Origin of the sequence: Tolumonas osonensis (assembly GCF_014202415.1) — a bacterium.
Classification (GTDB): Bacteria; Pseudomonadota; Gammaproteobacteria; order Enterobacterales; family Aeromonadaceae; genus Tolumonas; species Tolumonas osonensis.
Map to the genome: position 1 here is coordinate 115343 of NZ_JACHGR010000007.1, position 56067 is coordinate 171409.

Sequence of the window (56067 nt, forward strand, 5' to 3'; positions counted from 1 at the left end):
TGTTCCAGCTCGCGCTGGGTCACATCAATCTGCTGTTTCAGTTCGCGGATATCCCGTGCCAGTGCAACTTTCGCCGCACCGATTTCCTTCATGCCGGCACCCAGTGTCTGCCAGCCCGTCCGCCATTGGCCGACATTGCTATCCTGAGCTTTCCCTTCCGCGCCGCTGTTTCCACCGTGTTCGGCCAGTTTCTGCAGATAGGTTTGCTGGGTATTCAGGGCCAGTTCATCAGCCTGCAGTAATGCCAGCTGATCCTGCTGGGCAGTCAGTTTATCCTGCAGCTCTTTGGCCCGCGGTAAAACCAGTTCACTGCGGACTTCATTTTTCAGTTCGACACTGGCAACCAGTGCGCTTTTATCACCGCTGCCGGTAATCCGCAGCGTATTTTCATCCAGCGTAGAAGGTAAGCCGGCAATCAAGATGGTTTGCGGGCCGGCCGGTAACTCCACCGCCAACGTGCGGGTCACGGTGGCTGAAGCCGGGTAAACGGTCACCGCGGAAATCTGGCTATCCACCGCCTGTTCAGCCATCGCAGAAGACACCATTAATGCCAGCAGACTGAATGAAAAAACGGCCGTTTTCTTATTAAACATCTATCTCTCCCGTAAAAAACGCATCCGGCGTTATGCCCGCGGATGATGTTCCTGATGTAATTCCTGCAGGCGTACCTGCGCGACATGAGTATATATTTGTGTGGTTGATAAATCTGAGTGGCCAAGCAACATCTGCACAACCCGCAAGTCCGCGCCATGATTCAGCAAATGTGTGGCAAAAGCGTGCCGCAGCGTGTGCGGCGATAACTCGGAGGTGATATTCGCCCGTACCGCATATAACTTGATGCGGTGCCAGAATGTCTGCCGGGTCATATGCTGCGCGCGGTTGGAGGGAAACAGCACATCCGACGCCTGCTCACGCAACAGCGTCTTGCGTCCTTCCCGCATGAAACGCTGGATCCAGTACTGCGCCTCTTCGCCCGTCGGCACCAGACGATCCTTGTTACCTTTCCCGGTCACCCGGACATACGCCAGATTGAACGCCAGCTGATGCACCTGTAGGCCCACCAGCTCGGAAACACGCAGGCCGGTGGCATAGAGCAGTTCCAGCATCGCCTTGTCGCGCAGCTCTATCGGATCCTGTACATCCGGCTCAGCCAGCAGAGCCTCTACCTGCTCTTCACTGATATCTTTCGGCAGCCGCAAGGGTAACTTCGGACTATCCAGCGCCACCGTCGGATCATCCGCCCGCAGCTGTTCCCGGATCAAGAATTGATAGAACCGGCGCAGTGTGCTCAGTAACCGGGCCGTGGAAGTGGCCTTGAAACCCTGATCGATACGCCAGGCCAGATAGCCATGCAGCAGAAAGGTATCCAGGGTCAGGTAAGAGGAGCCTTTGCTGTCGAGCCAGTCATTCAGCTTGTACAGATCGGTGCGGTACGAGGATACGGTGTTGTCTGAAAGCCCGCGTTCCAACCACAGCATATCCAGAAATTGTTCTATCAGCGGGTTATCTTGTTTCATTATTAATTGGTTACCTTATTGGCGATCCGCTTCTGCTTTTGTAACATGGAAGCAACATTGTTGTCCGGAAATCATCATGCAAATTGGCTTATTCTATGGCTCCAGTACCTGCTACACCGAGATGGTAGCAGAAAAAATCCAGTCAATTCTTGGCTCAGATCTGATCACGCTCCACAATCTTGCCGATACCCCGGTCAGCAAAATGGCAGATTATTCCATTCTGTTCCTGGGGATCCCGACCTGGGACTTCGGCGAACTGCAGACCGACTGGGGAAACAGCTGGGATGCGATCGATCGGGTCGATCTGAGCGACAAAATCGTTGCCCTGTTCGGACTGGGCGATCAGGGAACCTATGGCGAGTGGTTTCTCGATGCAATGGGCTTATTGCATGACAAACTGCTGGCCAAAGGCTGCCAGATCGTCGGTTACTGGCCGAATGAAGGCTATGAGTTCGAAGCTTCCAAGGCGCTGGTTGCCGACGGGACGTATTTCGTCGGTCTGGCACTGGATGAAATCACCCAGTATGAACAAACCGACGAACGCCTGAATAAATGGCTGCAACAGGTGCTGGAAGAGATTGCCCAGCTTTAAGCCGACATGCGCAGATAGAATGCATCCGCCAGTGCGATAAACTCCGGGGAGTAACGATTGTCCGCTTCACGCAGACACAGTTGCTCCTCTTCGGTTTCTGCCGGCTTGCGGCTCAGCAGCAACAGCACCAGATTCGGTATTTTCCCCCGTTTGGTTTCAACCAGACAGCGCCGTTGCAGATACCAGCCCTTCCCGATAGCCAGAGAAACCACCTCCTCGCCCTGCCCGACCGGGAGCACCAGCGCCAGCTTGCCAAATGGCGTCAGCAGCCGCGCGGCACTTTCCAGGAGCGTCGCATGATCCAGCTCGCCCGTGAGTCTCGCCAGCTGGCGGGCTGCATCCGGCAGGATCTGTCCATGCTCAAAATAAGGCGGGTTACTGATGATCAGATCATACGCAGGCGCCTGATAAGTACGGGCATCGTGCCGGATCACCCGTATCCGCTCCCGCCACGGTGATGCGTTCACATTTTCTTCCGCCTGCTTCACCGCCTCTTTATCCAGCTCCACCGCATCAATCTGCACGTCCCTTGGTGTCCGCTGCGCCAGCATCAGCGCCAGAATGCCGGTACCGGTGCCGATATCCAGAATGCGTTTTGCACCCGTCACCGGCGTCCAGCTACCCAGCACGATACTGTCGGTTCCCACCTTCATCGCACAGCGATCCTGTTCAATATGAAATTGTTTAAACGTAAAACTATGACCGCCCATGAAAACCTTTCTTATACTGAAACGACAGCAATACTAAAATTGCTGCGAATTTTACTGCATACTTGCCTATAATGTGCGCCCTCATTTGTAAGTCAGGAAGTCGTTTATGTCTTTTGAATCCTTAGAATTGGATCCCGTTCTGCTACAGGCCGTAGAAGAGTTGGGTTTCACACGCCCGACCACCATTCAAACACAGGTGATCCCAGTGGCGATGGAAGGACGGGACATCATGGCTTCCGCACCAACCGGCACAGGTAAAACCGCCGCGTTTTTGCTACCTATGATGCAGCATATGATTGACTTCCCGCGCCGTAAACCCGGCCCGGCACGTGCGCTGATCCTGACACCGACCCGTGAACTGGCGTTGCAGATCACCGAACAGGCCGAAGCACTGGCGGCACACACTTTCCTGAAAGTCGCCAGCATCATCGGGGGTGTGGCCGAAGAAACCCAACTGCCCGCTTTAGAAAAAACCGTGGATATCGTGATTGCGACGCCGGGCCGTCTGATGCAATACATCGAAGACGAGCGTTTCGACAGCCGTGATATCGAAGTGCTGGTGCTGGACGAAGCGGACCGCATGCTGGACATGGGTTTCATCGGCGATGTCGATCGTATCGCGGCCGAAGCCCGCTGGCGTAAGCAGACCATGCTGTTCTCCGCCACTCTGGAAGGCGCTGGTCTGAAAAGCTTTTCTGAAGATCTGCTGAAAGACCCGGCGGAATTTTATGCAGAACCGCCACGCAGCGAACGTAAAAAGATCCAGCAACTTGTCTATTTTGCTGACACCGCCGAGCACAAATTCAAGATCCTGAAGCACCTGTTGCAGCAGGAAGAAGTACAGCGCAGCATCATTTTCGTGAAAACCCGCGAGCGTCTGGCCGAACTGGTCAGTCAGTTGCAGGGCAGCGGTATCGACTGCGCCTGGCTGCGCGGTGAAATGGAGCAGGAAAAACGTGTCGAAGCACTGCAGCGCTTCCGCTCCGGCAAAGTGACCATTCTGGTCGCCACTGACGTCGCTGCGCGTGGTATCGACCTGCCGGATGTCAGCCATGTGTTCAACTACGATATGCCGCGTTCAGCCGATACCTATGTGCACCGTATCGGTCGTACCGGTCGTGCCGGCAAGAAAGGCTGTGCAATCAATCTGGTCGAAGCGCATGACGTCGGCATGATGGAACGTGTCGAACGTTACACCGAAGAAAAAATGATGCGCCGCGTGGTGGACAGCATGCGTCCGCAACACAAGATCAGCAAAGTCGCCACGAAGAAAAAAGAGAAGAAAGACGAAGAGAAAAAAACGGATAAAAAACCGAAAGAGAAAATCCGCCATCGCGTCACCAAGAACAAAGGCAAGCCTGACTGGGCGAAAAAACACGCCGAAAAAGCCGCTAAAGTCGCTGCAAAAGACGAAGCTAAATAATCTTCGACCTGATCCGCCTGTGTCTGCAGGCGGATCTTATTCCTTTATCCCAAAGAAATCCCTTCCGGACGACGAAACACCAGCTTGTTTTCGGTCGATAGTTCCGCACAAAAGGCATAGCCTTCGGCATCAAAATTCAGCAGCTGTTCAGGTTGCGTAATGCGATTTTTAACCAGATAACGCGCCATCAGCCCCCGCGCTTTCTTCGCATAGAAGCTGATGATTTTATATTTGCCGTTTTTCTCGTCCTGGAACACCGGCGTGATCACACGACCGGCCAGTTTTTTCACATGCACTGATTTGAAATACTCATCGGAAGCCAGATTCAGCAAGAGATCATCGCCCTGCTCTGCCAGCGCCTGATTCAGATGATCGGTAATAATATTGCCCCAAAAGGCATAGAGATCCTTGCCACGGGCATTGGCCAGCCTGGTGCCCATTTCCAGCCGGTAGGGTTGCAGCAAATCCAGCGGACGCAACAGGCCATACAGTCCGGAGAGAATACGCAGATGCTGCTGCGCCACATCCAGATCGGCATCATTAAAATCCTGAGCCGCCAGCCCGGAATAGACATCGCCGTTAAACGCCAGCAGTGCCGGCCGTGCGTTTTCCGGTGTTGACACCGGTTGCCATCCGGCATAACGGGCGACATTCAGGCCAGCCAGCTTGTCGCTCAAGCTCATCAGTGAAGCAATATCGGCAGGGGTATATTGACGTAACTGCGCAATCAGCTGTGCAGATTCATGCATCAGCGCAGGTTCGGTAAAACGGGATGTGGTCAGCGGAGATTCATAATCCAGCGATTTGGCAGGTGAAAGCACAGCCAGCATAGGTACCTCAATAAAAAAGATGAAGCGGTAACTTGTTATCAGTATGTTACCACTTCATCCCGGTTATTGCTGCCTATGCGACGGTCACGTTATCCAGCATGCCGGAATCATAGTTTCCACCGGCAGCCATCTTGATCATGACGCGGACTTCATTGCCGGAATCGGCGAAGGCAATCGCTTCATCAAAACCTATCGCGCCCTGCTGATAGAGTTCAAACAGCGACTGATCGAAGGTCGTCATCCCCAGCTCACGCGAACGGGACATGGTTTCCTTCAGACGGTGCACCTCACCTTTACGCATAATGTCGCTGATCAGTGGCGAATTCAGCATGATTTCAAAAGCGGCCCGACGGCTTTTACCATCAATGGTCGGTACCAGTTGCTGCGCCACGATCGCCTTCAGGTTAAACGCCAGATCGTACATCAGCAGACGGTGCTTGTCGGCCGGCACCAGGTGCAGAATACGTTCTATCGCCTGGTTGGCATTATTCGCATGCAGGGTCGCCATACAGAGATGACCGGTCTCGGCGAACGATAACGCGAACTCCATGGTTTCTTCAGAACGGATCTCACCGATCAGGATGACATCCGGCGCCTGACGCAACGCACTTTTCAGCCCCTCGTCATAAGAAAGCGTATCTGATCCGACCTCACGCTGCGTAATCAGGCAACGATCATGCTTGTGTACAAATTCGACCGGATCTTCAATGGTCAGAATATGATCATTCGCACGACTGTTACGGTAACCAATCATCGCCGCCTGTGTGGTCGATTTACCGGCACCGGTGGCGCCGACAAACAGGATCAGGCCGCGTTTTGCCATCGCCAGCTCTTTCACCGACGACGGCAGAAACAGTTCCTCACAAGTCGGGATCACCGTTTCGATACGACGGATGGAACAGCCGGGACAATCCTGCTGCCAGAAAGCACTGACACGGAAACGCCCCAGGCCGGGACAATTGATCGCAAAGTTCGCTTCGCGGGTCTCCACATAGGACTTAAAGCGATCATCTGTCATGGTCTGGCGAACCGTCTCAAGCACTTCGTCTTCGTCCAGTATCTTTTCATCCAGTCGACGCAGTTTACCGTTCACTTTAAGCGAGGGCTGAATACCGACAGAAATAAATAAATCCGAACCTTTTTCATCCACCAAAGTACGTAATAAGTTAGCCAGTTCCATAACAGCATCCTTACAATATTGAGTTAGGATCAACAGCCTTCGCTTTAGCGTCCTGAACAGAAACCAGACCGCGGGACACCAGATTCTTTAAACAATAGTCCATAGTCTGCATTCCATGCACCATACCGGTCTGAATAACAGAATACATTTGAGCCACTTTGTCTTCACGGATCAGGTTACGAATCGCCGGAATACCGATCATGATTTCATGCGCAGCGATACGTCCGCCGCCGTTTTTCTTCATCAGCGTCTGGGAAATAACGGCTCGCATGGATTCTGACAACATGGAGCGCACCATCGCTTTTTCTTCACCGGGGAAGACGTCGATAATACGGTCGATCGTTTTGGCCGCCGAGGTGGTATGCAGTGTACCAAACACCAGGTGACCGGTTTCGGCCGCTGTCAGTGCCAGACGAATCGTTTCCAGGTCGCGCATTTCACCGACCAGAATGATATCCGGGTCTTCACGCAGCGCGGAACGCAATGCCGCGTTGAAGCTCTTGGTATCCCGGTACACTTCACGCTGGTTCACCAGACACTGCTTGCTCTGATGAACAAATTCGATCGGATCTTCAATCGTGATGATGTGGTGATTGTAACGATCATTGATGTAATCAATCATCGCGGCCAGTGTAGTGGACTTACCGGAACCAGTCGGGCCGGTCACCAGCACCAGGCCGCGAGGGTTCTCCGCGATATCCTGAAATATCGCCGGTGCGCCCAGGTCATCAAGCGTCAGCACCTTGCTCGGGATCGTACGAAATGCAGCCGCGACGCCGCGGCTCTGGTTAAATGCGTTCACACGGAAACGGGCCAGGTTGGGTATTTCAAATGAGAAGTCGACTTCCAAATCCTCTTCAAATACCTTACGCTGATGGTCGTTCATGATGTCATAAACCAGACTGTGCACTTGCCGGTGCTCCAGCGGCGGAACATTGATACGTCTCACATCGCCATCAACACGAATCATGGGTGGCAACCCGGCGGAAAGATGCAAATCTGATGCGTTATGCTTTACACCAAAGGCCAATAATTCGGTTATATCCATTTATTAATCCCACTCCCAACAAAAACTGAACCAATGAATGATATCGAATCTCGCTTGCTTGCCATAAAAGAACAAATCGCTTCTCATGCCCGACTGGCTAACCGCGCCCCGGATGAGATAAAACTTCTGGCGGTCAGCAAGACAAAACCGCTGGAAGCCATCCAGGCCGCTTACCAGGCCGGCCAGCGACTGTTTGGTGAATCTTATGTGCAGGAAGCGATCACCAAAATTCAACAGTTAAACAACGCCCCCGAATATGCCGGCATTGAATGGCATTTCATCGGCCCGTTACAATCCAACAAAACCAGACTGGTGGCAGAACATTTCGACTGGGTACACAGCATTGACCGTGAGAAAACCGCCCAGCGACTGAATGAACAGCGACCAGCCGGTCTCCCGGCTCTGAATATATGTATTCAGGTTAATATTAGCGGAGAACAGACCAAATCGGGTATGACTGCTGATGAAGTTTTTGGCCTGGCTGGCATAATCAGCAATTTTCCGCGTCTGAAATTACGCGGGCTAATGGCAATTGCAGAAAATACCGATGATATGAACATCGTTCGTGATAACTTTCTGCAGATGCAGGAATTGTTTAACCGTTTGAAAACCCTGTACCCATCCGTCGATACCTTATCGATGGGCATGACCGATGATATGCCGGTGGCAATCAGCTGCGGCAGTACAATGGTACGAATCGGAACCGCCATTTTCGGCAGCAGAGAATATAAGTAGGAATCATGGAACAGAGAAATATTGCGTTTATTGGTGCAGGTAACATGGCACGCAGCCTGATCAGTGGCTTAATCAATGCGGGCTTTCCCGGCAGCAAAATTCACGCCACCGATATTGATGCGGATAAAGCTCAGCAACTGGGTGCCGAATTCGGTATTACCGGCAGTAATGACAATATCGCAGCAGTAAAAGGCGCCGATGTCATCGTGCTAGCTGTTAAACCCCAGTTTATGGCTGAAATGCTGAGTCAGCTGGCCCCGGCAATCGGTGATTTCGGCAATAAACTGATCATCTCCATCGCTGCAGGCGTCAGCGTTGCCCGTTTACAGGGGTTACTCAACGGTCACCAGAATATCGTTCGCTGCATGCCCAATACCCCATCCCTGATTGGTATCGGCATGACCGGTCTGTTTGCATCCAACACCGTCAGCGCAGCGGATCGCCAGTTTGCGCAGGATATGCTGCAGGCTGTAGGTAAAACCGTCTGGGTTGATACCGAAGCTGCCATTAATGGCGTGACAGCCGCATCCGGCAGTGGCCCGGCCTATTTCTTCCTGTTCATGCAATACATGGTGGAAGAAGCACAGCGCATGGGTTTCAGTGCTGATGCCGCCCGCCAGCTGGTGCAGGAAACCGCTCTGGGTGCTGCGCAAATGGTGATCGCCAATCCGGATACCGAACTGGCGACATTACGCGCTCAGGTCACGTCCAAAGGCGGCACCACCGCGGCTGCCATCAACGCCTTTGAAGAAGGCAAGCTGGCAGATCTGGTCAGTGCGGCCATGCAGGCTGCGCAGCATCGTGCGGAAGAAATGGAAACTCTGTTTTAAGGATCTTCATGAATACACTGTTTTTTCTGCTGGATACTGTATTCAGCGTTTATCTGATGGTTGTCCTGTTACGCTTCTGGCTGCAATGGACCCGGGCCGATTTTTACAACCCGATGAGCCAGTTCTGCGTAAAACTGACGCACCCGATCCTGACACCGCTGCGCCGGATTATTCCCGGCTTCCGCGGCATTGATTTTGCGTCGCTGCTGCTGGCCTATGTGGTCGCGGTATTAAAATTCGTGACTTTCATGCTGCTCGGGATCCTGAAAATCAACGTTACCGGTCTGCTGCTGCTCAGTTTTCTGGTCGTTCTGAAACAGGCCGGCTCACTCTTGTTCTGGGTCCTGATCGCGCGGGCAATCCTGAGCTGGATCAGCCAGGGCCGCAGTTCGGTGGAATATGTCCTCTATCAGCTGACCGAGCCACTGCTCAGCCCGATCCGTCGTTTTCTGCCGTCATTAGGCGGGCTGGATCTGTCTGTGCTGGTGCTGTTCCTGATCCTGCAGGGTCTTAATTTCCTGATGCTGGATCTGGTCGGTCCGCTGTGGAATCAGCTCTGATGGCTGGTTTCAGAAAAGACGGTGATGAAATATGGCTGGATGTTTACATCCAGCCCAAAGCCAGCCGGGACCAGATCCAGGGCTGGCACGGTGAAGAGCTGAAAATTGCGATCACCGCCCCGCCGGTTGATGGTCAGGCGAATGCGCACCTCATCAAGTTTCTCTCCAAACAGTTCAAAGTCGCCAAAAGCCAGATCGTGATCCACAAAGGCGAGCTCGGGCGGCATAAAACCGTCCGTATCATTTCTCCCCAGCAGCTTCCGGCCATTCTGGATCAGTCCGCAGACTGATCCAATATGTGGTACTGAGCGGCTTCCGACGTTATCATGTCGCCGATCTGAATACGGAGTCTGAATATGGAAAAGGTAGTGCTTGCCACCGGCAATAAAAAGAAAGTTGAAGAGCTCAACGCCCTACTGGCCGGTATGGATTACACGGTCGTCCCACAAAGTGAATTCAATGTCGAAAGCGTACCGGAAACAGGCACTACGTTTGTTGAGAATGCCATCATCAAAGCCCGTCATGCCGCCCGCATTACCGGTCTGCCGGCGATTGCTGATGATTCAGGTATTGAAGTGGATGCGCTGTTGGGTCGTCCTGGCGTTTACTCTGCCCGTTATGCCGGGGAAGATGCATCCGACCAGGATAATCTGGAGAAACTGCTGGAAGAAATGAACGGCGTCCCGGCTGTGCTGCGTACTGCCCGTTACTGGTGTGTCCTGGTTTATATGCGCCACGCGGATGATCCGACCCCGATCATCTGTCAGGCCAGCTGGGAAGGCACACTGGCAACCGAGCCTGCAGGTGAAAACGGCTTTGGTTACGATCCGATCTTTAATGTACCAGATCTGGACTGCACCGCTGCAGAGTTAGACCCTGCCACCAAAAACAGTCTGAGCCATCGCGGTAAAGCGCTGGCGCAACTCGCCGAGGCGCTGCAAGAGTAATTTATGCTGCAACTACCGCCACTGAGTCTGTATATCCATATTCCCTGGTGCGTACAGAAATGTCCGTACTGTGATTTCAACTCGCATGCACTGAAACAGCAGGTGCCGGAAGCAGACTATGTGGCGGCCCTACTGGCCGACCTCGATGCTGATTTGATGTATGTGCAGGGCCGTCAACTGCAGAGCATCTTTATCGGTGGCGGCACGCCCAGCCTGTTTTCAGCCGAAGCGATTAAATCCCTGCTGGACGGAGTGGCCGCCCGCGTCCCTTTTGCCGCTGACATCGAAATTACCATGGAAGCCAATCCCGGTACCGTAGAGGCTGGTCGCTTTGCCGGCTATCAGCAGGCCGGCGTCACCCGCATCAGCATCGGCGTACAGAGCTTCCAGCCGGAAAAACTGCAGCGTTTGGGGCGTATCCATGATCCGGCTCAGGCGATTGCCGCAGGTTTGCAGGCCAAACAAGCCGGACTGCGTAGCTTTAATATCGACCTGATGCACGGCTTGCCGGAACAAAGTGTCAGTGACGCTCTGTCTGATCTGCAGCAGGCCATTGATATCGCGCCGCCGCATCTTTCCTGGTATCAGCTGACCATCGAACCAAACACCGCGTTTGGTTCCCGTCCGCCGGTTCTGCCGGAAGACGAAACCCTGTGGGATATTCAGGAGCAGGGCCACCAGCTACTGTTGGCTGCCGGTTACCGCCAGTATGAGATCTCCGCCTATGCCAAACCGGGTTACGAATGCCGGCACAATCTCAATTACTGGCAATTTGGTGACTATCTCGGCATCGGCTGCGGCGCACACGGCAAAATCACGCTGCCAGCAGAAGATCGCATCATCCGCACCGCCAAAGTAAAACACCCGAAAGGTTACCTCGATCCGGCGCGGGCATTTTTAGACCGGAGCTGGGATGTGGACAATGAAGACCGTCCGTTTGAATATTTCATGAACCGGATGCGCCTGTTCCGGCCTATTCCTAAAGCCGAGTTTACTGCCCGGACCAATCTGCCTGCAGAAACGGTAGAACAGCTGTTTAAACGCGCCTATGAACAGGGATTGCTGGAGCAGACGGATACCGAGTGGCTGGTGACTGAGCTAGGGCACCGTTATCTGAATACGCTGCTGACGATGCTGATGGAAGACTGAAACAACAACGGCCTGTCTCTTCCGATAACAGGCCGTTGATATCTGTGCAGGTCAGACTGGATGCTTAGCTTTTACGCGCAAACAGCAGATCCCACACGCCGTGGCCCAGACGATGGCCACGCTGTTCAAATTTGGTCAGCGGACGTGAATCCGGGCGCGGCGCATAGTCCCCTTCCACCGTATTCACAAACCCTTCTGCGGCGTTCATCACTTCCAGCATATGTTCCGCATAGTTTTCCCAGTCGGTTGCCATATGGAAGACGCCACCGATTTTCAGTTTCGGACGCAGCATCTGTACAAATGCCGGCTGTACGATACGGCGCTTGTGATGACGCGCTTTATGCCATGGATCCGGGAAGAACAACTGCAGCGTATCAATGCTTTCATCCGGGATCATCTGACCCAGCACTTCTACCGCATCATGGCAGAACAGACGCAGGTTGGTAATGCCGGCATCCTGCGCGGATGACAGGCAGGCGCCGACACCCGGACGATGCACTTCAATACCGATAAAGTTTTTCTCGGGCGCTGCGGCAGCCATCTCCACCAGCGATTTGCCCATGCCGAAACCGATCTCCAGAACCACCGGCGCTTCACGGCCAAACAGCTGCGCCAGATCCAGCATTTCATCGCGGAATTCAACACCCATCACCGGCCATAATTCCTGCAATGCACGTTCCTGGCCTTTGGTCAGACGGCCTTCGCGACGGACAAAACTACGGATGCGGCGCATGAATTTACCTTCTTCGGTAGTCTCTTCACCGACGTTCATTTCATTATGTTCGGTCATGGTGTCTCTCAATCAGTTAACAAGGCGTTGGCATTATCCAGAGATAGCCCGAAGGCGCAAGCACAAAGCCGTTATTCAGCACGATTTCCCCGGCTAAAGCCCTACTTTTTTTGCCGTTTACAGCCCACCCGCGCTGTGACAGCATGCAGGCTCAATCAGCAGAAGGTTTTTAGTTTGAATCAGGCTACTTTTTCTCAGCGTTTACTCGACTGGTATGACATCGCCGGACGCAAAACGCTGCCCTGGCAGCAAGACAAAACGCCCTACCGTGTCTGGGTGTCAGAAATCATGCTGCAACAGACCCAGGTCAGCACGGTCATCCCCTATTATGAACGCTTCATGGCGCGCTTTCCGGATGTTATTTCTCTGGCGGATGCCCCGCAGGACGAAGTGTTGCATCACTGGACTGGCCTTGGCTACTATGCCCGTGCCCGCAATCTGCACAAAGCGGCCCAAGTCATACGCGATCAATATGCCGGGCACTTTCCGGAAACGTTCGACCAGGTGGCCGAACTGCCCGGAATTGGCCGCTCGACAGCGGGTGCTATTCTTTCACTGGCATTAAAGCAGCATCACGCCATTCTCGATGGCAACGTGAAACGGGTTCTGACCCGCTGGCTGGCGCTGGAAGGCTGGCCGGGGCAGAAACAGATCGAAAACGAGTTATGGGACTGTGCCATCAGGCTGACACCGGCAGAACGGGTGGAGCATTACAATCAGGCGATGATGGATCTCGGCGCCAGCCTTTGCAGCCGCAGCAAACCGCAGTGCGCCATCTGCCCGATGCACGATGACTGTGGCGCCTATCTGCAAGGCACGCCTACCGCCTACCCGACGCCAAAACCGAATAAAAAGCAGATACCGGTGAAACAGACCTGCCTGCTGATCATGCGCTGTAACGAAAGTGTCTGGCTACAGCAACGTCCGGCACAAGGCATCTGGGGCGGGTTATTCAGCTTTCCGGAGTTTACTTCCGCCAATGATGCTCAAAACTGGCTACAGCAGATTGGCTACCCCGGAACACCGATTAGCACCCTGACGGCATTCCGGCACACCTTCAGCCACTTTCATCTGGATATCACGCCATTGCTGGTAAGCCTGCCACACCCTGCTCACAGCATCATGGAGCAAACCAACGAACTTTGGTATAACCTCAGACAACCATCCAGTGTTGGTCTGTCGGCTGTGACACTGAAATTACTGACTTATCCTGAACTGCAACAATAGAGATGATTACTATGACCCGAATGGTTTTTTGTCAGCGCCTGAAAAAAGAAGCTCCCGGTATGGCTTTTCAACTCGTTCCGGGCGAACTGGGTAAACGCATTTTTGACAATATCTGTCAGGAAGCCTGGGCTGAATGGCAGAAAAAGCAAACCATGTTGATCAATGAAAAGAAACTCAACATGATGAACGCTGAACACCGCGCTTTATTACAGACAGAAATGGAAAAATATCTGTTTGAAGATGGCGATGTGCAAATCGACGGTTATGTACCGCCGAGTGAAAAATAAGCATCGTGATTTCGAAAATCCTTCTTTTTTCTGGTTTTGTTCAGCAAAGCAGCAAACGAACTGAAAATCGGAGGGTTTCGGAAAAAAGCGTTGACTTGAAACCGCTTATTTTGTTTAATGCGCCCCGTTGCCCAGATAGCTCAGTCGGTAGAGCAGCGGATTGAAAATCCGCGTGTCCGTGGTTCGATTCCGCGTCTGGGCACCATTATCTAAGTTAACTTGCTGCGGCGAGTTAAGTAACAAATTTGTGTGCCGGCTTAGCTCAGTTGGTAGAGCAACTGACTTGTAATCAGTAGGTCATCAGTTCGATTCCGATAGCCGGCACCATTCTTTTCTAAGCCCAGATAGCTCAGTCGGTAGAGCAGCGGATTGAAAATCCGCGTGTCCGTGGTTCGATTCCGCGTCTGGGCACCATGATTACGAAAGCCTCACATTACTGTGAGGCTTTTTCGTTTCTGGCTTATGCACTTTCAGATGATGTTCAGGAAGGCAGCAGCTTGTACTTCTCCATCAGCCTGTACAGAGTTACCCGCGATATGCCGAGCTGACGAGCTGCAGCCATGACATTGTTACCATTGGATTGCAAGGCTCGTTGTGTCACCAGTTTATCAACTTCAGCCCTGGCTTCAGCCAGCGTAGTGCTCTGAATCAAAGGCTCAGAGCCCGGAGATTCAGAGTCCAGTTCTAAATCCTGCGGGCAAATGACCCGCTTTTCGCACATGACTAACGCTCTGGCTACCCGGTTTTTCAACTCACGGACATTGCCCGGCCAGTGATAGCTGCGCATCAGGTGTAATGCCGATGGACTGAAACTCCGCACCAGCGGATTGAGCCCAGCTCTCATGCTGCAAAGGAAATGGTTGGCCAGCAGTTCAACATCCTCTCCCCGCTCTCTGAGTGGCGGCAGTTCCAGATCCAGCACACAGAGACGAAAGAAAAGATCCTGCCGGAAACGTCCGGTCCGGATGTCTTCACGCAGATCCCGGTTGGTAGCGGAAATAACCCTGACATCGACCGGAATCACTTCAGATCCACCAACCCGCGTTATCTTTTTCTCCTGCAGAAAACGCAGCAGATTGACCTGTAACTCCAGTGGCAAATCGCCAATTTCGTCCAGAAACAGGGTACCACCATTAGCCTCTTCGATATGACCAATCCGGCGCCGGAAAGCACCGGTGAAAGAACCCTTCTCATGACCAAATAATTCAGACTGAATCAGGTTAGCCGGAATAGCGCCGCAATTCACCGCAATGAAAGGGCCGTTCCGGCGACATGAGCGCTGAAAAATGATGTGAGCAGCCAGTTCCTTGCCGGTGCCGCTCTCGCCCACCAGCATGACATATGAGTCAATAGACGCTATTTTTTCCAGTTGATGAAACACTCTCCGCATGGAAGGACTATTGCCAATCATACATCCCCGGCCTGTAGCGACCATTCCGCAATGCAGAGGAGGCACAGACCGTAAACCAGCCATACCATAGGCATGCCCCAGGGAGGATAGTAACCGGGAATCATCTACTGGCAAGGTATGATAGTCATACAGATATTTGGCCAGTAAATCGCAGACCGTTGATTGTGTCATCATGCCGGGAGGTACTAACCCAATCCATGCCATGTCACTACTGGTTTGTGCCAGCAATAACTCAATATCATGGTCAGCTTTCTCGTCTAAACCAAATTTATCGAGCAGAATAAGTCCGACAAGAGGATGCGTCCTCTTATACAGTTCCATTGCTTCATTTACAGTACACACCGGGCACGGCAGCCATCCTGCAGCAAGCGCCACTTCTGGCATATTCCACACCCCGGCGGTACGCAGACATATCAGCTCGCGTACGTCCATGGGCAGCCACCTTGTTGCTACAACAGACCTTTTAATCCTCTTTAAGTATCGGAGATACTCCCTTTATATGCCAGTTGTTACACGGGGGATTTAACAAAAACCTTACACTTTCTGCTCTATCTCCCAAACAAGAGAGCACCATATAAATCCAGCCAAAATTCTTTATTTTTTATCTTTAAAATCAATTGATTAAATTAGGCTCCGCACAGAACCAACGCGATAAAAATTCCGTGTATTACAGTGCAGATTCAAGTAACGCTATCAATTCCGGACGGTCAGGAACGATGTGTTTCATTTCTGATACAAGTCTGATTTTGGTTGTTTTATTTTTAAATTCAATAACTTACAAAAAGACACCCATTAAATGTATCTTTTTGTTAACACACATGAAGAAAACATAGAGCTCAAAAGTAAACTTTCTCTTTATTTTCAACACCTTATCCATGTGGCCTGAAATTTGTATAGCTATAAGGGCGCAAGACCCCCTGACATTCTCGCCGATAGGCACACAGGTAGTTGGTAGTTGATCGTGCTTCTGGCAAGACCCCAGGGATTGGTTTCCATATATGGAAAAAGGAATGCGATCATGAAGATAAAATTTAATTACAAACCATGGCTCACGGCATTGTGTCTGGCAGGCGCAATGTTGGTGGCACCGGCATATGCCGGTGTGGCTAATAATGGTCTATTTGAACTTGATGCCAATCCTCAGGATGATAGTGGCGTGCCACTACCAGATGATTGGGCTACGCCACCCGATGCTGGCGATGCGCTGATATTCTCTGGAATTCTTGCAGATCCAGCGCCTCAAAGTATTTTTGATGGTGGTAAAAAAGACATTCAGGATGTCACTCAGTGGTCCTGGAAAAACGGTGCGGTACCAGATAAAGATAATCTGACCAATGCCTATGCCGCCGCCTATAATGACAATGGTGATTTGGTTATCTATTTCGGTGCAGACCGATTCGCCAATACCGGTGATGCCTTCATGGGCTTCTGGTTCTTCAAACAGAAAGTTAACGCTATGCCGGACGGTAGTTTCTCTGGTCATCACGTTGCCGGTGATACCTTGGTTCTGGTTGATTACCCCCAAGGGGCTAATGCAGTACCATACATTGCAGTTGTAGTCTGGGATACCACCTGTACCAAGGCAACGAGTAACAACCCATCACCCGGGGATTGCGCTGCAGCCAATCTGCGACTGAGAAGTGAAAGTAGCGGAGCTGTCTGTAGTTCTGGTCTTAACCAGTTGGCCTGTGCTACCACTAATCACAGTAATGTCGACTCACCATGGCCGTATATGCCGAAATCAGGCTCAGCTAATGTCTTCCCTTATGAATCCTTCTTTGAGGGGGGCATAAACCTGACTCAACTTGTCGGCGGAAACGATAACTGCTTCAGTAGTTTCATGGCTGAAAGCCGTTCTTCAAGTTCATTTACTGCGTCACTCAAGGACTTTGTGTTGGGTGATTTTGAACTTTGCGGTGTATCCATCACTAAAACCTGTTCTGCTGGTGATGTAAACGCAGCTGAAAACGGTTTTGTCTATACCTTCAATGGTGTTGTCACCAATACAGGCTTCGGTACTCTGTATGACGTAACCGTGATTGATGACAACGGTACACCAGCTAATACAACTGACGATTTCACTATCCCTCTCGGGACAATATTGAAAGGAGCATCAGCTAACTACAACGGTACATTTGAATCAACACTGAATCCGCCAACCAATGGTGTAACAGTAACAGCAGCATCTACTTCTGGTGGTGAAGCTACAATCACCGATACCGCAAGTGATCTGTGCCCAGGCGTCAATCGAGATCCGCGAATTGATGTTACCAAAGCCTGTTCAACCAGTGTGCTGAGTGAAAACGATAATCTCGTTATCAAGGTTGAATACAGTGGTCAGGTCTGTAACGGAACTGGTGGTTCATCCGGTTTACTGCCTATTTCTCTGAACAATGTGGTTGTTCAGGATGATGCAGGAACACCTGGCGTTCCAGGTGATGACCCAGCGCCGATTTTGATTGGCACACTGGCAGCAGGAGCCTGCTCACCATACAGTGGTTCTTACTACCCAGCCAGTGCTAACAGCCAGGTACCAGCTGAAATCAGCTTCAGTGATACTGTTACAGCAACAGGTGTTGCAGCACTTGGTTTCGGTACACCGGAAGATACGGCTACCGCGACCTGCAGATTGTGCCCAACTTGCCCTGACTGCCCTACCCCTTAAGTCAGAGTAAGAATGAGACACGTATGAGAAGGCGGGCGATGTAAATCATCGCCCGTTACCATTTGCTATTTACGGCCTTTGGTACTCGTAGATGAAGCCGCTACCAGACTAATATTAACAGTAGCCGTCGCTGTTGACTGACCATCTGAAATGCTATAGCTAAAACTGTCACTCCCCTTAAAGCTCTTGGCCGGTACATAGTTGATTGAGCCATCAGTATTCAGACTCACACTTCCCTTGCTTCCCTGGCTAAATGAAACCACCCTGATAACACTGCCCTCAGGATCGTAGTCATTAGACAGCACAGGAATAGTGACTGCGCCTAGCGTTGTCATAGAGACATTGTCATTTATAGCAACAGGAGCCAGATTAGCCTTGGCAACGGAGTAGCTGGTACTGGTTGTTGTAAGAGCACTGCCATTAGCTGCAGAAATATTAATTGTGTAACCACCTTCTATAGCTGTAGATGCTGAAGTTACCGTCAAACGTGCCTTACCGGTAGTACCAGGACTGAGTTGCAGCGAAGCTGTATCAAAACTACCTGTCCAGCCACTTGGCACAACTGAAGATAAATCGATGGAAGCTGCAGGACATTGACTGCTATCCTGGTTGCTGACAGTTATGTCATAGCTAACACTGGTACCCGCAGCAACACTGCCACTCTGCAGCGGAGCAATACTCACAGCAGGTTTAGCCGGAATACATGTCTGTGAGCCGAAATTAACACTTATGCCGGCTGCAGAACCATCAGTCCAGTCAGCGGAGATAGTGACACCAGAAACAGGGTCGGTATAACTGCTACCCACAGGTAAAGCCGGATCTAACCAGTCGGTAAAACCATAAAGATCTCTGAACGGTGTAGCCAGGTTCATATGCAGCAAATTACTGCTGTTAGGTACATTGTCTTCAACCAGATGAATAACAACGCCGTTGGTCACATCCTTACGGTAAAGACGGTATGACCGTTTACTGAGAAAGCTATCGAAACCAACGGATTGACGGTACTCCACATAGAACCAGGTTTGGTTGCCTGTCAGCGGATTGATACCCCGGGGAACCTTGATAGCCTTGGCTGCGTTGTCTGCGGTTTCATAAACGCCCACGACATAGTTACCATCTGCCGATACTGTTGTCACCGGAGTGGCGGCATTTTGTCCGAGCCAGCCTAATCGTGATTTCTGAAAGGCATTGAAATGCCCAAAATCCGGGTTTCCCATGGTGTCATAGCTATCACCATATTCAACCGTTGAACAAGTATTGCCTAAAGTTTCTCCCTGGCAATCCAGCGCATGGGCATGATAAAGGCCGAAATTATGTCCCATTTCATGCGCAATATTGTCTGCTGTAAATTGACCATTAATATAACTACGTGACGGCAGACCGCCGACAGTCGCCATACCGGAAACATTACAGGATGTCTGGGTGAACAGATAGACAATACGCGTATAAGAGGAAAGGTTGATGCCGGCAGCAGTCGCCGCCTGATCAGCCGCATTACCTGCCGCATACATATCGCAGACTGTGTTAGATAATGGTAGTGTAAACCACCCCTGTACATCGCCAGCCAATGTGGTTTTCTGGTAGGAGTTTTCATAGAAGAAGTCACTGACCTGGCCAAAGATCAGCGAACGGGCCTGCTCAGTAGTCAGCGGTTGCTCCGTCGGGTTTTCCTGGAAGTTCGCCATCAATACCAGCGTGCGCTGTTCACCGGTGGTATTAGCCAGCACACCGGGTGTGCCACCATTACTTCCACCATCGGTAGTAGCCCCAGCAGCCAGAGTCAGGATACTGCCAGCATCCTGGTCGATACTGCCATCATCCTTTTGCGAGCCATGAACGCGAACTCTGGCGCCCGTAGCGATGGACGATGATACATTTTTTTGATTCAGATGCAGCTCATGGCGCTGGCCGTCATCAGTTACCAGAAAATGGCGTAACCGGGCGTGTTTATCAGCCCCGTCTTCATAAATCGCTTCATAGGTACCGTCTGTGACACTGTTCGCTACAGCGACATCATTACGAGACTCAGGCGCAGTCTGAGCAGAAACACTACCGACACTCAGCGCAATAGCAGACATCGCGGTCAGAATAAACCGAATGGCCCGTGCGGACAGGCCTGGGCTCTTGGCCGTAGAAGCCGGAACAGATCTCATTTTTTAGGTACCTTCAAGTAAAAAATCTCGAAAGCGCCCAAAAAAGACGTCAGTACACAGCTCCTTCGGTAGCCCAGCTGTCCTGATGAGAATTCAAAAGGACCTGTGGCTTTGCGTACATCCGGTTACCCGGAGTTTGCCGTTTCGGGAGCGCTTTCGATGGTGAACGGATCAAAATGCGACCCTCTCAGTTAGCATGACACCGCATCAAATGTGACCAACACAAACAACATGAGTGGCCATTCATGACGTCCGTATCATGCGAAATTGTGACGATGCTAACAAAGCTTTTGGGAAAGGGTAAAGGCAAAAAACGATCTTTTTTTAACCTGTTTTTGCCTGAATTTTATAACTTATTGAATAATGAACTATACTTAAAAGTTAAGCTTCCGATAACCGGACCAATTGTTTTTGCGTACAGTTCAACACAAATAGTGAATATAGGACCTGCCCGGCTCATCAGGTCGAACGAGGGGTAAAAATGAGTCAGGCCCTGTATGACGATTGCGCCAACAAGCAGGTTAAATACCAGGTACTCACCCGCTCCCGCCACCTGCATACGTAACGGATTCAGACTGATCTTTTGTTTTAACGGCCAGAACAGGGCAACACCGTTAGTACCTATCAGCATATCTCCGATAATGTGACTGAAATAGCCAATACAGATTGCATCAGCCCAGGTATGCCATTGCGGAGAAGATGTCAGGACAGAATACAGCAGAATAACCGCGAGCAGACTGTGTGTAATAGTCCGGTGCCCCAGCATTGAATGTAATGGTTTACTTAGCAGCGGGATTAAACGACCAAACGAGCTTTGGGGAGAGTCAAGATCGGGCTGTAACGCCCCCAGCATACTCAGAACACTCGCCGTAACTATGTTATCAACAGAACCTGGCACATAGGTATCGACCATCAGCACACTGAATACTGCAAACGCCTGATGCGTCTTTGCCATCATAACAACTACAACTTAAATAATGTATTTATATACAGTTGTTTATAATAACATTACTTCATCTCTGCGTCAGCTACCGCATTCTGAATGTGTTTCACCACGGTTTTAATCTTCCGGCTTTTGAATATCCTCGTTCCCGGACAGAACACTTGCTTCTATTTCTTTAAAAATAATCCGGTATAACGCGCCGAAAGTATCCGGATCCGCTCCTTTCTCCGCCTCAGCTTCAAGACGTCGCAAAGCGTGTGTCGCATTTTCAGAGGTCTGGATAGAAATAAGATAATCAAGAGCGAGTCTTGCGATTTCCAGTTTGTCCAGATTAGACATAACCAACTCCCGGATTACGAATGATATCTATCCAAACTTTAGTCTTATCTGGTTAATAAATCACTATTTTTACTATTTCCGGATCTTTCCCCTCAGCCTGGATAGCTGCCATTCTGAAATAACGTCAAATAAATCGTTTTTGTAACATTTATCAGATGAATTGACACACTTATGACAAATATCTCGTTATAAATTGCAGTGCTATAATTTGTAAGTCTCTGTCTTTTGTTTCTCTGATTACCACAGAAACGTAAAGTCAGGTTAAAATGAATCCTCTATTTATTAAAAAACCTCATACGGGAGTTATCAATAATGAAATATCAATCTGGTTATGCATTTACTCTGCTGCTGTTGCTGGCTGGTTGCGGCGGTGGCGGCGGCTCATCCTCTGATTCAGGAACAACCCAGTTGAATCTGGCTGTTTCTGATGCGCCGGTTGATTCGGCACAGCAGGTTTGTATCGCTGTCAGTGGTCTGAGTCTGAAACAGGAAGGTGTGACCGATGAAAAAACATGGGGTCCACTGAGCTTAATCGACACGGACGACAACGATGGATGTTTACCTGACGGCTATACCATTCCGACTGACGAAAATGGTCATCCGACGTTTTTCTATCTTGACCTGCTGCAATACCAGAACGGCGCTAAACATGCGCTGCTGAGCGGTGCGGTGATTCCTAGCGGTCACTATGAGCAGTTACGCTTACAGGTTGAAGATGGCCGCACCTCTTATCTCGACGTAACAACAGGGGCAGATCCTAAGTATCCTGCTTCATACGTTAAAGATGCAGACGGTAATATCCTGCCTTTAGAAGTACCTAGCAGCGAAGTTAAACTTCACTCCTTTACTGCACCGGTCGCAGGTGTACTGGATTATCAGGTGGAATTTAACCTGCGTCATGCCATGGTGTTGCCTGGTCATGAAACATATTACAAGCTGAAACCGAATGGTGTAGACCTGATTGATGTGGACGTACTGAGCACCATTTCAGGTACTGTCGATGCCACTAATACCGCCAACTGTAATGGCGACCTGAGCAAGGCGGGTGTGTATGCTTATAACAGCACCGCAGATGTCACAGCTCTTCAGGGCATTGATTACGACACAGACCATAACGGCCCTGTTCTCTCCACCCTGGTATCTCATGATGTGACAACCGACGTCTACAGCTATCAGATCAACTACGTTGAGGCTGGTTCTTATAAGCTGGCGTTAGTCTGTAATGCGTCAGATGACTTCCTGACAGAAGCTGGCAATGCAAGCGGATATGCGCTTGTAGTGGCAGATCCGGTTAAAGATGTTCAGGTTCAGGATCCTGCAGTCAGCGGAACAACAACCGTCACTGAAAACTTCTAATCTGAATCGCAATTAGTTAGTTTCATAGACACAGACCAGCTTTAAAGCTGGTCTGTTTTTTACCAGTTCAGGCCTTCCAGCACTTTTACAACTGCTTCCATTTCCTGCTGCACCTCAACAGTAAATCGGGCATGTTTCGGGCTGTCGATATCCAGCACAGCCACCACGTTATCGTTGACGATAACCGGCACCACCAATTCCGAATTACTCGCACTATCACAGGCGATATGCCCCGGGAAGGCATGCACATCGTCAATCCGCTGCGTAGCCTTCGTTGCTGCCGCAGTGCCGCAAACACCGCGACCAACCGGAATGCGGATACAGGCTACTTTGCCCTGAAACGGGCCGAGTACCAGTTCGCCGTCACGCATGATGTAAAAACCAACCCAGTTGATATCTGCCAGATAGTCATTCAGCAGCGCACTGACATTCGATAAATTGGCGATCAGATCCGGTTCACCACTCACTAATCCCGCGACTTGCTGAACAATTTCGCCTTCTAATTGCTGCATAATGTATCTACCTTAAGAAAAAACGACGACAAATCATATACCCAAACAGCTTGGAGTTGCAGGTAGGCGGCAAGCGAATGAGACCCCATGAACATAGATAAACTATGTGATTGGGGCGAGTGAACGCAGCCAACACCGCTGCAACTTCAAGCGGGAAGGGTATAACGTCTGAAAAAGAAGAAGCCAGCCCTCTTCTGCAGAGAACTGGCTTCTTTAATCTGATTTCCAACGAAATATCAGTTTAATTTACTGTTTAATGCGGCCATCACAGCATCAGGTGCCTGCTGATAATCATGCAACCCTTTCGCACGCAGTTTGCAGGACGGACACTCGCCACAGCCATCACCGATAATGCCGTTATAGCAGGTCAGGGTTTTCTGGCGCACATAATCCAGACGGCCGATCTTATCCGCCAGCGCCCAGGTTTCCGCTTTGTTCAGCCACATCAGCGGCGTATCAAAACGGATGTTTTTCTCCATCCCCAGCACGCAGGCTTTATTCAGCGCTTTGACGAACTCGTCGCGGCAATCCGGATAACCGGAGAAATCCGTCTCGCAGACACCGGTGATCACCGTCTCGGCACCCACCTGATAGGCATAAATTGCAGCCAGAGTCAGGAACAGTATATTACGGCCCGGCACAAAGGTATTCGGCAAGCCATTTTCCTGCAGCTCATTGCTGACCGGAATGGCATCGCGTGTCAGTGCCGACACCGCCAGCTCATTCAGCAGACCGACATCCAGCACCTTATGCGCAGCCAGATTCAGATCAGTGGCGATTTGTTTCGCCACCTCAATCTCCAGCGCATGACGCTGACCATAATCAAAGGTAATCGCGTGCACTTCATCGTACTGCTGCACGGCATACAGCAGGCAGGTAGTGCTATCCTGCCCACCACTGAATACCACGACCGCTTTACGTTTAGTCTGACTCATGGCTTAACGACCTGCTTTGTTGCCCTGGCGGCTACCAACACGCTGACGATTACCGGCCGGACGCGCCTTTTTACGCGGTGCATCGTCATGCAGACGCTGACGGGCATTTTCCCAGCCTTTGGCATCATCACGCTCACGGGTGATTGCCGGGGCTGCGCGTTGCACTTTTGGCCGAGCAGTCGCTGGTGCTGACACGGCGGTTTCTGCATCGGCATTATCGCCCTGCAACACCACCCGCTCACGGTGACGACGTACCGCACGGCGGATCTGCGCAGCCTGTTTGAACTGGCTCTTACGATCATCCACCGCAAACACTTTACTGCGTTCTTCCGGCGGCAGACCCACCAGCTTACGCAGATAGTTAACCTGCGGCAGTTGCAGTTCTACCCAACCACCGCGTGGCAGCGTTTTTTCCAGCTTGATGTCACCGTAACGGACACGCATCAGACGGCTGACCTGCACATCCAGTGATTCCCATAAACGGCGCACTTCGCGGTTACGACCTTCACACAGGGTCACGTTGAACCACTGGTTCAGACCTTCACCACCCATGGCGACGATCTTGTCAAACTTCGCCGGACCATCTTCCAGCTGCACACCATGACGCAGTTTCTGCAACATGCCTTCGGTCACTTCACCGAACACACGCACCGCGTATTCACGTTCCACCTCATGGCTTGGATGCATCAGACGGTTCGCCAGTTCACCATCGGTCGTGAACAGCAGCAGACCGGAGGTGTTCACGTCCAGACGACCGACCGCCACCCAGCGAGAATCCTTGATCCGTGGCAGACGTTCGAACACCGTCGGACGACCTTCCGGATCGTGACGGGTACACATTTCGCCTTCCGGCTTGTGATACGCCAGCACACGGCAAATGACATCATTGACCGTTGGAACGGCGATCTGGTGGCCATCCACCCGGATAATATCTTTTGCTTCAACACGATCACCCAGTGTGGCGACTTTGCCGTTCACACTGACACGACCTTCACTAATCACTGTCTCCATCTCACGACGGGAACCAACACCCGCTCGAGCCAGTACTTTTTGCAGTTTTTCGCTCATGCTTTGCCTCAATCATTCAAACGGTACCGGATCACCGGCACCGAAGCGTACTACTTTAGGCTCATCTTCTGAAAAATCGATCACGGTCGTCGGCTGTTCGCCTTGCGTACCGCCATCGATGATCAGATCAACGACTTTTTCCAGCTGTTCACGGATCACTTCCGGATCAGCTTCTGCCAGCGCCTGACCGGGCAGGATCAGGGTGCTGGACATTAATGGTTCACCCAGCTCTTCAATCAGAGCCCGGGCAATCTTATTGGTCGGAACACGGATACCAATGGTTTTCTTTTTCTCGTTCATCAGGCGACGCGGCACTTCTTTGGTCGCTTTCAGAATAAAAGTATAGGCGCCCGGCGTATTATTTTTGATTAACCGGAATGCGGCATTATCTACCCGGGCATATTCCGACAATTCGGAAAGATCGCTGCACAGCAAGGTGAAGTTATGTTCCCCTTCCAGATGACGGATACGGCAGATCCGTTCCAGCGCATTTTTCTCGCCAATCATGCAGCCCAGCGCATAACCGGAATCAGTCGGGTAAACGATAACCCCACCCTGACGCAGAATACCGACCGCCTGATTAATCAGACGTGTTTGTGGATTAACCGGATGAACAACAAAATACTGACTCATAATTCCTCCCCTGTTGGGACGTCAGGAAATGCAGAAAATGCATGCCAGACGGGGTCGACATCCTTGGGTAACCATAGGTTTTTACCTAACTCGACCCAAGGTAGCGGTGCGTGAAAATCTGAGCCAACAGATGCCATCAAACCATAATCCCGGCAATACTGACCCAAGGTTGACCGCTCGTGCGGACTTTGCTGACATAAACTCACTTCGATGGCATCGCCACCCGCTTCCTTAAATAATACCAGAAGACGTTTCAGCCACTTAGCAGAAAGTTTATATCGCTCCGGATGTGCCAGCACCGCTTTGCCACCAGCGGCATGAATCACAGCAACAACCTCTGCGATTGAAGCCCAGTTATGCGGCACATACGCACGGGCGCCCCGCGCCAGATAACGATCAAACGCATTCTGCATCGACTTGCAGTGCTGTTGTTCCACCAGATAGCGGGCAAAGTGAGCACGGGTCAGCATGCCCTCACCCGCCAGCGCCAATGCGCCTTCATAGCAGCCAGGGATTCGGTTTTTCTCCAGACGCCGCCCCAGCTCCATGCCACGTTCAGTTCTTGCCTGTTCCTGGCAGGCCAGTAAAGCGGTCAGCACTTCATTATGAATATCAATATCAAGCCCGACGACATGCACTTCGATGGCATCCCAGGTACAGGAAATCTCGACACCCGGCACCAGAAACAACGGCAAACTGTTTTCATGAATGGCTGTTCGTGCCAGTTCGATACCAGCCACCGTGTCATGGTCGGTCAGGGCGAGCACATCCACCTCTTTTTCAACGGCGCGGGCAACCAGCTCAGCCGGTGACAGCTTGCCATCAGAGCAGGTGGAATGGCTGTGTAAATCTATTCGCATTCATGTTCTCGTGGTTCAATCGTAAAAGGAGCTTGACAACGAGTCGTCAATATAGTTTAACTGTAACCACTTTAACTGAACTTGGATTTTGAAAATGACCTTCAACCAGACCCAAACCTTTCGTTGGTGGTGGCACACTCCTTAAAGCGGGTGTGGGGTTTCGGCTATTTTCAAAAAATAAAGCAGACAGAATTCCCAAAAAGGCCCGCTAGCATAGCGGGTCTTTTTTTTATACGCAAAAAATTACAGGGACGATCAAATGATTCAGCGACACAAGCAAACATGGCGATGGCAAAAGATCTGATTAACGCACGGTTAACCATGAATTTTTGTCTAAAGGAGTAATGCCATGAAATTATCAATTGCGGGAGTACAACAATGAGCCCATCTCTCCCAACCGGACAACGCATCACATTGCGTGAAAAAGCCCACTATGTCGCTGATCCATTAGAACTGTTTACCCAACTGACTGAACCCGCTGACAACAGCCTGCTGCTGGAATCTGCCGAGATCGACACCAAAACCGGTACCCAGAGCATGCTGCTGATCGATGCCTGTGTCCGCATGGTTTGCCAGGGGCATGTGGTCACCGCCACCGCGCTGAACAGTAACGGGGAAGCCGTACTGAATCTGCTGACCAACACCCTGCCTGATACCGTCACCAAACAACGCGAAGCCAACCAGTTACAACTGACATTCCCTGAAATTACCGGTATTCAGGACGAAGACAGTCGTCTGAAAGCACTCTCGGTATTAGACAGTCTGCGCACACTGCTGACCCACAGTATTGATGCCGATGCGGTTAATCTGTTCCTCGGTGGTATCTTTGCTTACGATCTGATTGCCAATTTTGAGCGTCTGCCGGAAGTAGCTGACAGCGAAAACACCTGTCCGGATTTCTGCTTCTATGTCGCGGAAACGCTGATCCATATCGATCATATCCATAAGACCACTCATCTGCAGGCCGCCCTGTTTGGTGGTGAATCCGGCGCGCATGAGCTGCCACGTCTGCAACACCGTCTGGGCAGCCTGAAAGAGTACTGCAACCATTTCCGTCCGAGTGCGCTTTCCAAAAAAGAAGCGCTGCCATCACAGCTGAATGTGGATAAAAGCGATAAAGCCTACTGTGCCGATGTTGAAAAACTGAAAGGCAACATCCGGAAAGGTGACATCTTCCAAGTAGTGCCATCCCGCTGCTTTAGTCTGCCTTGCCCGCAACCCCTGATTGCTTACCGCGAACTGAAACGCACCAATCCAAGCCCTTATATGTTCTATATGAACGATCAGGATTTCACACTGTTCGGTGCCTCACCGGAAAGCGCGGTGAAATTCGAGCATAAGAGCCGTCAGGTAGAGATGTACCCGATTGCCGGTACCCGTCGTCGTGGTCTGAATGCCGATGGCTCGGTTAACCTGGATCTGGATGGTCGTTTAGAGCTGGAACTGCGTCAGGATACCAAAGAAACCGCTGAACATATGATGCTGGTGGATCTGGCGCGTAATGATATTGCCCGCATCAGTGAACCAGGCAGCCGCTATGTTAAAGATCTGCTGAAAGTCGATCGCTACAGCCATGTGATGCATCTGGTTTCCCGCGTAGTCGGCACGCTGCGTCATGATCTGGATGCGCTGCACGCTTATCAGGCCTGCATGAACATGGGTACGCTGACTGGCGCACCGAAAATCCGCGCTTCCGAGCTGATCCGCGAAGTAGAACAAAAACGCCGGGGCAGCTATGGTGGAGCCGTTGGTTATCTGAACAGCGATGGCGATATGGATACCTGTATCGTGATCCGCTCCGCTTTCGTGAAAAACGGCATTGCCTATGTGCAGGCCGGAGCCGGTGTGGTGTTTGATTCCAAACCACAGGCTGAAGCCGATGAGACCCGCGGTAAAGCGGCTGCTGTACTGAATGCGATTGCTCTGGCACACGGCACCACGCTGGCCGAAATCACCGCGCAGGCAACGCAGGCCGCACAGGTAAACAAGGAGACAGTCCATGCTTAATACCATTTTCCTGCTGGATAACTTCGACTCGTTTACCTATAACCTGGTGGATCAGTTCCGCAGCCTCGGCCATACCGTCAAAATTTACCGTAACAATCTCCCGGCACAGCAGATCTACGATCAAATCATGGCAAGCAGCGATAATCCGGTGCTGGTGCTCTCCCCTGGTCCGGGTGCTCCGCATGAAGCAGGCTGCATGATCGAACTGATCGGCCTATGCCGTGGCAAGGTGCCTATTATCGGTATTTGTCTCGGTCACCAGGCGATCTGCGAATATTATGGTGGAACTGTCGGTTCTGCCGGCGAATTTGTACACGGCAAGGTGTCTAAAATCGAACATAGCGGCCAGGACATGTTTGCCGGTATGAATCAGCCGTTACCGGTGGCGCGTTATCATTCTCTGGTCGCCACCTCTGTACCGGATGAACTGGAAGTGATCGCCCGCTATCAGGAAATGCCGATGGCAGTGCTGCACCGCGCTGACCGTGTACTGGGCTTTCAGTTCCATCCCGAATCGATTATGACCACCGATGGCGCTAAACTGCTGACACAAAGCCTGGCCTTTATTACATCTACAGACACGGAGGTTTGTAAATGACTGTTTCTCTCGAAGGTTTATACCGGGGTGAGTCGCTCACCGCTGAACAGACCGAACAACTGTTCGGGGAATTATTACGTGGCGAGATGGATCCGATCGTTCTTTCCTCACTGCTCACCGCGATGAAAGTAAAAGGCGAAAGCCCGTCGGAAATCGAAGGGGCTGCCCGTGCCCTGATTGCGGCAGCCAAACCGTTCCCTCGCCCGGATTATGAGTTCTGCGATATCGTTGGTACCGGTGGCGACGGCCTGTACACCATCAATATTTCCTCAACGGCCGCCATTGTTGGTGCCACCTGCGGTATTAAAGTTGCCAAGCACGGCAACCGCAGTGTTTCCTCCAAAACCGGTTCATCCGATTTACTGGAAAAACTGGGTATCAAACTGGATATGAGCCCGGAAACAGCGCGTCGTTGTCTGGATGAAGCCAACATCTGCTTCCTTTTTGCACCGCATTATCACAGCGGTATGCGTTTTGCGGCGCCGGTCCGCCAGGCACTGAAAACCCGTACCATTTTCAACGTACTCGGTCCGCTGATTAACCCGGCCCGTCCAACCTATCAGCTGATGGGTGTGTATTCTCCCGAGTTGCTGGAACCCATTGCTGAAACCTTGCAGGCGCTGGGTCTAAAGAAAGGGATGGTGGCATACGGTAGCGGTCTGGATGAAATCGCTGTCCATGGTGAGACACAGGTCGCCGAGATCAACGACGGGAAAATCCGCTATTACACCCTGACCCCGAATGATTTCGGTCTGAAATATTACACGCTGGAATCCATCCAGGGCGGAACTCCGGATGAAAACCGGAAAATCACCGAAGCATTACTGGCCGGGAAAGGGACCGACGCTCAGCAAACCGCGATTGCGATTAACCTGGCACCCTTGCTGATGATGGGCGGTCTGGTTGATAACCTGGAACAGGGTGCAGAAATGGCCATGGAAACCCTGCGTAGCGGCGACGCATTGGATAAAGTCCATCAGCTCGCTGCATTGAGTCACAAGGAGTAACAGGATGTTGTTTAATCAGGCACTCGCCTCGACCGTGCTGGGTAAAATTGTTGCTGATAAAGAGAGCTGGATTGCAGCCCGCAAAGCCGCGCAACCGCTGGACACTTTTCAGAACACGTTAGTGCCAAGTGATCGCAGCTTTGTAAATGCGCTGCGTGGCAAAACGGCCTTTATTCTGGAGTGTAAAAAAGCATCTCCGTCCAAAGGGCTCATCCGTGAAGATTTTTCGCCATCGGCGATCGCGAAAATCTACGGCAACTATGCTTCCGCGATTTCCGTGCTGACGGATGAGAAATACTTCCAGGGCGATTTTGCTTTCCTGCCACAGGTGCGCAAAGAAGTTTCCGTTCCGGTATTGTGCAAAGATTTCATCATCGACCCTTATCAGATCTATCTGGCGCGTCATCATCAGGCCGATGCCGTTCTGCTGATGCTGTCAGTATTGAATGATGAGCAGTACCGCGAGCTGGCCGCCGTTGCCAAATCACTGAATATGGGTGTTCTGACTGAAGCCATCAGCGAAGAGGAAATCAATCGCGCTATCGCCTTAGGCGCTGAAGTGATTGGCATCAACAACCGCGACCTGCGCGATCTGAAAATCGATCTGAACCGCACTCGCGAGCTGGCTCCATTGGTGCCGAAAGATCGCGTGGTGATCTGCGAATCCGGCATCTATCATCATGCCCAGGTCAAAGATCTGGCACACTATGCCAATGGCTTCTTGGTCGGCAGCTCGCTGATGGAAGAGGCCGATGTTGACATGGCCTGCCGCAAACTGATCCTGGGACAGAACAAAGTCTGTGGCCTGACCCGGCCGGAAGATGCCAAAGCGGCTTACGCTGCCGGTGCTGTCTTCGGCGGATTAATCTTTGTTGAAGGCAGTCCACGCTGCGTTTCCGTGGCACAGGCCGGTGCCATTGCCGATGCCGCGCCGCTGAATTATGTTGGTGTATTCCGCAATGCCAGCAAAGAAACTATCCAGTCTGTGGTGGAAACATTGGAATTGACCGCTGTGCAATTACATGGCGATGAATCCGAAAGTTTTATCAAGCAGTTGCGTCCACTCATCCCCGGCTGCCAGATCTGGAAAGCCGTAGCGGTGACTGATGAGCTGCCGGATCTGAATTACACCGTCGACCGTATTTTACTCGACACTAAAGTGGGTAATCAGAGCGGTGGTACCGGACAGCGCTTTGACTGGTCTCTGCTGACTAATCTGTCCAAAGAAAAACTGATGCTGGCCGGCGGAATCAATCCGGACAATATTGCCGAAGCCGTTAAAGTTGGCTGTCTCGGTATTGATTTGAATTCAGGCGTAGAAAGTGCACCCGGCGTCAAAGACGCTGACAAAATCCAGCGTGCTTTCGCAGCACTGCGTAATTACTGATTTTTGTAAAAAGGAATTGCAATGACTTTACTTGACCCGTTTTTTGGCGAATTTGGCGGGATGTACTCCCCCCAGATCCTGATGCCAGTACTGCTGGAACTGGAAAAAGCGTTTGTTGATGCCAAGGATGACCCGGAATTTCAGGCTGAATTCCAGCATCTGCTGAAAGAATATGCCGGCCGACCGACGCCACTGACACTGTGCCGGAACCTGACCAAAGGCACCAAGACCAAAATCTATCTGAAACGCGAAGATCTGCTGCATGGCGGCGCGCACAAAACCAACCAGGTATTAGGTCAGGCATTGCTGGCCAAACGCATGGGCAAAACCCGCATTATCGCTGAAACCGGAGCCGGTCAGCATGGTGTGGCTACCGCACTGGCCTGTGCGTTGCTGGATCTGCCTTGCCGCATTTATATGGGCGCGGTGGATTGTGAACGTCAGAAACCAAACGTCTTCCGTATGCGTCTGATGGGTGCTGAAGTGGTACCGGTTCACGCTGGATCCTCAACTCTGAAAGATGCCTGCAACGAAGCGATGCGTGACTGGACTGCCAACTACAAGGATACTCACTACATTCTGGGTACCGCCGCCGGCCCGCATCCATTCCCGACTATCGTACGCGAATTCCAGCGCATGATCGGTGAAGAAGCCAAAGCGCAGATTCTGGAGGCCGAAGACCGTCTGCCGGATGCCGTTGTCGCCTGTGTCGGTGGTGGTTCTAATGCTATCGGCATGTTCGCGACTTTCATCGAAGAAGAAGGTGTTCGTCTGATCGGTGTTGAACCAGCCGGACATGGTATCGAAACCGGCAAACACGGTGCACCAATTGGTCATGCGCGCAAAGGGATTTATTTGGGCATGGTCTCTTTCCTGATGCAGGATGAAGACGGTCAGGTTGAAGAATCCCACTCTATTTCTGCCGGTCTGGACTTCCCGTCGGTAGGGCCTCAGCATGCCTACCTGTCCTCTATCGGTCGTGCCCAATATCCGTCAGTCACCGATCAGGAAGCGCTGGATGCGTTCCAGGAACTTTCACTCCGTGAAGGTATCATTCCGGCACTGGAATCGTCCCATGCCCTGGCGCATGCACTGAAAATGGCGCGTTCTGAACCGGAAAAAGAACAGATCCTGATCGTGAACCTGTCCGGTCGCGGAGATAAAGACATATTTACTGTAGCCAACGCGCTGGAAGGTGAAGGAGCACTGTTATGAGCCGTTATACCGCACTGTTTGAACGCCTGAATGCGGCTAATCAGGGAGCTTTTGTCCCATTTATCACGATTGGCGATCCGAATCCTGCTCAGTCAGAACAAATCATCGAAGCGCTGATTGCCGGTGGCGCGGATGCGCTGGAACTGGGCATTCCATTCTCCGATCCGGTCGCGGATGGTCCGACGATTCAGGATGCGGCAACGCGTGCCCTGAACTCACACACAACCACCGCGATCTGCTTTGATATTCTGTCCCGGATCCGCGCGAAATATCCTGATTTGCCAATCGGATTATTGCTGTATGCCAATCTGGTTTACACCCATACACCAGAGGATTTCTTTAAGAAAGCCAAAGCAGCTGGTGTGGATTCAGTCCTGATTGCTGATGTACCGGTAGAGATGTCTGCACCATTCAAAGCAGCAGCCGATCAGTTCGGTATTGAGAGCATTTATATTGCGCCGCCGAATGCCGATGATGACACGCTGAAACGTGTGGCGGAACTGAGTTCCGGCTACACCTATCTGCTGAGCCGTGCCGGTGTGACCGGCGCCGAAACACGGGCGCAGATGCCGGTGGATCATCTGCTGAAAGCGCTGAAAGAATTCGGTGCGCCACCAGCATTGCTGGGCTTTGGTATCAGTGAACCGGAACAGGTAAAAGCGGCGATTGCTGCCGGTGCTGCCGGTGCCATCTCCGGCTCGGCAGTTGTCAAAATCATCGAACACAATCTGGCTGACCCGGCAGCAATGCTGGAAAAGCTCACCCAGTTTGTGAAGAACATGAAAGCGGCAACACTGCGCTGATACCCCCTTAAACTCCCCCTTACCACGGGGGAGTTTCTCCCCAGCGGTTTTCCTTTTCATTCACCGATACACTGGTTAAACTGTCACCGTTTGTTAACAACGAGACAAAACATGAAACAGCTGCTCGATTTCATCCCTCTCATCATTTTCTTTACTGTATATAAATCACACGATATTTACGCGGCTACCGGTGCCCTTATGGCAACCACTTTGCTGCAAATGATCGTGGTCTGGTTTATGTATAAAAAACTGGAACGCAGTCACTGGATCACTTTAGTGTTAGTACTGGTTTTTGGTGCTATGACACTGTTCTTCCATAACGAAGCCTTCATTAAATGGAAAGTGACCGTGCTGTATGCCGCTTTCGGCTCTGCTTTATGGATCAGTCAGTTCCTGTTCCGGAAACCCCTGATTAAAAAAATGTTAGGAAAAGAGATGTCCTTGCCGGATGCAGTCTGGAACCGGATTAACTTTTCCTGGGGTCTGTTTTTCTGGATGGTTGGTGCATTAAACGTATATATCGCATTTTATCTGCCAACCGAGATCTGGGTCGATTTCAAGGTATTCGGTGTCCTGGGCCTGATGCTGGTAAGTACTGTGCTGACCGGCATTTATATTTACCGTTACCTGCCCACCAATAACCAACAGGATAAGGAATAATTATGTGGTATTTGATCTACTCTGAAGATGTCGCTAATAGCCTGCCACAGCGCAAGGAAGCCCGCCCGGCGCATCTGGCTCGTTTACAGATATTGCGTGATGAAGGCAGATTGCTGACCGCTGGCCCCAACCCGGCAATCGACTGTGAAGACCCGGGCGAAGCGGGCTTTACCGGCAGTACAGTGATTGCAGAATTCCCTTCTCTGGAAGCAGCAAAAAACTGGGCAGATGCCGATCCTTATGTAGCCGCCGGTGTTTATCAGAACGTAACGATAAAACCGTTTAAACAGGTATTCTAAAAAACAAGGCATCTTCGGATGCCTTGTTTTTGGCTAAACCGATGCAACAAACCACGGGTTCAGAATATCCGGCTTGCTGTAACGAAGCGGTTGTCCGTCCAGCGTTTCAACTTTTCCACCAGCCCCTTCCAGTACCGCCTGCGCTGCCGCAGTATCCCATTCACAGGTGGGTCCCAGACGCGGATAAAGATCAGCCTTCCCCTCCGCCAGCAAACAGAACTTCAGCGAGCTGCCCACCGAGACCAATTCATGATCACCCAGGTTTTTCAGATATTCGGCTGTTTCGGCATTCACATGAGATCGGCTACCAACAACACGCAACAGCGCCGGTTTCGAAGCTGTGCCGGTCAGACGAACAGTTCCCGAGCTATCTTTTAACCAGCAACCATACTCTTTTCCACCCCAGTACAATTTGTTTTGCACCGGAACACCGACCACACCGAATACAGCACAACCATCCACAATCAGCGCGATATTGACCGTAAACTCGCCGTTGCGTTTGATAAACTCTTTCGTCCCGTCCAGCGGATCAACCAGCCAGTAGACAGAAAACCGGGGGCGCTGAGCTTTCAGACTGTCATCTGATTCCTCGGAAACAACCGGCCACTGTGGTGTTAAAGCTTGCAGACGATGTTCAATAAGCTGATGTGACGCTCTGTCGGCCTGAGTCAATGGCGATTCATCGGCTTTAACTGTCAGCTCAACCGGCTCATCATAAACAGCCAGAATCGCCTGTCCGGCGTCATCAGCGATTTTCAGCAAAGCGGTAATCAACTCATCATTCAGCATAATTTTTCCTCGTTCTATCTATCGTCAGTTTACCCGATTACCGAGTCCGGATTTAGATCATTGCGTACTGACTTATAGCGAATGCTGCCATAACTGGCAGTATTCACTCCTGCTTTTCTGGCTGATGATGCCTGCATCACCGTCTCGGGAGCGTTTAGATGATCAAGAGAACTCATATGGCCAGGAAGGCCATATTTACATTATTACTTTCCGGATTACCGTTTATTGCCAATATGGCACTGGCAGTTGAAAACCAAATCACCGGCTTAAATAACGATTCGATTATAAGCAGTGATGAGGAACCGGTGGATCTGAACACCGCAACCGCTGAACAATTCATGACGCTGAAAGGTGTCGGCAAGAAAAAAGCGGAAGCCATCATTCATTACCGGCAGCAACACGGCGGTTTTCGCAGTATTGAAGAACTTGATGCCGTGAAAGGTATCGGGCCGAAATTACTGGCAGCCAACCTGGCCCGACTAACCATTCACTCAACACCGGCTCAATCTCTTAACAATCAGGAACCATTCGTCCCGATACCGCTTGATAAAACGCCGCTACTGACGCCGGAATAACCTTATACCGACTACTGAAAATTGACCTGTCAAACCACCAGAAGTCGGTTATCATAGCGGCAGCTTGTCTGTATATTACAAGGACTAACAATGAGCACCACCCCAGTTACAGTTCGTAAAGCGGTATTACCTGTTGCGGGTCTGGGAACCCGTATGCTGCCAGCCACCAAAGCGATTCCAAAAGAAATGCTGCCGGTTGTCGATCGTCCCCTGATCGAATACGTTGTTCGCGAAGCGATCGCTGCAGGTATTAAAGAAATCGTTCTGGTTACTCATTCAAGTAAAAACTCCATTGAGAACCACTTCGATAAAAGCTTTGAATTAGAAGCTACACTGGAAAAACGTGTTAAACGCCAATTACTGGCTGAAATCCAGAATATCTGTCCTAAAGACGTCACCATCATGCACGTGCGTCAGGGTGAAGCCAAAGGTCTGGGTCACGCGATTCTGTGTGCGCATCCGCTGGTAGGCGATAATCCTTTTGTCGTTCTGCTGCCGGATGTACTGATTGACGATGCAGCCTGTGATCTGACAAAAGATAACCTGGCTGACATGGTGAAACAGTTTGGCGAAACCGGCGTTAGCCAGATCATGGTTGAACCGGTAGCGAAAGAAACCGTGGATCAATACGGTATCGCTGATGTTAACGGTGAAACGCTGACTCCGGGCACTTCTCAGCCAATCAGCCAGATCGTTGAAAAACCACCGGTTGACAAGGCACCATCGAACCTGGCTGTGGTTGGTCGTTATGTACTGTCAGCTGATATCTGGCCTCTGCTGGAAAAAACGCCGCTGGGTGCTGGTGACGAAATTCAGTTAACCGATGCTATCGCTATGCTGATGGAAAAACAGCCGGTTAATGCTTACCTGATGAAAGGCAAGAGCCATGACTGCGGCAGTAAACTGGGCTATATGAAGGCCAACGTAGAATACGCACTGCGCCATAAATCACTGAAAAACGACTTTAAAGCCTACCTGAAAACATTAATCAAAACGCTGGATTAATACCGTTTTCTAATAAGGGGCCACGACTGATGTGGCCCTTTTACTATGCGGAATCTTCGATATCCGGAGCACTAGCTCATGTTCTATCTCACTCTGAATCTTCATTTCAAACGGAAAGTTGACCTCTTTATTAAAGTTTTGATATTCAACCTCCGGTAACAAGCCAAGTGACAAATTAGCCGCTTTCTTTAACCAGTGCGGCGAACTCAGACCAGCATTAGCAAAATGGACCATTTCCGGCTTATCTGAAAGCAGCAAAGCCGAACAGTTAATATTGCACAGGATGCCTGACTGACAGATATGCCAGTTCAGATAGCTGAGGACGTTCCGGGGTGAATCAAACAGCTGGTTTTCATTTTGCTGATATTGCCGGTATGGCGGATCGAGTAAAAATTTAATCATGGCAGCAATAAATGCCACATCGGCCATCCCGGCATATAACTCTACAATGACCACCATTAATGCATCATCCACCGGATAGAAGTCCACATACAGCAACGGCGTGGTCGAGGTAAAATCTATCTGCCAGTGGCCTAATTGCACCGGGGATGATTTTTGCATCATATGCATAAGCCGGGTGGCGATATAATCGTCTTTACGCAGTACCGAACGGTGTTGCTGCAATTCCCGGTAATGATTTTCAGGCCCCGAATGCAACAGGCTCTCTTCTATTGCCTCTGTGACTACATTCCAGTCCGTAATGGGTTTCAGCAGATAATCGCATGCGCCTTCGCGTAATGCCCGGGTCACATCGGCAAACCTGGCCATTCCCGAGATCACCAGCACCGGCATAAAAGGATAACGCTGATGGATACAGCTTATAACCTGATGTCCCTGCATCCCGGGCATATGCAAATCACACAGCACCACATCAGGATGAAACATCGCTACACCGGCTAAACCTTCTGCCCCGTTTTTGGTCTCCAGTACAAGAAATTTTTTACTGCGCAGATAAGCACCCAGCGTCATGCGAAACACAGACTCATCTTCAATGATCAATATTTTTCGCTGAGCTGTGCTATACAGCATGACTATACCTTGCATCCTGAATTTATTATTAGCGTAGACAACATCACTTAGGAGTGAAAGTTGACTTAATTTTAAATTTTTACAGTTTCACCGATTCTCTGGTTTCAGGTGCAGGATTTACATCTTTTAACGGTCTCGCATATTCTTTTGTATTCGGCCCTGCAGATCAGAGATAATACATGCACTCTCTCAGGAACAATGACGATGTCGCCACAAGAATTTTTACTGCTGAATCAGCCTCGTCTTAGTCATCCGGCCAGAACATTGTATTGTCTGCATTTACGTCGTCTGGCGGCACAACATCAGCCCGTACAAATCAATTATCCTGAGCTCGGACGCGCGCTGGCCGTGGAAGATCCGTCTGTTCCTGGTGGTTTCAGCTACCAGGTGACAGCCCGGCAACTCACTCAATTATTTGATGAATTGAGCAATGCAGGTCTGATCCAGCTTCAGACAACAGCGTCATCATCTGAACACTATCACCAGCAATTGGTTCTGTTGCCATTACTGACATCACAGCCTGCCCCTTTGGCGCAGACGGCATTTGCCATGCATACCGAATGGCAACCGGATGAGCAGTTTACCGGACTGTGTCAGCTCTGCGGCTTGATTGATCCTCATTACGATGAAGAGGATCGGGGAGAATTCATCGCCTACTGGCTTGGCCGGCCGGAACGGTTTGCCACCCAGCATCAGTGGATGATGAAATTTGTTAAAATGCTCAAAAGTCGTCGTTATCAGCGCCGGCAAACCGAGAATATCGGTTACCAGCAGACTACCGTCGCACAGAATACCAGTAGTGAACCAAGTCAGCGTGCACTGGAAATGATTGCCCGGGCACAACAATTGAAGCAGGGGGAAAACCATGAGTGAGCACATTGATCCGTTTGCCGGTGAACAGGATGATATGCCGGTCGCCCCTGAAAATAATGATGAGCAAACCCGTCACCAGGTTGCCGCATTACTGAACCGGCTGCAACGGATCAGAAAATCGCATATTCCGGTACCGGAATATGATTATCAGCAGTTACGTACCGAATATGAACAACAGGCCAATGCCGATATTCAGAGATTACAGCAGGAAACCCGGCTGCAGCGGATACAAAAGCTGATCGCGCAGGCGGATCTCAACCCTGACTGGCTTTTTGAGCGCATGGATCACACCGATCCGGTATTGGAGCATGCCATTCAGACCGCCAATTCGTTTATCAGCGGTTTTGAGCACTGGGAACAGCACGGTGGCAGTTGTATTCTGATTTATGGCGACTATGGCAGCGGCAAATCAACACTGGCCGGCGCCATTGCGCATGAACTGATTGCCCAACGCCAGAAATCCGTCATCTTCCAGCAATGGGCGTCGATCATTGATCGCCTGTTTTTCGCTGTCATCGAGGATCAGGAAGAACGGAACCGCTACCGCCGGGCGCTGGAAGAAGTCGATCTGCTGATCATTGATGAAATCGGCGCCAATAAAACCCGCATCGTGGAAAGTCAGAGCAGTTTTCTCGGTCACCTGCTGCGCCGGCGGCGCAACTTATCCAAAAGCGTGATCCTGATAACCAACCATAGCCCGGCCTCTCTGCATCAGGCCGTGGGCGATTTCTGCTTTGAAGCAATCAAGGCATTCAATCCGGTTGATATACACCTGACCGGCCCGAGCCGCAGGCCTCACATTGGTAATTATGGCGGCTGATGCCGCCTTCTTCTCTGGCTGAAAAATCAGACCGGTTACCGCGTTGATTCCGGCAACTCGCCGCTGGTACCCAGCGCTTTACTCAGCAATGGTTTCATCAGTGGCATGCTGTATTCAGCCAGCCGCATCCCGGTTCCCCGAATCAGTTTTTTGATCGGATCATCGCCACTGAACAATCGCTTGAAGCCTTCCATGGTTGCCAGCCACTGCACGGCTTCGGCTTTGCGCCAGCGCTCATAACGGCGCAGCATTCTGGCATCATCCACCGGTATACCCTGTGCCAGCATTTGCTGCAACGTGTCAGAGAGCGCTGCGGCATCCATAAAGCCGAGGTTCACACCCTGTCCGGCCAGTGGATGAATAGTATGTGCCGCATCCCCCAGCAGGATCAGCCGCGATTGCACCTGCTGCCGGGCATATCTCGCGGTCAACGGACATAATTCCCGCGCACTGACCAGTTCACATAATCCCAGTTTCATATCAAACGTCGCAGCCAGGCGATGATTGAATTCTGCCTCCTGACAGGAAGCCAGATCTTCCGCCAGCAAGGACGGCAATGACCAGACAATAGAGCAAAGGTTATCCTGCCATAACGGCAAAAATGCCAGCGGGCCTTCGGGAGTAAACACTTGTCTGGCTACCTGCTGATGGGGTTCTGCGGTACGGATTGTTGCCACCAACGCCGTCTGCTGATAATCCCAGCTGGTGAGCGGGATTCGGAACTGTTGCCGTAACTGCGAATTGGCGCCATCGGCGGCAACCAGCAAACGGGTAAACAACATCTGCTGGTTATCCAGCACCAGGGCTATTCCCTGTTCGTTTTCGGAAACAGACTGAATCTGCGCCGGGATCAGCAGCTCGACCGCAGAATCCTGTAGCGTGGCCAGCAATGCCTGCTGTACCACATTGTTTTCCACGATATGGCCCAGATGTTGTTGCTCAAACTGGCTGGCATCGACATCAAAATGAGCAAAACTGTCTCTTTCCCAAACCGACATGGCGGAAAAATATTGTTTCCGGCTTAATAATGGCCAAGCTCCGATACGACTGAGAAAGCGCTCACTGGCAAGATTAAGCGCACTGACCCGGGTGGCAGCATCCGCTGTTATGTCTGAGGGTAACTTCTTATCAACGACTGCGATACGCAACCCGCTGTTACGCAAGGCTGACGCCAGCGCGAGCCCCACCATTCCGCCACCAACAATAACCAGATCCAGCATCTTCATAATCGGTGTCCTAAAGCCTGTTGTACCAGTCCCTCTTTTAAGCAGGGTATATGATTCATCAGCATAAGTCCGAGCTGACGAGTGATGACCAGCGGGAAAGCCGGCTCAGAAAACAATGATGCCAATGACGAGGTCAGCCAGATCGTCCGCTGCTGATCGGCTTCACGTTGTTGCCGGTAATTCAGCAAGACAGAATATTCCCCGGGATCTGCTGTCTCCTGCAGAACTTGCTGTAATACCATGATATCTCTCATGGCCAGGTTAAACCCTTGTCCAGCGACAGGATGCAGTTGATGTGCGGCATTGCCCAGCAATACGGTCCGGTGATGTGTTGCCTGTGCAAGATAACGCAGAGAAAGCGGGTACATCGCTCTTTCCCCGGTATTCAGGAAGCAGCCGGCACGGAAACCAAACGTTTGCTGCAACTGCCGAATGAAAGCGGAAGCAGATAATTGCATTGTTTCGGCCGCCAGATCAGGAGACCGGCACCAGACCACCGAATAAGTACGCTCGCCCAGCGGTAATAAAGCCAGCGGCCCCTCTCCAGTAAATCGCTCCCAGGCACGATATTGTACCGGCTGATCAACCTCAAGCGTGGTGATCACCGCATTCTGCGCAAAATCGTGCTGCCGGATCGGCAAATTCAGTTGTTGCTGAATAACCGACTGTGCGCCCTCGGCACCAACCAGTAACCGGGCTGAGATCTGTTCGCCGGAAGAAAGGTTCAGCATGACGGCATCCGGTTTCTGCACAAAAGAAACCAGACTGGCGGGACAATAATGCGTGATATTGGAAAAACGTTTCAGCCGTTGATACAGATGCTGACCGGCAACAGATAAACCGAGCACATAGCCAAGTGCCGGTAACTCAAACTCCCCGGCATCCAGCGTAACCCGGCCTGCATGACCTTTTTCGGACACATGAATATGACGGATAGCATGAGCCACAGGTTGCCAGTCCGGCCACAGACCTAACTGCTGCAATGCCGACACACTGCCGGCTGACAAGGCAATAGCCCGGCCATCAAACCCGGGATGAGCTTGTATCTGTGGCTGTTTGGCTTCAAGCAGCGCAATCCGGTAGGGTATACCGCCCGGTTTCAGCTGTGCCAGAGCAATAGCAAGCGTGGCACCAGTCATGCCACCGCCAGCAATCACAACATCATATTCCGCCATCTGAATAGTCACATGAACCCCGCTTAGTGCAAGGTAGGACGCTTTTCAGCCTGGGGTGGAAACTGGCCAAATTCTTCAAATGCCAGCATGGCACCCAGTTTTACATGCTCATACAACACGAAATAAGACGCTTCATTTTCTTCGTCTTCTTCGAATTCGTCATCAAGCTGCGTGATGTTGCTGAAATCGCCGATCATTTCCTGCAACTCTTCAGAAGCGCGATTCAGATCCTGCTGCATCACGGCAAACCCGGCCAGGAATGCCTGTACCCATTCACTGATTGCCTGCAGACGCTCATCCAGAGGACCATCTTCATCCGGCAATAGTAACTCCAGTCCGGATTGCTGGGTCAGCGCAGACTGGGTCAGTAAAAACAACTGCTCCAGCCAGCTACGCACAGCAGCAGGCATCGGCAAACTATCATTAACCAGCGAATTAAACTCCGTCAGCCACTGTTTACCTGTTGCCTGTACACCGCCACAAAGCAGACCACAAACAATACCATGCAGCTCTGCCGGAGAAGCCATCACATCATTCTGCTCCAGCAGCTGTTCAGCCTGCACATATTCCTGAAAAATATTATTATTCATACATTAAACCATCGAGATTGCGCAGCGGAAAAAAGGAAACCGCTACCGGATAACTGATCCTAACATTCACAGCCGACTGTCACCAGTGAGAACGCTTGCAAGTTGCAGATCGCAGTTATATAGTCGCCCGTTATTTACAGCCATAAAATGGCACAGAACGAATTATCGACATGACAGAGTCTTTGGAATCCGTAGAAATCAATGTGCTGGGGCGCGCGTACCGGGTCTCTTGTCAGCCAGATCAATATCTGCTGTTACGGCAGGCAGCACAAAGACTGAACGATGCGCTGGGAGATCTGCGTATCCGGGCCCGTGGTAGCAGCAATGAACAGCTGGCTATTATGGTAGCTTTGAACCTGAGTCACGAATTATTACTTGAAAAAAATCGCATTCAACAATACTCTGAGAGTATGGAACAGCGCATCAGACAGCTTAACGATGTTATTCAGGAAGCACTGAAAGAACAAAGTAAGTTGTCCGTAGATGATTGTAACTGAACGAAAATTTTTCCTGGGGTGTGCGTCAGTGGGCTTATGTCCCTGAGCCGATAATTTTTTTGCCAGGAAGTCGCTCGCTAGTCAGTGTGCATGCCCGGCCCGACCGGGAAGCCTGAGACTGGCAGTCAGATTTCCGCCTTGAACTCTCGGGTTCAAGGACCAAAGCCTGCAACGGCACCCCGGGACCTCACTTCCTATGACTCTCATTGATCGTGATTTTCTTCGTACTACCGTCCGAACCCGCCGCCGGGAACTCAGTTCTCAGGCTCAGCAACATGCATCCCGGCAATTAGTCACGCACGTTGTACCTTTTCTGCAAAAACATCAGGCTCGTTGTATTTCCCTTTATCTGGCCTGTGATGGTGAACTGGATACCCAACCGCTGATTGAATGGTGCTGGCAAAACGAGATAAAGGTCTGTTTGCCTGTCCTGCATCCTTTTCATGAAGGCCATCTGCTGTTTCTGTCCTATACACCAGAGACCAACATGCTGCTGAACCGTTTCCGGATCCCGGAACCGGAAATGAATACCAGCAATATTGTACCGAAACATGAGATCGACATTATCTTCACGCCGTTAGTGGCTTTTGATGCTGAAGGTAATCGCCTGGGTATGGGTGGTGGTTTTTATGATCGGACATTGGAAAACTGGCAGCACAGCGGCCGACCTTTCCCGGTCGGACTGGCGCACGATTGCCAGCAGGTTGAAGCGATTCCGACCGAGATATGGGATATACCATTGCCAGCCCTGATTACACCATCCCGCTGCTGGCAATGGGCATAGCCATTATCGCTGCGCTTTGAGCATGCGCAATAGCTGATCCTTCAGATTCGGTGGTGTTCCCTTGATAGTCAGCGTGTCGCTTTCTGCATCGTAGGCAATCCGTTCGCCCAGCAGTTTTTCATCAAAGCTGATATTTAATCCGCCACCGGAACCCACAAATTTGGTCAGTTTACGCAGTGCCGTAGTCGCAACCGGAAACTCCTCATCCAGATCATACGAATCACTGATAAAAGCGTAAAAATCCCCACCATCACTCTGCTTCGGCAAATACTCGGCGACCGATTTAACGGCGATATCCGCCCCCTCTTCGCTTTGCTCTTTATAGTAATCGGCAATTTGTTTCTTCGTGGCGGCTTTCTCTTCAGACGGCATTTCCACTTGCTGGCAGTATTCATTTACCGCCTGGATCAACAACTGGTTTTGCAGTTTGACATCGATCCCCTCTGCTGCACCCAGAAAATCCATAAAGAAATCAGAAACCTTACGGCCGATTCTGCCTTTGATGAACGAAATGTAACGACGGGAGTCAGGATTGGTCTGATATTCAGTAATATCGATACGCGCAACCAGCTGCATTTTGCTGAGATCGATATATTTTATCTGCGACAGCTCCAGTTGCTCAGTCAATGTCACACTGGTTTCACAATCCAGCAATCCCAGCAAAATATAATCAACGCCGACAAACTGATATTTACAGAAAATCAGTACTCCCTCATCCGGATACTGGTAATGATTCAGCTGAGCAAGCAATACGCTTGTCGACTGATGAGTGAAATCAACAAACGCCAGGTTTTTATCCAGATATTGCTGAAATAATTGCGGGAATGGTGACGGGTTTTCCGGCTGTTCGGTATCAGCCAAAAAACAGGCGTACGACTTATTCCCTTTTTGCTGATAGATGCGGTGAAGTTGCTCCACCCATTCCTGTACTTCAGCTGTTGGCTGAATCTCCTGCGAACGGGTATCTGCTTTCAGTGCGCCATTATCGCCCTGACGCAGTGAATGAATAATAAGATGTTCAATAATCAGGCTCATAGCTGTAGTCGTATCGTAGTGAAAAAATGCAATGTGGCGTATTATATAGCGTTCATAATCCGACATTTGCAACTTGAGATATATTTCATGCCGATCATTTCAAAATACAGCACCGAACAAATCGAATCTTTAATGCAGGACCTGCAGACAGTACTGCAATCACATAATGCATCTGTTGATCTCGGCTTGCTGGCTTTAGGTAATCTGGCTACTCACATCATCAACAAACAAGTACCGGAAGCACTGCGTGCTGATGTTGCCAGCTCATTTGCCAAAGCATTACAACAATCTATTACCGATACCAAAAAGGTAATTCAGTAATATGGCCATCCTGCGACCACAATCCGAAGCTTTCCAACGCGACCAGATCTCGCGCCTTATCAGCTGGGGACACTGGTTCACTTTTTTTAACATCCTACTGGCACTGGCTATTTCCAGCCGCTACATTCTGGCCAATCCATGGCCGGAAACCCAGTTGGGTGTGGCTTATCTGATTTTAAGCTGGCTAGGTCATTTCTCATTTGTGGGCTTTATCGCTTATCTGCTGACATTGTTCCCACTCAGTTTTCTGATCACCAATCAGAGAATGATGCGAAATTGCTCGGTTGTGATCGCAGTTTTAGTTCTTTCAGTATTGCTGCTTGATACGCAGATTTATCATGTTTTCAAGTTTCATATAAACCCCACCGTCTGGGATTTATTACTCAAGGAAGCTCAATCCAAATCCGAACTGAACTGGAACTTTCTGTTCGTGGTTATTCCTATCCTGTTCGTGCTGGAACTGGTGATATCGAATTACACCTGGAAAATGCAGTTGCGGCGGCGAAAACGTGCCTGGGGTAAATGGATCAGTGGTGTTCTGGTTTCCTGTTTCCTGCTGACACACCTGACGTATATCATTGCTGATGCCAAGCTGTATGAGCCGATCATTTCGCAGCGATCTAATTTCCCGCTGTCCTATCCGATGACAGCCCGCTCGTTCTTATCAAAACATGGCTGGCTGGATCTGGAGCAATACCGTTCTAAAGCAGCACAGGTTGCAGAACTGGAGCACACGAAGCAACGTTTGAAATATCCGTTGCAACCATTGCTGGTCACAGAACCGGATGCAAAACTGAATATCCTGCTGGTTGTGGTCAGTGGGTTGCGGGGTGATATGCTGCAACCGGCCGTGATGCCTTTTTTAAGTGATTTTGCAGGAAAAAATCAGAATTTTACACAACATATTGCCGGAGATAATGCCCATCCCGGTAGTCTGTTCAGTCTCTTTTATGGGCTGCCAGAGGCTTATCGCAGCAATTTCGATGCTGAAGGGGTTGCGCCTTTATTGATCGATGAACTGCAACGTCAGGACTATGTACTGAGCGCATTCTCCAGCTACGGTCTGAATCAGGATATTTACCGGAAGGGCATTTTTCACGGCGTCCGGCAGATCAGCCGGCGTAAAAACGAATTATCACCTCATAGTGATCAACAGACATTAACCAGCTGGCAAAACTGGCTGATGCGCCAGACCAGTGATCGGCCATGGTTTAGTTATCTGAACATTACCATGCCATCGACCCTGGCTGTTCCAACCGATTATCAGGGACCTTTTCAGCCGGAACTGGTGGATAGCAATCCGTTTGCGGCGTTTACACCAGAAAACCACGACCGATTCATTAACCGTTATAAAAACGCAGTCTATTACAGCGATGAACAGCTCCGGCAGATCATGAGCGTGCTGCAGGAACGCCAATTATCAGAAAAAACCATCGTCATCATTACCTCTGACCGGGGACTGGAATTTAACGAAACCAACACCAATAGCTGGGGTTCCGGTAGTAATTACTCCACCTATCAGATGTATGTGCCTTTCATCATTAGCTGGCCAGGAAAAATGGCGCAGCGCTGGGATAAGCTGAGCACGCATTATGATCTTCCACCAACACTGTTACATGATGTGCTGGGTGTGGACAACGAAGATAAATCGTATAGCAGCGGTAACAATTTATTTGGCAGCCAGTTACATGACTGGTTATTGGTTGGTAACCGGCAACACTATGTGATCTACGAACCAGGAACGATCACCGAGTTCAACCGGCAGGGCGATTTCAGTATTTACACCAGAAAAAATTATCAGTTACTGGATGACTCCCGTCCAAACATGGCTGTGTTACTGCAGGTCATGAATGAGCTGACCCGTTTCAAAGATGAACCTTGACCAATTACGCTTCCCGGATAATCTGCAAACATTATCCGGGACCCCAGTCATATTATGTAATTTGACCATGTCGGATGTCCTGCTTCCGGCAGGCTGGTTATCAGAAACCGAATCCGACCGGTTACATAACATTTCCTCTCCCGAACAGGCTTATCTCTATCAGTTAAGCCGCTGTATTCTGCGGGCTGTGCTCGGACACTTTATTGGCATATCACCAGAAGCCGTGACCTTTGAAGTTCAGCCACATGGAAAACTGCAGCTGTCCGGAAATCAATTTCAATTCAATATCAGCCACAGCCAGCACTGGCTGGCCATTGCCGTTTCCGGTTCACCGGTTGGTATTGATATTGAATACAGTGAAGTTCATACCCGACAACGTTCATGGCTGTCCATCGCCAGAAGATTTTTCACAGAAGAGGAGTATCTGCATCTGAATGCACTACCCGCCTCAGATGTTCACACTGCATTTACCCGGTTCTGGACACAAAAAGAAGCCGTACTGAAAGCGCATGGCAACGGTTTAAATGCCGGTTTGCATAAACTAGATCTGCTGTCGCAACAGCATTCGCTCGATCAGCAAACTTACTGGCTGGAATATGGTGAGCCTGTTCCGCAAGTGCAGTGTGCCATCAGTACACAAAACCACCGTCAAGAACCGGTAATTTATTATATTCTGAATGAACAGCTTGAAATTCATCCCCTGCAGCCTCCATATATATCTCATCTTTGTCTGAAGCCGGATTCATTATGATTGTTACTATCACTCCGCAAAATTTTCATACCGAGTTACTCGAAGCGTCCCGGCAAAAAACGATTGCCGTATTCTTTTATGCCGATCAACTCCCTGAATGCCGGCCTGTAGGACAGCAGCTGGAGCAATTGATTGGCCCGGCAAATACCAGTATTACATTGGCAACAGTAGATGTAGCAGATCCACAGTTGCAATCACTCGCAATTCAGCTTGGACTGCAGGCATTACCTGCTATCGTGATCTTTAAGAATGGCCAGCCTGTTGACGCACTGATGGGGCCACAGGAACCATCTGCGGTAGAAAATCTGCTGATTAAATATTTGCCAAAAGAAGAAGACGTCCTTTTTGCAGAAGGACAACAGTTACTGGAACAAGGTGATGCCGGCGCAGCTTACGCTGTATTGCTGAAAGCACAACAACTTGCGCCTCAACGTTATGAAATACAAGTGGCTTTAGCTGATGCCTGCGTTAAATCTGCCCGTCTGGATGAGGCGGAAGCATTACTGAATGCAGTTCCTAATGTCTATCAGGATTCTGCCTACCAGCAGGTCAAATCGGCACTTGATCTGGCTCAGCAGGCATCAGATAGCCCTGAAATCCGGGCGCTGGAAAATCAGTTAGCCGCTGAACCGGACAATAAACAACTGCAGCAGGATCTGGCCATTCAATACAGCCAGGCTGGCCGTAAACAGGAAGCGCTGGATATGTTGTTTGCAATCCTGAGTAAAGATCTGAATTTTGGTGATGCCAGAAAAACCTATCAGGATATTCTGGCTACGATGGGGGCAGACCCACTGGTATCAAAATACCGGAAAAAACTGTACACCCTGCTGTATTGATGAATCGTCAAAAAGAAAATGGCCGAGTGTAAAACTGGCCATTTTCATATTTAAATGATTCTCGGGTATCAATAAGAACCGATCGACGTACTCTCTCTGGAACTTCCCGGCCATGAATTAATAACTACTTTAACCAGTGTTGCCAGAGGAATAGCAAAAAAAACGCCCCAGAAGCCCCATAATCCCCCAAATACAAGTACGGCCAGAATGATGGCTATCGGATGCAGATTCATGGCCTCCGAAAACAGTAATGGTGTCAGCACGTTACCATCCAGAACCTGAATAATAATATACGCGCCTAATACATAGAGTGTTTCCGGTCTGATACCCCATTGAAAAAGAGCAACCACAATAACTGGAATAGTTACAGCGAATGCGCCAACGTAAGGAATTAATACAGAAAATCCAACCAGAACTCCCAATAACAACGTGTAATTCAATCCCATCAAAGCAAAAACAATATAGCTGACTGAACCTACAATCAGGATATGAATGACTTTCCCCCTGATGTAGTTCGAAATCTGTTCATTCATCTCCAGCCATACACGGTTTACCAATGTGCGGTTATCCGGTAAAAAACGCTTCATAGTGATTAGTAAGTGTTCTTTATCCTTCAACATAAAAAATATCAGTATGGGTACCAATACCGTATACACAACAATCACCGCCAGATTCATCAGTGATGAAAAAGAAACTGAAACCAGCACTGCACTGTTATTCAGGATGCGTTCCTGCATCAACGCAATAAGACTTTCAATAAGCGTTATATCAACCAGTTCAGGATACCGCTCCGGCAACTCCTTCATCAGATTTGTAGCATGAGAAAGCATTGCAGGTGCTTCTTTTATAAGTGTGATTCCTTGCCGAAATACTACCGGCAGAATACCGATGCCGATTAACAGCATAACGCCTATAAAAAATAACATAACGATAGTGGTTGAAATATTTCGTCCCAGACCAATTCTCAGCAACCGCTGAATAAACCACTCCAGCAGATAAGCGATCACCATGGCAACCAGCACTGGAGCCAGAATATCGTTATAGAAATAGATGACGGCAAAACCGCCAATTAAGAGCCAGAATAACGTTACTGCGTTTGGATCTGAAAATCGCCGCCGGTACCAGTTTAATAAAACTTCTAACATCCTGCCGATCCCATGAAATTCGTCGTACAATTGCCTAGTGTAATCGCTTATGACGCACTTTTGGCATGTCAAAACAGATAATTATCAAAGAAAGGGGAATGTTGTGCTTTATTGCTATCTGAAAAAATCCCTGCTGTGCCTGGGTACCGCTTGTTACCTTGCTTTTTCTTCTGTGGCGCAGGCCGATTCTCAGTTGCCAGATATTGGTACCGCCGGCGTTTCCGCGTTATCTGTTGAACAGGAAATTTTATACGGAAAAGCGTTCATGCGTTTTGCCAGAGGCAGTTTACCAATAATAGATGACCCGGTTCTGGATGAATACATTAGCGATTTAGGACTCAAAATGGTTAGTCAGGCCAATGATGTCCGTTTTCCTTTTACGTTTTTTCTGGTGAAAGATGATTCTATCAATGCGGCCGCATTCCTTGGAGGCAGAATTAAAGTACATAGTGGCTTGTTTTTACATGCAGAAACAGAAAGTGAACTTGCCGGTGTATTAGCACATGAAATAAGTCATGTAACGCAACGTCATATCGCCCGTTATATGGAAGATCAGGCGAAAAGCACCCCGCTTTCGGTCGCAGGTCTGATAGGCTCTATCGCTTTAGCCATGCTGAATCCGACGGCAGGCGCCGCTGCGATTAATACCACCATGGGATTAACGATGCAGAACTCCATCAACTTCACTCGTGATAATGAGTATGAAGCCGATCGGATCGGCATAGCACTGCTTGCAAATTCCGGTTTTGAACCCGGCGGGATGATGACTTTTTTCCAGAAGCTGGCCGCAGAAAACCGTTATTCATCTAAATTACCAGAAATGTTACTGACGCATCCAATCACCGAAAAACGGATTGCAGAAGCCAGAAACCGGGCTGATAGTTACAGAACACCTTACCGGGATTCCAGTCTGGATTTTTATCTGGCCAAAGCCCGAATCCAGGCAATGTACACCCGTCAAAGTCCAGACAGTCTGCAGGCCTATTTCGAACAAAATATTAAAAAGAATCACCCGGATTCTTCCGCATGGCTTGCTGCTCAATACGGTAAGGCACTGACTTTGATGAAATTAAACCGGACAACAGAGGCTGGCGACACATTAAAAATGTTAGCGAAAAAGCTGCCGGACAATCTGTTTTTTCAGGATTCTCTTACCGATCAGGAAATCGATGTGCAGCAATACAATGAAGCGATTTCTCGCTTGGAACAACGAAGCCGGAATATGCCGGACAACCCTGTCATTATCATGAATCTGGCGAATGTTTATCTGAAAGCCAATCAGGCTGATGCATCCATACGCCTGCTAGATCAATATACCCGTAATAATCCTGAGTCTTCCGTGGCATGGCAGCTACTGGCTGAAGGTTATCAGCAAACAGCTAATCAGGCTGGTTTTCATCAGGCACAGGCTGAATATCTGGCTTTACGCGGCAATATAGATCAGGCGACTGATCAACTTCATATGGCCCGGGCAAATACCGCAGATAGTTTAAGTCAGGCGCGAATTGATGCGCGCATTGCTGAACTGGAAGAACAGAAAAAAGTGGATGATAGTCTGAAACGTTAAAGCTCCAGAACTTCCTTGATAAAGGGAATAGTCAGTTTACGCTGGGCATGTAATGAAGCTGTGTCCAGCGTATCCAGTGTTTGTAACAACATCCGCATATCACGGGACAGACGACTTAACAGAAAACGTCCGACATCAACCGGCAACTTGAAGCCTCGCAATGCAGCCCGTAACTGCAGCGCGCCCAGTTTGCCTTCATCATCCAGCTCATGCAACTGGAATGACACTCCCCAGTCAAGACGCGACGCCAGATCCGGTAAGCACAGACCCAGTTTACGGGGCGCAGTACTGGCCGATATGATCAACGATCCGCGGCTGGTCTCTTTCCAGCGGTTAAACAGGTTAAAAAGCGACTCTTCCCACACGCGGTTACCCGCAACCGCATCCAGATTATCAAGACATAGCAACGGCATCCGATCCATGCCCTCCAGAATATCCGGAGAATACTGCTCATGCCGGTCAAGCGGGATATAGACTGCGGAATCACCATTCCCATTAATTTCTGCACAGGTTGCATGCAGCAGATGAGAACGTCCGGATCCCCGGCATCCCCAGAAATAAATTAATGGTACACCTTCTCCAATCGCCGCATTTTTCAGCGTCGTGATCAACTGGGCATTACTGCCAGGATAAAAACTGGCAAATGTTTCATCATCAGGTAGTTGAACGGCCAGAGAAAGTTGAGTTGATTGCAGCATCATGATCGCCGGTTACTGGAACTTATGGGGGAAAATTCTGATTCAGCCATTTTTTCGCTGAAGCCTGAGATGGCAGAACCATCCCAGACTCTGGAGTAACCAAATAACTATTTGGTACCGAAAATTTTATCGCCGGCATCACCCAGACCAGGAATGATGTAGCCCTTCTCGTTCAGCCCCTGATCAATTGATGCGCAGTACACTTCAACATCATCATGTGCAGCCTGCAGCGCAGCCAGACCTTCCGGCGCAGCTACCAGCACAATTACTTTGATCTGTTTGCAACCCTTTTGTTTCAACAGATCGATAGTGGCAATCATCGAACCGCCAGTTGCCAGCATCGGATCAACAATCAGCGCCAGACGTTCATCAATGTTGCTGACAATTTTCTGGAAATATGGGACCGGCTGGAGTGTTTCTTCATCGCGGTAAATACCCACTACACTCACACGTGCACTAGGCATGTGTTCCAGCACCCCATCCATCATGCCTAAACCGGCACGCAGAATTGGTACTACAGTGACCTTTTTCCCTTTGATCTGATCCACTTCTACCGGACCATTCCAACCATCAATGGTTACCTTTTCAGTTTCAAAATCAGAGGTCGCTTCGTATGTCAGCAGGCTGCCAACTTCTTTGGCTAATTCACGAAACCGCTTGGTGCTGATATCAGCTTCGCGCATCAGACCCAGTTTATGTTTCACCAGCGGGTGTTTCACCTCGATGACCTTCATTATGACCTCCGTAAATTCATTATCCGGAGAAGATTTTATCATCCGGTTATCCTGAAAATGAATGTTTTCTGCTACAAACCACAGGTTTTCTTTTTCTCTGCGTTTGTGACTGCTAGAATAGAGACTGTTTAATCTCCCCCTTAACAGCGATTACGACAAGGATCTATCGTGACTGACAAGACTTCACTGAGCTACAAGGACGCTGGCGTTGATATCGATGCAGGTAATGCCCTGGTTGAACGTATCAAAGGAGTAGCCAAGCGCACTCGCCGTCCTGAAGTAATGGGCGGACTAGGTGGTTTTGGTGCTCTGTGCCGTATTCCGGCTGGCTATCGCGAGCCTATTCTGGTTTCTGGAACTGATGGTGTTGGCACCAAATTACGTCTGGCGATCGATCTGAAAAAGCACGATACCGTGGGTATCGATCTGGTTGCAATGTGCGTGAACGATTTGATCGTTCAGGGTGCAGAACCATTGTTCTTCCTGGATTACTACGCAACCGGTAAATTGGATGTAGATACAGCGGCAGCAGTAGTTACTGGTATTGGTGCAGGTTGTGAGCAATCTAACTGTGCATTAGTCGGTGGTGAAACTGCTGAAATGCCAGGCATGTACGAAGGCGAAGACTATGACATGGCCGGCTTCTGCGTGGGTGTGGTTGAAGCATCTGAAATCATTGATGGCTCTAAAGTAGCTGCGGGTGATGCACTGATTGCTCTGGCCTCTTCCGGCCCGCACTCAAACGGTTTCTCTCTGATCCGTAAAATCCTGGAAGTCAGCAAAGCTGACGTACAACAGCCACTGGGTGACACTACTCTGGCTAACGCGCTGCTGGCACCAACCCGCATCTATGTGAAACCAGTCCTGAAACTGCTGAAAAACTGTGAAGTTCATGCACTGTCCCACATCACTGGCGGCGGTTTCTGGGAAAACATCCCGCGTGTACTGCCAGAAAACACCAAAGCAGTGATTGACGGCTCCAGCTGGCAATGGCCAGAAGTATTCAATTGGCTGCAGAAGAGTGGCAATGTTGAAACGTATGAAATGTACCGTACCTTCAACTGTGGCGTTGGCATGATCATCGCGCTGCCTCAGGATCAGGTTGATGCTGCACTGGCTCTGCTGAAAGCGGAAGGTGAAAATGCATGGCTGATTGGTCGCATTGAAACAGCCGCTGCCGGTGAAAAACAGGTAGAAATCAACTAATGAATCTGGTTGTTCTGATCTCCGGAACCGGTAGTAACTTGCAGGCAGTTATTGATGCCTGCAAGGCTGGAAAAATATCGGGGCGTGTAGCTGCAGTGATTAGTAACCGGGCTGATGCCTATGGTCTACAACGCGCGCAGACGGTGGATATTCATACCGCAGTGATTTCCCATAAGGATCACCCGGACAGAGATCAATATGATGCAGCGCTGATGGCGGAGATCGATCGTCATCAGCCTGATTTGATCATAATGGCTGGGTTTATGCGTATCCTGACACCTGCATTTGTGAATCATTATGCAGGCCGGATGCTGAACATTCATCCATCCTTATTGCCGAAATATCAGGGATTGCACACTCATCAGCGTGCACTTGATGCCGGTGATTCTGAACATGGTGCCAGTGTGCATTTTGTAACAGAAGAGCTGGATGGCGGACCGGTGATCCTGCAGGCTAAAGTTCCCGTTTTTGCGGACGATACTGTCGAAGAACTGGCACAGCGGGTTCACGTACAGGAACATCAGATCTACCCGTTGGTGATTAACTGGTTTTGTCAGCAGCGTTTAGTCATGAAAGAGGGTAAAGCCTGGCTGGATGGTGAATGCCTTCCGGCATCAGGTTATGCCAGTGACGATGACGTCATGGAACAGACAGAATAATTAATCACATCAGGGAGCTCAGGCTCCCTGATTTTTTCCGCTTACAATCGTCAGTACTTTTTCGCCCAGACGGAAAACATTCAGTTCCCCTCTCTCCATTTTCAGCCAGTTTTCGTTATGAGTCAGTGGCTGAGTCGCAATCACAGTCACTACATCATCCGGCGTTGTTTCCTGCTGAAAATCAATCGTCACATCATCATCGATTAACTTTGCCTGGCCAAACGGTGCTCTGCGGGTAATGCTATGCAAATTGGTTGTGCAATATGTAATCAGATATTCACCATCTGACAGCAGCATATTGAATACGCCGAGAGCCATCAGCTGATCACATAATGTTGCCAGAAACCGGAATAACGTTTCCGGCGTCTCGGGAAATACCGGGAATTGTTTCTCCAGCTGGTTTAACAGCCAGCAGAATGACTTTTCACTGTCTGTCTGGCCAACAGGTTCAAATCTGTCACAATCCAGAGATTCATAATTTGTTAACTGACCATTGTGTGCAAACGTCCAGTAACGTCCCCAGAGTTCACGCGTGAACGGATGAGTATTTTCCAGCGCGACACTGCCACGGTTGGCTTGTCGGATATGACTGACAACCGCACAGCTTTTTATCGGGTATTCCTGCACCAGCCTGGCTATTTGTGACTGCGCACAGGCAACCGGATCTTTAAATGTCCGGCACCCCTTTCCTTCATAGAAAGTAATGCCCCAGCCATCTACGTGAGGACCTGTCCGGCCTCCACGCTGGACCAGACCAGTGAAACTGAAACAGATATCAGTAGGGACATTCGCACTCATGCCCAGTAATTCACACACCGTCTCACCTCAGAGCAATCAGTCAGCTAATTCTTTTTCGATCAGCATAATCAAAATATGAATAATCTTGATATGAATTTCCTGAATACGATCGGCATAACCAAAATAAGGAACCCGGATCTCTACATCAGCCAATCCGGCCATTTTGCCGCCATCTTTACCGGTTAACGCGACGACCTTGATGCCTTTTACTTTCGCTGATTCAATCGCGGTAATAATATTCTGCGAATTACCACTGGTTGAGATCCCCAGCATCACATCACCTGGACGGCCAACCGCCTCCAGATAACGGGAAAAAACATACTGATAACCGTAGTCATTAGATACACAGGACAAATGACTTGGATCAGAAATAGCAATCCCCGCATAACCCGG

General features: G+C 50.1%; 60 protein-coding genes, 3 tRNA genes, 1 other RNA gene and 1 riboswitch (2 of these 65 only partly in view). Of the genes, 37 read left to right on the forward strand and 27 right to left on the reverse strand.

The genetic code is table 11. The features are described 5' to 3' along the window. Together HNR75_RS10850 and xerD are read right to left on the reverse strand one after the other, a co-directional pair. Positions 1-593 carry the 5' end (the start) of a DUF4139 domain-containing protein gene (locus HNR75_RS10850; RefSeq protein ID WP_188026994.1) on the reverse strand. 1027 nt of this gene lie to the left of the window's left edge, so 593 of the gene's 1620 nt are visible here — the first part of the coding sequence; it begins with the start codon at positions 591-593; the stop codon falls past the left edge of the window. Positions 594-623: 30 nt separating this feature from the next. Beyond that, positions 624-1517: a site-specific tyrosine recombinase XerD gene (xerD, locus tag HNR75_RS10855; protein WP_223157879.1), complete on the reverse strand. Its 894-nt coding sequence runs from the start codon at positions 1515-1517 to the stop codon at positions 624-626. Positions 1518-1593: 76 nt separating this feature from the next. Between xerD and fldB the strand changes: the two genes are divergently transcribed. Then, the gene (gene fldB, locus HNR75_RS10860; RefSeq protein WP_188026995.1) at positions 1594-2109 is read left to right on the forward strand and encodes a flavodoxin FldB; all 516 of its coding nucleotides are present in this window, start codon (positions 1594-1596) and stop codon (positions 2107-2109) included. Here fldB and HNR75_RS10865 read toward each other — a convergent pair. Further along, positions 2106-2819 carry a tRNA1(Val) (adenine(37)-N6)-methyltransferase gene (locus tag HNR75_RS10865; protein WP_188026996.1) on the reverse strand — a complete coding sequence of 238 codons (714 nt, stop codon included), beginning with the start codon at positions 2817-2819 and terminating at the stop codon, positions 2106-2108. The two genes, fldB and HNR75_RS10865, sit on opposite strands and share 4 nt — an antisense overlap. A 106-nt stretch (positions 2820-2925) precedes the next feature. Between HNR75_RS10865 and srmB the strand changes: the two genes are divergently transcribed. Further along, entirely contained in the window at positions 2926-4242 is a 1317-nt protein-coding gene (srmB, locus tag HNR75_RS10870; RefSeq protein WP_188026997.1) for an ATP-dependent RNA helicase SrmB, read from the forward strand. A 44-nt stretch (positions 4243-4286) separates the two neighbouring features. On the opposite strand, the gene yaaA is transcribed toward srmB, so the two are convergent. From yaaA to HNR75_RS10885, 3 genes are all read right to left on the reverse strand, one after another. Further along, entirely contained in the window at positions 4287-5072 is a 786-nt protein-coding gene (yaaA, locus tag HNR75_RS10875) for a peroxide stress protein YaaA (RefSeq protein WP_188026998.1), read from the reverse strand. A gap of 73 nt (positions 5073-5145) precedes the next feature. After that, positions 5146-6252 carry a PilT/PilU family type 4a pilus ATPase gene (locus tag HNR75_RS10880; protein WP_188026999.1) on the reverse strand — a complete coding sequence of 369 codons (1107 nt, stop codon included), beginning with the start codon at positions 6250-6252 and terminating at the stop codon, positions 5146-5148. Positions 6253-6262: 10 nt separating this feature from the next. Continuing rightward, on the reverse strand, positions 6263-7300 hold the full coding sequence (locus HNR75_RS10885; RefSeq protein ID WP_188027000.1) for a type IV pilus twitching motility protein PilT: 1038 nt from the start codon (positions 7298-7300) through the stop codon (positions 6263-6265). Positions 7301-7333: 33 nt separating this feature from the next. Here HNR75_RS10885 and HNR75_RS10890 point away from each other — a divergent pair, with 33 nt between their 5' ends. The 6 genes from HNR75_RS10890 (at position 7334) to hemW (ending at position 11521) form a co-directional block, all read left to right on the forward strand. Next, positions 7334-8035, forward strand: coding sequence for a YggS family pyridoxal phosphate-dependent enzyme (locus HNR75_RS10890; RefSeq protein WP_188027001.1), 702 nt, complete (start codon positions 7334-7336; stop codon positions 8033-8035). A gap of 5 nt (positions 8036-8040) precedes the next feature. After that, entirely contained in the window at positions 8041-8865 is an 825-nt protein-coding gene (gene proC / locus HNR75_RS10895; protein ID WP_188027002.1) for a pyrroline-5-carboxylate reductase, read from the forward strand. Positions 8866-8873: 8 nt separating this feature from the next. Next, positions 8874-9425 carry a YggT family protein gene (locus tag HNR75_RS10900; protein WP_188027003.1) on the forward strand — a complete coding sequence of 184 codons (552 nt, stop codon included), beginning with the start codon at positions 8874-8876 and terminating at the stop codon, positions 9423-9425. After that, a complete protein-coding gene (gene yggU, locus HNR75_RS10905) occupies positions 9425-9715 on the forward strand; it encodes a DUF167 family protein YggU (RefSeq protein WP_188027004.1) in 291 nt (96 codons plus the stop codon). Before HNR75_RS10900 ends, yggU begins: the two co-directional genes overlap by 1 nt. A gap of 66 nt (positions 9716-9781) precedes the next feature. Continuing rightward, positions 9782-10372, forward strand: a complete 591-nt coding sequence (gene rdgB, locus HNR75_RS10910; protein ID WP_188027005.1) for an RdgB/HAM1 family non-canonical purine NTP pyrophosphatase — start codon at positions 9782-9784, stop codon at positions 10370-10372. A gap of 3 nt (positions 10373-10375) precedes the next feature. Further along, positions 10376-11521, forward strand: coding sequence for a radical SAM family heme chaperone HemW (hemW, locus tag HNR75_RS10915; protein ID WP_188027006.1), 1146 nt, complete (start codon positions 10376-10378; stop codon positions 11519-11521). A 64-nt stretch (positions 11522-11585) separates the two neighbouring features. On the opposite strand, the gene trmB is transcribed toward hemW, so the two are convergent. Continuing rightward, positions 11586-12311 (reverse strand): tRNA (guanosine(46)-N7)-methyltransferase TrmB, encoded by a 726-nt coding sequence (gene trmB, locus HNR75_RS10920; protein WP_425506786.1) that lies wholly within the window; start codon positions 12309-12311, stop codon positions 11586-11588. 174 nt (positions 12312-12485) lie between these two features. Here trmB and mutY point away from each other — a divergent pair, with 174 nt between their 5' ends. From mutY to HNR75_RS10945, 5 genes are all read left to right on the forward strand, one after another. Further along, complete coding sequence (gene mutY, locus HNR75_RS10925; RefSeq protein WP_188027007.1) at positions 12486-13538, forward strand: A/G-specific adenine glycosylase; 1053 nt, start codon at positions 12486-12488, stop codon at positions 13536-13538. 11 nt (positions 13539-13549) lie between these two features. Then, entirely contained in the window at positions 13550-13825 is a 276-nt protein-coding gene (locus HNR75_RS10930) for an oxidative damage protection protein (RefSeq protein ID WP_188027008.1), read from the forward strand. Between the two features lie 129 nt (positions 13826-13954). After that, a tRNA-Phe gene (locus HNR75_RS10935) sits at positions 13955-14030 on the forward strand. A 46-nt stretch (positions 14031-14076) separates the two neighbouring features. Then, positions 14077-14152 (forward strand) — tRNA-Thr (locus HNR75_RS10940). Positions 14153-14163: 11 nt separating this feature from the next. Then, positions 14164-14239: transfer RNA gene (locus HNR75_RS10945), tRNA-Phe, on the forward strand. A gap of 67 nt (positions 14240-14306) precedes the next feature. Here the strand turns inward: HNR75_RS10945 and HNR75_RS10950 are convergent. After that, on the reverse strand, positions 14307-15668 hold the full coding sequence (locus HNR75_RS10950; protein ID WP_188027009.1) for a sigma-54 dependent transcriptional regulator: 1362 nt from the start codon (positions 15666-15668) through the stop codon (positions 14307-14309). Positions 15669-16254: 586 nt separating this feature from the next. Here HNR75_RS10950 and HNR75_RS10955 point away from each other — a divergent pair. After that, the gene (locus HNR75_RS10955) at positions 16255-17901 is read left to right on the forward strand and encodes a DUF11 domain-containing protein (protein WP_188027010.1); all 1647 of its coding nucleotides are present in this window, start codon (positions 16255-16257) and stop codon (positions 17899-17901) included. Between the two features lie 65 nt (positions 17902-17966). Here the strand turns inward: HNR75_RS10955 and HNR75_RS10960 are convergent, their stop codons facing one another. From HNR75_RS10960 to HNR75_RS10970, 3 genes are all read right to left on the reverse strand, one after another. Continuing rightward, positions 17967-20054, reverse strand: a complete 2088-nt coding sequence (locus HNR75_RS10960; protein WP_188027011.1) for an Ig-like domain-containing protein — start codon at positions 20052-20054, stop codon at positions 17967-17969. A 64-nt stretch (positions 20055-20118) separates the two neighbouring features. Beyond that, positions 20119-20205: riboswitch (cyclic di-GMP riboswitch) on the reverse strand. A 195-nt stretch (positions 20206-20400) separates the two neighbouring features. Next, complete coding sequence (locus HNR75_RS10965; RefSeq protein ID WP_188027012.1) at positions 20401-21012, reverse strand: metal-dependent hydrolase; 612 nt, start codon at positions 21010-21012, stop codon at positions 20401-20403. 102 nt (positions 21013-21114) lie between these two features. Further along, positions 21115-21336 (reverse strand): hypothetical protein, encoded by a 222-nt coding sequence (locus HNR75_RS10970; protein WP_188027013.1) that lies wholly within the window; start codon positions 21334-21336, stop codon positions 21115-21117. Between the two features lie 312 nt (positions 21337-21648). Between HNR75_RS10970 and HNR75_RS10975 the strand changes: the two genes are divergently transcribed. After that, positions 21649-22692 carry a DUF4382 domain-containing protein gene (locus HNR75_RS10975; protein ID WP_188027014.1) on the forward strand — a complete coding sequence of 348 codons (1044 nt, stop codon included), beginning with the start codon at positions 21649-21651 and terminating at the stop codon, positions 22690-22692. Between the two features lie 59 nt (positions 22693-22751). On the opposite strand, the gene HNR75_RS10980 is transcribed toward HNR75_RS10975, so the two are convergent. From HNR75_RS10980 to rnm, 5 genes are all read right to left on the reverse strand, one after another. Further along, the gene (locus HNR75_RS10980; RefSeq protein WP_188027015.1) at positions 22752-23204 is read right to left on the reverse strand and encodes a GAF domain-containing protein; all 453 of its coding nucleotides are present in this window, start codon (positions 23202-23204) and stop codon (positions 22752-22754) included. A 236-nt stretch (positions 23205-23440) separates the two neighbouring features. After that, on the reverse strand, positions 23441-24139 hold the full coding sequence (gene queC / locus HNR75_RS10985; protein WP_188027016.1) for a 7-cyano-7-deazaguanine synthase QueC: 699 nt from the start codon (positions 24137-24139) through the stop codon (positions 23441-23443). 3 nt (positions 24140-24142) lie between these two features. Next, positions 24143-25207: a 23S rRNA pseudouridine(2605) synthase RluB gene (gene rluB / locus HNR75_RS10990; RefSeq protein ID WP_188027017.1), complete on the reverse strand. Its 1065-nt coding sequence runs from the start codon at positions 25205-25207 to the stop codon at positions 24143-24145. 12 nt (positions 25208-25219) lie between these two features. Continuing rightward, positions 25220-25840, reverse strand: a complete 621-nt coding sequence (locus HNR75_RS10995; RefSeq protein WP_188027018.1) for an L-threonylcarbamoyladenylate synthase — start codon at positions 25838-25840, stop codon at positions 25220-25222. After that, positions 25837-26700: an RNase RNM gene (gene rnm / locus HNR75_RS11000; protein ID WP_188027019.1), complete on the reverse strand. Its 864-nt coding sequence runs from the start codon at positions 26698-26700 to the stop codon at positions 25837-25839. Before rnm ends, HNR75_RS10995 begins: the two co-directional genes overlap by 4 nt. Positions 26701-27078: 378 nt before the next feature. On the opposite strand from rnm, the gene HNR75_RS11005 reads away from it, so the two are divergent. From HNR75_RS11005 to HNR75_RS11040, 8 genes are all read left to right on the forward strand, one after another. Further along, on the forward strand, positions 27079-28707 hold the full coding sequence (locus tag HNR75_RS11005; protein ID WP_188027020.1) for an anthranilate synthase component 1: 1629 nt from the start codon (positions 27079-27081) through the stop codon (positions 28705-28707). Further along, a complete protein-coding gene (locus HNR75_RS11010) occupies positions 28700-29305 on the forward strand; it encodes an aminodeoxychorismate/anthranilate synthase component II (RefSeq protein WP_188027021.1) in 606 nt (201 codons plus the stop codon). The genes HNR75_RS11005 and HNR75_RS11010 overlap by 8 nt, the downstream gene beginning before the upstream one ends. Further along, positions 29302-30312: an anthranilate phosphoribosyltransferase gene (gene trpD / locus HNR75_RS11015; RefSeq protein ID WP_188027022.1), complete on the forward strand. Its 1011-nt coding sequence runs from the start codon at positions 29302-29304 to the stop codon at positions 30310-30312. Before HNR75_RS11010 ends, trpD begins: the two co-directional genes overlap by 4 nt. Positions 30313-30316: 4 nt before the next feature. Then, positions 30317-31699, forward strand: a complete 1383-nt coding sequence (trpCF, locus tag HNR75_RS11020; protein ID WP_188027023.1) for a bifunctional indole-3-glycerol-phosphate synthase TrpC/phosphoribosylanthranilate isomerase TrpF — start codon at positions 30317-30319, stop codon at positions 31697-31699. Between the two features lie 21 nt (positions 31700-31720). Next, positions 31721-32914, forward strand: a complete 1194-nt coding sequence (gene trpB / locus HNR75_RS11025; RefSeq protein ID WP_188027024.1) for a tryptophan synthase subunit beta — start codon at positions 31721-31723, stop codon at positions 32912-32914. After that, entirely contained in the window at positions 32911-33717 is an 807-nt protein-coding gene (gene trpA / locus HNR75_RS11030) for a tryptophan synthase subunit alpha (RefSeq protein WP_188027025.1), read from the forward strand. The genes trpB and trpA overlap by 4 nt, the downstream gene beginning before the upstream one ends. Before the next feature lie 111 nt (positions 33718-33828). Further along, on the forward strand, positions 33829-34377 hold the full coding sequence (locus tag HNR75_RS11035; protein ID WP_188027026.1) for a septation protein A: 549 nt from the start codon (positions 33829-33831) through the stop codon (positions 34375-34377). Positions 34378-34379: 2 nt separating this feature from the next. Further along, positions 34380-34676 (forward strand): YciI family protein, encoded by a 297-nt coding sequence (locus HNR75_RS11040; protein WP_188027027.1) that lies wholly within the window; start codon positions 34380-34382, stop codon positions 34674-34676. A gap of 33 nt (positions 34677-34709) precedes the next feature. Here the strand turns inward: HNR75_RS11040 and cysQ are convergent, their stop codons facing one another. Further along, on the reverse strand, positions 34710-35465 hold the full coding sequence (gene cysQ / locus HNR75_RS11045; protein ID WP_188027028.1) for a 3'(2'),5'-bisphosphate nucleotidase CysQ: 756 nt from the start codon (positions 35463-35465) through the stop codon (positions 34710-34712). Between the two features lie 158 nt (positions 35466-35623). Here cysQ and HNR75_RS11050 point away from each other — a divergent pair, with 158 nt between their 5' ends. Next, positions 35624-36040, forward strand: a complete 417-nt coding sequence (locus HNR75_RS11050; RefSeq protein ID WP_188027029.1) for a ComEA family DNA-binding protein — start codon at positions 35624-35626, stop codon at positions 36038-36040. Between the two features lie 90 nt (positions 36041-36130). Next, the gene (gene galU, locus HNR75_RS11055; RefSeq protein WP_188027030.1) at positions 36131-37045 is read left to right on the forward strand and encodes a UTP--glucose-1-phosphate uridylyltransferase GalU; all 915 of its coding nucleotides are present in this window, start codon (positions 36131-36133) and stop codon (positions 37043-37045) included. 9 nt (positions 37046-37054) lie between these two features. Here the strand turns inward: galU and HNR75_RS11060 are convergent, their stop codons facing one another. Beyond that, on the reverse strand, positions 37055-38074 hold the full coding sequence (locus HNR75_RS11060; RefSeq protein ID WP_188027031.1) for a response regulator: 1020 nt from the start codon (positions 38072-38074) through the stop codon (positions 37055-37057). A 204-nt stretch (positions 38075-38278) separates the two neighbouring features. On the opposite strand from HNR75_RS11060, the gene HNR75_RS11065 reads away from it, so the two are divergent. Both HNR75_RS11065 and HNR75_RS11070 read left to right on the forward strand, forming a co-directional pair. Continuing rightward, positions 38279-38947 carry a DnaT-like ssDNA-binding domain-containing protein gene (locus HNR75_RS11065; protein WP_188027032.1) on the forward strand — a complete coding sequence of 223 codons (669 nt, stop codon included), beginning with the start codon at positions 38279-38281 and terminating at the stop codon, positions 38945-38947. 34 nt (positions 38948-38981) lie between these two features. Next, the gene (locus HNR75_RS11070) at positions 38982-39767 is read left to right on the forward strand and encodes a DnaA ATPase domain-containing protein (RefSeq protein ID WP_246358898.1); all 786 of its coding nucleotides are present in this window, start codon (positions 38982-38984) and stop codon (positions 39765-39767) included. 35 nt (positions 39768-39802) lie between these two features. Here HNR75_RS11070 and HNR75_RS11075 read toward each other — a convergent pair whose 3' ends face one another. Genes HNR75_RS11075 through HNR75_RS11085 form a run of 3 tightly spaced genes read right to left on the reverse strand, consistent with a single transcriptional unit; the run spans position 39803 to position 42758 of the window. Next, a complete protein-coding gene (locus HNR75_RS11075; protein ID WP_188027034.1) occupies positions 39803-40993 on the reverse strand; it encodes an FAD-dependent monooxygenase in 1191 nt (396 codons plus the stop codon). Next, positions 40990-42180, reverse strand: a complete 1191-nt coding sequence (ubiH, locus tag HNR75_RS11080; RefSeq protein ID WP_188027035.1) for a 2-octaprenyl-6-methoxyphenyl hydroxylase — start codon at positions 42178-42180, stop codon at positions 40990-40992. Before ubiH ends, HNR75_RS11075 begins: the two co-directional genes overlap by 4 nt. Positions 42181-42191: 11 nt before the next feature. Beyond that, entirely contained in the window at positions 42192-42758 is a 567-nt protein-coding gene (locus tag HNR75_RS11085; RefSeq protein ID WP_188027036.1) for a UPF0149 family protein, read from the reverse strand. Between the two features lie 170 nt (positions 42759-42928). On the opposite strand from HNR75_RS11085, the gene zapA reads away from it, so the two are divergent. From zapA to HNR75_RS11100, 3 genes are all read left to right on the forward strand, one after another. Then, complete coding sequence (gene zapA, locus HNR75_RS11090; RefSeq protein WP_188027037.1) at positions 42929-43255, forward strand: cell division protein ZapA; 327 nt, start codon at positions 42929-42931, stop codon at positions 43253-43255. Between the two features lie 7 nt (positions 43256-43262). After that, positions 43263-43445: non-coding RNA, 6S RNA (ssrS, locus tag HNR75_RS11095), on the forward strand. A gap of 6 nt (positions 43446-43451) precedes the next feature. Beyond that, positions 43452-44039, forward strand: coding sequence for a 5-formyltetrahydrofolate cyclo-ligase (locus HNR75_RS11100; RefSeq protein ID WP_188027038.1), 588 nt, complete (start codon positions 43452-43454; stop codon positions 44037-44039). A 3-nt stretch (positions 44040-44042) separates the two neighbouring features. On the opposite strand, the gene yejK is transcribed toward HNR75_RS11100, so the two are convergent. Further along, positions 44043-45074, reverse strand: a complete 1032-nt coding sequence (gene yejK / locus HNR75_RS11105; RefSeq protein ID WP_188027039.1) for a nucleoid-associated protein YejK — start codon at positions 45072-45074, stop codon at positions 44043-44045. 87 nt (positions 45075-45161) lie between these two features. Here yejK and HNR75_RS11110 point away from each other — a divergent pair, with 87 nt between their 5' ends. From HNR75_RS11110 to HNR75_RS11125, 4 genes are all read left to right on the forward strand, one after another. Next, complete coding sequence (locus tag HNR75_RS11110) at positions 45162-45395, forward strand: YejL family protein (RefSeq protein ID WP_188027040.1); 234 nt, start codon at positions 45162-45164, stop codon at positions 45393-45395. Position 45396: 1 nt separating this feature from the next. Then, positions 45397-47277: a DUF3413 domain-containing protein gene (locus HNR75_RS11115; protein WP_188027041.1), complete on the forward strand. Its 1881-nt coding sequence runs from the start codon at positions 45397-45399 to the stop codon at positions 47275-47277. Positions 47278-47344: 67 nt separating this feature from the next. Next, positions 47345-48028, forward strand: coding sequence for a 4'-phosphopantetheinyl transferase family protein (locus HNR75_RS11120; protein WP_188027042.1), 684 nt, complete (start codon positions 47345-47347; stop codon positions 48026-48028). After that, positions 48025-48867 carry a tetratricopeptide repeat protein gene (locus HNR75_RS11125; RefSeq protein ID WP_188027043.1) on the forward strand — a complete coding sequence of 281 codons (843 nt, stop codon included), beginning with the start codon at positions 48025-48027 and terminating at the stop codon, positions 48865-48867. Before HNR75_RS11120 ends, HNR75_RS11125 begins: the two co-directional genes overlap by 4 nt. Before the next feature lie 68 nt (positions 48868-48935). Here HNR75_RS11125 and HNR75_RS11130 read toward each other — a convergent pair whose 3' ends face one another. Continuing rightward, a complete protein-coding gene (locus HNR75_RS11130; RefSeq protein ID WP_188027044.1) occupies positions 48936-50012 on the reverse strand; it encodes an AI-2E family transporter in 1077 nt (358 codons plus the stop codon). Between the two features lie 103 nt (positions 50013-50115). On the opposite strand from HNR75_RS11130, the gene bepA reads away from it, so the two are divergent. Then, on the forward strand, positions 50116-51579 hold the full coding sequence (gene bepA, locus HNR75_RS11135) for a beta-barrel assembly-enhancing protease (RefSeq protein WP_425506788.1): 1464 nt from the start codon (positions 50116-50118) through the stop codon (positions 51577-51579). On the opposite strand, the gene hda is transcribed toward bepA, so the two are convergent. Both hda and upp read right to left on the reverse strand, forming a co-directional pair. Continuing rightward, positions 51576-52277: a DnaA inactivator Hda gene (gene hda / locus HNR75_RS11140; RefSeq protein WP_188027046.1), complete on the reverse strand. Its 702-nt coding sequence runs from the start codon at positions 52275-52277 to the stop codon at positions 51576-51578. The two genes, bepA and hda, sit on opposite strands and share 4 nt — an antisense overlap. Positions 52278-52384: 107 nt before the next feature. Beyond that, positions 52385-53011 (reverse strand): uracil phosphoribosyltransferase, encoded by a 627-nt coding sequence (gene upp, locus HNR75_RS11145; protein ID WP_012729144.1) that lies wholly within the window; start codon positions 53009-53011, stop codon positions 52385-52387. 168 nt (positions 53012-53179) lie between these two features. On the opposite strand from upp, the gene purM reads away from it, so the two are divergent. Together purM and purN are read left to right on the forward strand one after the other, a co-directional pair. Beyond that, positions 53180-54217, forward strand: a complete 1038-nt coding sequence (gene purM, locus HNR75_RS11150) for a phosphoribosylformylglycinamidine cyclo-ligase (protein WP_188027047.1) — start codon at positions 53180-53182, stop codon at positions 54215-54217. Continuing rightward, complete coding sequence (purN, locus tag HNR75_RS11155) at positions 54217-54876, forward strand: phosphoribosylglycinamide formyltransferase (RefSeq protein WP_188027048.1); 660 nt, start codon at positions 54217-54219, stop codon at positions 54874-54876. The genes purM and purN overlap by 1 nt, the downstream gene beginning before the upstream one ends. An 18-nt stretch (positions 54877-54894) precedes the next feature. On the opposite strand, the gene HNR75_RS11160 is transcribed toward purN, so the two are convergent. Beyond that, entirely contained in the window at positions 54895-55692 is a 798-nt protein-coding gene (locus HNR75_RS11160) for a class II glutamine amidotransferase (protein ID WP_188027049.1), read from the reverse strand. Between the two features lie 18 nt (positions 55693-55710). Further along, on the reverse strand, positions 55711-56067 hold the 3' portion of the coding sequence (gene lpcA, locus HNR75_RS11165) for a D-sedoheptulose 7-phosphate isomerase (RefSeq protein ID WP_188027050.1). Its footprint extends 222 nt past the window's final position; only the last 357 of its 579 coding nucleotides appear in the window; its start codon lies beyond the right edge, outside the window; its stop codon occupies positions 55711-55713.

Bases quoted from the DNA above. Each gene is read 5' to 3' on its own strand.
- xerD (WP_223157879.1), bottom strand. From the start codon at position 1,517: ATGAAACAAGATAACCCGCTGATAGAACAATTTCTGGATATGCTGTGG.
- fldB (WP_188026995.1), top strand. From the start codon at position 1,594: ATGCAAATTGGCTTATTCTATGGCTCCAGTACCTGCTACACCGAGATG.
- HNR75_RS10865 (WP_188026996.1), bottom strand. From the start codon at position 2,819: ATGGGCGGTCATAGTTTTACGTTTAAACAATTTCATATTGAACAGGAT.
- srmB (WP_188026997.1), top strand. From the start codon at position 2,926: ATGTCTTTTGAATCCTTAGAATTGGATCCCGTTCTGCTACAGGCCGTA.
- yaaA (WP_188026998.1), bottom strand. From the start codon at position 5,072: ATGCTGGCTGTGCTTTCACCTGCCAAATCGCTGGATTATGAATCTCCG.
- HNR75_RS10880 (WP_188026999.1), bottom strand. From the start codon at position 6,252: ATGGAACTGGCTAACTTATTACGTACTTTGGTGGATGAAAAAGGTTCG.
- HNR75_RS10885 (WP_188027000.1), bottom strand. From the start codon at position 7,300: ATGGATATAACCGAATTATTGGCCTTTGGTGTAAAGCATAACGCATCA.
- HNR75_RS10890 (WP_188027001.1), top strand. From the start codon at position 7,334: ATGAATGATATCGAATCTCGCTTGCTTGCCATAAAAGAACAAATCGCT.
- proC (WP_188027002.1), top strand. From the start codon at position 8,041: ATGGAACAGAGAAATATTGCGTTTATTGGTGCAGGTAACATGGCACGC.
- HNR75_RS10900 (WP_188027003.1), top strand. From the start codon at position 8,874: ATGAATACACTGTTTTTTCTGCTGGATACTGTATTCAGCGTTTATCTG.
- yggU (WP_188027004.1), top strand. From the start codon at position 9,425: ATGGCTGGTTTCAGAAAAGACGGTGATGAAATATGGCTGGATGTTTAC.
- rdgB (WP_188027005.1), top strand. From the start codon at position 9,782: ATGGAAAAGGTAGTGCTTGCCACCGGCAATAAAAAGAAAGTTGAAGAG.
- hemW (WP_188027006.1), top strand. From the start codon at position 10,376: ATGCTGCAACTACCGCCACTGAGTCTGTATATCCATATTCCCTGGTGC.
- trmB (WP_425506786.1), bottom strand. From the start codon at position 12,311: ATGACCGAACATAATGAAATGAACGTCGGTGAAGAGACTACCGAAGAA.
- HNR75_RS10930 (WP_188027008.1), top strand. From the start codon at position 13,550: ATGACCCGAATGGTTTTTTGTCAGCGCCTGAAAAAAGAAGCTCCCGGT.
- HNR75_RS10950 (WP_188027009.1), bottom strand. From the start codon at position 15,668: ATGGACGTACGCGAGCTGATATGTCTGCGTACCGCCGGGGTGTGGAAT.
- HNR75_RS10955 (WP_188027010.1), top strand. From the start codon at position 16,255: ATGAAGATAAAATTTAATTACAAACCATGGCTCACGGCATTGTGTCTG.
- HNR75_RS10960 (WP_188027011.1), bottom strand. From the start codon at position 20,054: ATGAGATCTGTTCCGGCTTCTACGGCCAAGAGCCCAGGCCTGTCCGCA.
- HNR75_RS10965 (WP_188027012.1), bottom strand. From the start codon at position 21,012: ATGATGGCAAAGACGCATCAGGCGTTTGCAGTATTCAGTGTGCTGATG.
- HNR75_RS10970 (WP_188027013.1), bottom strand. From the start codon at position 21,336: ATGTCTAATCTGGACAAACTGGAAATCGCAAGACTCGCTCTTGATTAT.
- HNR75_RS10975 (WP_188027014.1), top strand. From the start codon at position 21,649: ATGAAATATCAATCTGGTTATGCATTTACTCTGCTGCTGTTGCTGGCT.
- HNR75_RS10980 (WP_188027015.1), bottom strand. From the start codon at position 23,204: ATGCAGCAATTAGAAGGCGAAATTGTTCAGCAAGTCGCGGGATTAGTG.
- queC (WP_188027016.1), bottom strand. From the start codon at position 24,139: ATGAGTCAGACTAAACGTAAAGCGGTCGTGGTATTCAGTGGTGGGCAG.
- rluB (WP_188027017.1), bottom strand. From the start codon at position 25,207: ATGAGCGAAAAACTGCAAAAAGTACTGGCTCGAGCGGGTGTTGGTTCC.
- HNR75_RS10995 (WP_188027018.1), bottom strand. From the start codon at position 25,840: ATGAGTCAGTATTTTGTTGTTCATCCGGTTAATCCACAAACACGTCTG.
- rnm (WP_188027019.1), bottom strand. From the start codon at position 26,700: ATGCGAATAGATTTACACAGCCATTCCACCTGCTCTGATGGCAAGCTG.
- HNR75_RS11005 (WP_188027020.1), top strand. From the start codon at position 27,079: ATGAGCCCATCTCTCCCAACCGGACAACGCATCACATTGCGTGAAAAA.
- HNR75_RS11010 (WP_188027021.1), top strand. From the start codon at position 28,700: ATGCTTAATACCATTTTCCTGCTGGATAACTTCGACTCGTTTACCTAT.
- trpD (WP_188027022.1), top strand. From the start codon at position 29,302: ATGACTGTTTCTCTCGAAGGTTTATACCGGGGTGAGTCGCTCACCGCT.
- trpCF (WP_188027023.1), top strand. From the start codon at position 30,317: ATGTTGTTTAATCAGGCACTCGCCTCGACCGTGCTGGGTAAAATTGTT.
- trpB (WP_188027024.1), top strand. From the start codon at position 31,721: ATGACTTTACTTGACCCGTTTTTTGGCGAATTTGGCGGGATGTACTCC.
- trpA (WP_188027025.1), top strand. From the start codon at position 32,911: ATGAGCCGTTATACCGCACTGTTTGAACGCCTGAATGCGGCTAATCAG.
- HNR75_RS11035 (WP_188027026.1), top strand. From the start codon at position 33,829: ATGAAACAGCTGCTCGATTTCATCCCTCTCATCATTTTCTTTACTGTA.
- HNR75_RS11040 (WP_188027027.1), top strand. From the start codon at position 34,380: ATGTGGTATTTGATCTACTCTGAAGATGTCGCTAATAGCCTGCCACAG.
- cysQ (WP_188027028.1), bottom strand. From the start codon at position 35,465: ATGCTGAATGATGAGTTGATTACCGCTTTGCTGAAAATCGCTGATGAC.
- HNR75_RS11050 (WP_188027029.1), top strand. From the start codon at position 35,624: ATGATCAAGAGAACTCATATGGCCAGGAAGGCCATATTTACATTATTA.
- galU (WP_188027030.1), top strand. From the start codon at position 36,131: ATGAGCACCACCCCAGTTACAGTTCGTAAAGCGGTATTACCTGTTGCG.
- HNR75_RS11060 (WP_188027031.1), bottom strand. From the start codon at position 38,074: ATGCTGTATAGCACAGCTCAGCGAAAAATATTGATCATTGAAGATGAG.
- HNR75_RS11065 (WP_188027032.1), top strand. From the start codon at position 38,279: ATGTCGCCACAAGAATTTTTACTGCTGAATCAGCCTCGTCTTAGTCAT.
- HNR75_RS11070 (WP_246358898.1), top strand. From the start codon at position 38,982: ATGCCGGTCGCCCCTGAAAATAATGATGAGCAAACCCGTCACCAGGTT.
- HNR75_RS11075 (WP_188027034.1), bottom strand. From the start codon at position 40,993: ATGAAGATGCTGGATCTGGTTATTGTTGGTGGCGGAATGGTGGGGCTC.
- HNR75_RS11085 (WP_188027036.1), bottom strand. From the start codon at position 42,758: ATGAATAATAATATTTTTCAGGAATATGTGCAGGCTGAACAGCTGCTG.
- zapA (WP_188027037.1), top strand. From the start codon at position 42,929: ATGACAGAGTCTTTGGAATCCGTAGAAATCAATGTGCTGGGGCGCGCG.
- HNR75_RS11100 (WP_188027038.1), top strand. From the start codon at position 43,452: ATGACTCTCATTGATCGTGATTTTCTTCGTACTACCGTCCGAACCCGC.
- yejK (WP_188027039.1), bottom strand. From the start codon at position 45,074: ATGAGCCTGATTATTGAACATCTTATTATTCATTCACTGCGTCAGGGC.
- HNR75_RS11110 (WP_188027040.1), top strand. From the start codon at position 45,162: ATGCCGATCATTTCAAAATACAGCACCGAACAAATCGAATCTTTAATG.
- HNR75_RS11115 (WP_188027041.1), top strand. From the start codon at position 45,397: ATGGCCATCCTGCGACCACAATCCGAAGCTTTCCAACGCGACCAGATC.
- HNR75_RS11120 (WP_188027042.1), top strand. From the start codon at position 47,345: ATGTCGGATGTCCTGCTTCCGGCAGGCTGGTTATCAGAAACCGAATCC.
- HNR75_RS11125 (WP_188027043.1), top strand. From the start codon at position 48,025: ATGATTGTTACTATCACTCCGCAAAATTTTCATACCGAGTTACTCGAA.
- HNR75_RS11130 (WP_188027044.1), bottom strand. From the start codon at position 50,012: ATGTTAGAAGTTTTATTAAACTGGTACCGGCGGCGATTTTCAGATCCA.
- hda (WP_188027046.1), bottom strand. From the start codon at position 52,277: ATGCTGCAATCAACTCAACTTTCTCTGGCCGTTCAACTACCTGATGAT.
- upp (WP_012729144.1), bottom strand. From the start codon at position 53,011: ATGAAGGTCATCGAGGTGAAACACCCGCTGGTGAAACATAAACTGGGT.
- purN (WP_188027048.1), top strand. From the start codon at position 54,217: ATGAATCTGGTTGTTCTGATCTCCGGAACCGGTAGTAACTTGCAGGCA.